Here is a 55587-nt window from a genome sequence, read left to right on the forward strand (position 1 = left end):
ACGATGATCTGGCCGGTGCTCGCCGAGCGCGCGATGGCGGAGATCGCGGCGATGATCGCCGCCAAGCCGCACCGCCTGTCCAAAAGCAGCCTCGCGCCGGTCGCGCTCAAGCCCGATTTCGCCGCGGTCGAGCGGATGAGCGATGCGACCGGCATGTTGCAGCATTCGATCTATTCGGTGCCCGATCGCCGCCACGGCTATTGCATCGACGACAATGTCCGCGCGCTGATGCTGCTCACGCGGATGGACGAGCTTGACGAAATTACGCGCGACAAATGGATGACGATCTACGAATCGTTCATCCAATATGCCTGGAACCCGGACGTCCGCCGCTTCCGCAATTTCATGAACTTCGATCGTACCTGGTGCGAGGAATTCGGCTCGGAGGATTCCAACGGCCGCACCTTGTGGGCGCTGGGCGTCACCGCGCGCGATGCCAATCTTGCCAAGCACCGCGATTGGGCGATGGCGATGTTCGACATGACCGCGTCGCTGGCGCTCGATCTCGGCTCGCCCCGCGCGCATGCCTTCTGCATGCTCGGCGCCGCCGCGGTGCTCGACGCGCATCCCGGCCATGCCATGGCCAAGCAGATCCTGGTGCGGTTCTCGGACGAACTGCTCGCGCTGCTTGCCGTCGCGCGCCGCCCGGAATGGGAATGGTTCGAAATCGTGCTGGCCTATGACAATGCGCGCCTGCCCGAAGCGATGATCCGCGCCGGCCAGGCGCTCGGCCGCGACGATCTGATCAAGTCGGGCAGCGACACGCTCGACTGGATCATCGGCCGCCAGACGTCGCCCGAGGGCCGTTTCCGCGCCGTTGGCACGGAAAGCTTCGGCCGCCCGTACGAGGAACCGCTGCCGTTCGACCAGCAGCCGCTGGAAGCGCAGGCGACGGTCGATGCCTGCGTCACCGCGTTCGAGGCGACCGGCGACAAGCGCTGGGTCGCGGAAGCGGAGCGTGCCTATCGCTGGTATCTCGGGCAGAACGATCTCGATCTGCCGCTGGCGACGAGCACCGATGGCGGCTGTTTCGACGGGCTGATGCCCAACGGTCTGAACCGAAATCAGGGCGCCGAGTCGATTCTCGCGCTGCAATTGGCCTCTTGTGCGATTTCTGCACTATCAAAACGCGCGCAAATAGTGGCAGGACCGTCGAGCGCCGTCGCGTAGCCTCGCTCGCGACGCCGCATTTGGCGGGTCGACGACGAGGCATTTTTTGTGACTGAGCTGTTCCATCACGCGTTGCGGCTGCATGCCGATCCGTCCCGGGTCGTGGTGCGGCCGTTCCATCTCGCCTGGTCGGGCAATGGCGGCAGCCGCACCGAGCGGCTGGTGCGCGAGGTGCTGGCCATGGACATGCAGCAGACCCGCGCCGAGCTCGAGGTCGTGCTCAAGGATTTCGAGGCGCGGCACTGGCAGACGCGCCGCGTGTTCATGACGCGCTACGACGAGATCGAGCAGATGATGGGGCTCGACGGCACCGAGATCGGCGACGAGAAACGCCAGCTGATCGGCGCCTATTTCTGCCACGAATATAGCTACGCCGCCGCCGCGCTGATGAACCCCAGCGCCACGCCGCATTTCGATCAGTCCGGCATGCCCAAGGGATCGTTGCGCATTCTGATGAGCTTGCGCGCGGTGGGCGAGGGGCACATTTCCTCGGTCGCGTTCCGCGAAGGCATCATCACCGATCACAACCAGCTGAAGCTGGCGCCCGAGCCGCCCTTCGCCACCGCCACCGATGCGGTCGGCGCGGAGGAAAGCGAGCTGCCGGTCGGCCCGATCACGGTCTATCGCCACCGTGACTCGACCTTGTCGGGCACGGTGATCTTCCCGATCACCGCCGCGCAATCGAAGGGGCTGGAGGATCTACGCCTCGTCCAGTTCACGCATGACGATGGCAATGTCGAATGGCTCGGCACCTATACCGCCTATAACGGCTCGGTGATCCAGTCGGAGCTGATGCGCACGCGCGATTTCCGCGCGTTCGATCTGGTGCCGATGTCGGGCCCGGCCAGCCGCAACAAGGGCATGGCGCTGTTCCCGCGCAAGATTGCCGGCAAATATATGATGATCGGCCGGCAGGACGGCGAGAATCTGTTCCTGCTGCAATCCGACACGCTGACGCACTGGGAAGAGGGCACCCGGCTGCTCGAGCCGAAATATCCCTGGGAGCTGGTGCAGATCGGCAATTGCGGCCCGCCGATCGAGCTGGACGATGGCTGGCTGCTGCTGACGCACGGCGTTGGCGCGATGCGCAAATATTCGATCGGCGCGGTGCTGCTCGACAAGCAGGATCCGTCCAAGGTGCTCGGCCGCACGGTGCACCCGATCCTGGCCGCGGCGGATCAGGACCGCGAGGGCTATGTGCCCAACGTCGTCTATACCTGCGGCGCGATCCGCCACGGCGATACGTTGTTCGTGCCATACGGCGTGGCCGACAGTTCGGTCGCCTTCGCTTTCATCCCGATCGCGGCGCTGCTCGCGGACATGTGAGCGTTGGGGAGTGGCTACGACCCTCCCCACCCACGACCGTCATCCTGAACTCGATTCAGGATCCATTTCGCCTCTTGGACGATCGAGCATGAGGCGCGATGGATCCTGACTTTCGTCAGGATGACGGGCGGGGGGCGTTACTTCGCCAGCGCGATCGTCCGCCGGTACAGCCACACGATCAGCAGCACGAACACGACTGGCGCGGCCAGCTCGGCCCAACCCGCAAAGCTCTCGCCCACGCCTGCCGGCACCTGCCCGCCGCGCGCCGCAATGACCCCGGCAAAGCCCACCCCGAACAGGCTCTCGCCGACGATCAGCCCGGTCGCCGCGAGCACGCCCATGCGCTGCGCAAATTCCGGATTGGCCGCCCGCTTGGCGCGGCGCTCGTAATAATGGCCGATCAGCGCGCCGATCGGGATCAGCAGCGTCAGCGACATCGGCAGATAGATGCCCATGCCGACGGCCAGCGGCGGCAGGCGGAACTTGCCGCTGCGGCCGAGCAGTTCGTCGATCGCGATCACCACGATGCCGATCAGCGCGCCGAAGCCAAGCAGGTTCCAGTTGAGATCGCCGCCCAGCACGCCCTTGGCCAGGCTGGAGATCAGCGCCGCCTGCGGGGCGGAGAGCGCATTGGGCCCGGCGCCGGGCATGCCGACAAAGCCGAACGAATCCTTCAGCAGGTTGAGCACCAGCGGGATGACCAGCGAGCCGAACATGACCCCGATGACCAGCGCGACCTGCTGCTTCCACGGCGTCGCACCGACCAGTTGGCCGGTCTTCAGATCCTGCAGATTGTCGTTCGAGATCGTCGCGATCGAAAACACGATCGCGGTGGTGAACAGCGCATAGGCGATCAGCGCATTGGTCCGCGCGGGATCGGCATCATGCCCGAACACCGCGACCAGCAGCAGCGACGCGCCAAGCACCGCGAGGATGCCGACGCCCGAGACGGGCGAGTTGGACGCGCCGATCAGCCCGGCCATATAGCCGCACACTGCGGCGATCAGCACGCCGATCACCAGCACGTACAGCACCGTGCCGCCGATCACCGCGAGCGGGAAATCGTGCACCGGCCCGCCGGCCGAAAAGGTATAGAGCAGCCAGGCGATCGGCGGCAGCGTGAGCAGGATGGCCGCGCCGACGATGCCGATCGGCAGATCGCGCTCGGTCAGCTCCAGCACGGAGCCGCCAGCGCGCGCGCGCGACGCGGCCATCGCCGATCGGATCCCGCCGGCGATCGGCCCGAGGATGCGCACCAGCGACCAGATCGCGGCGATGCCGATCGTGCCCGCGCCGATGAAGCGCACGTCGCTGCGGAACACCGCGCCGACGATCGTATCGACATCGCCCGGCATCCCGGCGGTGAGATAGGGCATCAGCCCGGCCCAGGCGATCAGCATGCCGACGAACATCGCCGCGCCGACCGAGATGCCGACGAGATGGCCGACGCCGATCAGCGCCATCGAAAAGCTCGTCGACACGCCGGTCGCGCTCGCGCCGATCTTGAAGTTGCGGGCCGCTTCCGCCGCAACCAGCTTGGCGGCGGCGAGCAGGGCGAAGCCGGCCGAAGCCAATGCGGCGAGGATGATGACGCGCAGGCCGCGGGCATTCTCGGTATCGCCCGCGGCGCCCGCCGTGCCGACCTTCAGCACTTCGGCGGCGGCGACGCCTTCGGGATAGGGCAGGTCCGATCCGGTCACCAGCGCGCGGCGCAGCGGCACCGACAGCATCACGCCCAGGATGCCGCCGAGCATGCAGACGAACGCCGTGGTCCAGAACGGAAAGCCCTGCCACCAGCCGACCAGGATCAGCCCCGGCAGCACGAAGATGATCGCCGCCAGCGTGCCCGCCGCCGAGGCGATCGTCTGCACGATATTGTTCTCGAGGATGTTGGCGCCCTTGAAGAAGCGCAGGATCGCCATCGAGATCACCGCCGCCGGGATCGAGGTTGCGAAGGTCAGGCCGATTTTCAGCCCGAGATAGACGTTGGCGGCGGTGAACAGCATCGTGATCAACGCGCCGAGGATGACCCCGCGCAGCGTCAGTTCGGCAAGCGGGCGAGGGGGAACGGGCGCAGTGGCCATGAAACGAGGTCTCCGGAAAGGCGTGCGGCTATCGTGGCATAAGCTGACGAAAGGTGGATAGCGGAATTAGCGATCTCGGGCGCGTGGCGCGCTCCTTTAGCCGTTCCCCGGCGAAGGCCGGGGCCCAGGAGCGACGGCGCAGGTGACGATGCGCAGCGCTAGCTAATCACCGTTCCGTGACTGGGCCCCGGCCTTCGCCGGGGAAGCGCTAGAGGGGAAGCGTCGCGCGCCGCTCAATCGAAGCCGTGGTTCAGGAACCGCTCGGCCAGCGCACAATGCATTGCCACGCCCTTGGCCATCACGTCCTCGCGGATCGTCATCTTGGTATTGTGCAGCGGCGGATTGGTGCGTGGGTCGGTACCCTCCGGCGCCACGCCGACGAACGCCATCGCCCCCGGAATCTCGCGCAGCACATAGGAAAAATCCTCGCCGCCCATCATCGGCGCGGGCATCGTTTGGTACGCGCTGATCCGCTCGGCGACGGCGCGGATCATGGCGACGGCGCGGGGATCGTTCTCGGTCACCGGATAGCCTTCGTCGATGCGCAGCTCGGCGGTGCAGCCATGCGCCAGCGCGATATGCTCGACCAGCCGGGCTATCCCGGCGCGCGCCTGTTCGCGCGTGGCGTGGCTCAGCGTGCGCAGCGTCCCCTTCATCTCGACGCGCTCGGGCACGATATTATAGGCTGATCCCGCCTCGATCTTGGTGATCGACAGCACGGCAGGATCGGTAACCGCGATCTGTCGCGCGATGAAGCTGCTCAGCGCAGTGACGATCTCGCACGCCACCGGGATCGGATCGAGGCAATCGTGCGGCATCGCGGCATGCCCGCCGCGGCCGTGCACCGTGATGTTGATCGCGTCGGTCGAGGCGAGCAGCGGCCCGTTGCGGCTGACGAACGTGCCGGCCGGCATGTTGGGCGAGATGTGCAGCGCAAAGGCGGCTTCCGGCGCGGGATCGGCAAGCAACCCGTCCTCGATCATGAAGCGCGCGCCGTGATAGCCCTCTTCGCCGGGCTGGAACATGAACACGATCGTGCCGGGGAGGTCCTCGCGCCGCGCGCTCAGCGCCCGCGCCGCGCCAACCAGCATGGCGGTGTGCGAATCATGCCCGCAGGCGTGCATCGCGCCCGGCACCGTGCTGGCGAAGGGCAGGCCGGTTTCCTCCTGCATCGGCAGCGCATCGTGATCGCCGCGCAGCAATACGGTCCGGCCATTGTCGCGCCCACCGCGCAGGATCGCGATCAGCCCGGTGGTCGAGGTGCTGGTGCGGATCTCGAGCGGCAGCCCGGCGAGCGCGGCGCGGATCTTGTCGGCGGTGCGCGGGCAGTGCAGCCCGACTTCCGGATCGGCATGGATCGCGCGGCGCAGCTCAATCACGTCGGCGAGCTCGGCTTCGCCCACGGCGTTCCAGTCGGTTTGCGGGGCGCTGTCGAAGGTCATGAAGCTGATTCCTTGAGAAGTTTGGACACCCATACACCTCTCCCATCGGGAGAGGGAGGGGCCCGCCGCGCAAGCGGTGGGAGGGTGAGGGCGACTGGCGTGGCCTGAGAATCCCCCCTCCCTGCAAGGGAGGGGGAGGGGTAGGGGGTGGGTGGCGTCCCGGTGGGTAGCAGGCGCGGATCCCGTCGCGCACCGTAGCGCGTGCATCGACCCACCCCCGGCCCCTCCCTTGCAGGGAGGGGGGAATGCTACCGCCCCCGGAACAGCCCGCCCAGCACGCCGCGCACCAGGCCGCCGACGATCCCGCCGGCCTTGCTGCGCGACGAGCCGAACACCGCCTTCGTCACTTCATTGGCGACGCTTCGCCCCACCGCCGAGGAGACGCTGCGCGTCGCCGAGGTGACGGCGCGGTTCCAGGGGGAGTTTGCCGCCTCGCGTTCCACCGCTTTCTCCGCCTGCGCGGCGAGCCGCGCCTGGCGGTCCGCCTCGCGCTGGTCGGCGAGCCGCTGGCGTTCCGCTTCGCGCGCGGCCTTGGCGTCGTCCTTGGCCTGCAGCGCGGCGGCCTTGTCCGCCTCGGTTTGCGCCTTGGCTTCGGCGGCGGCCGCCTTGGCCTCCGCGGCCTTGCCTGCCAGCAGTTCCTCGGCCGATTCGCGATCGACCAACGCATCGTATTTGTCACCGATCGGATCGGTCTGGATCAGCACGCCGCGCTCGACCGGCGTGACCGGCCCGACGCGGCTGCGCGGCGGCTTGATCAGCGTGCGCTCGACCGGGGAGGGGGCGCCATCCGGCAGCAAGAGCGAAACCAGCGCTTCGCCGACCTTGAGTTCGGTGATCGCGGTCTCGACATCGATACCAGGATTGGCGCGGAACGTGGTCGCCGCCGATTTGACCGCCGCCTGGTCGCGCGGCGTGAACGCGCGCAGCGCATGCTGCACGCGGTTGCCGAGCTGTCCGGCGACGGTGTCGGGGATGTCGATCGGGTTCTGCGTGATGAAATAGATGCCGACGCCCTTCGATCGGATCAGCCGCACGACCTGCTCGATCTTCTCGAGCAACGCCTTGGGCGCCTCGTCGAACAGCAGATGCGCCTCGTCGAAGAAGAAGCAGAGCGTCGGCTTGTCGGGATCGCCGATCTCGGGGAGATGCTCGAACAATTCGCTCATCAGCCACAGCAGGAAGGTCGAATAGAGCTTGGGGCTGGCCATCAATTTGTCGGCGGCGAGGATGTTGACGATGCCGCGGCCGGTATCGTCCACGCCGATGAAATCGTCGAGATCGAGCGCCGGCTCGCCGAAGAAGTGATCGGCGCCCTGACTGCGGAGCTGCAGCAGCGCGCGCTGGATCGTCCCCAGGCTCGGCTTGGAGACATTGCCATAGGTGGTGGTCAGCTCGGCCGCGCGCTCGCCGCAATGGACCAGCATTGCCTGCAGATCGTCGAGATCGAGCAGCAGCAGCCCGTCCTGGTCGGCGACGTGGAACGCGATGTTGAGCACGCCTTCCTGCACCTCGTTGAGATCGAGCAGCCGCGCGAGCAGCAACGGCCCCGTTTCGCTGACGGTGGTGCGGATCGGATGGCCCTGCTCGCCATACAGATCCCAGAACTGCACCGGATTGTCGGCATAGGACCAGTCGGTGTCGCCGATCTCCGCGGCGCGCGCGGCGAAGATCGCGTGGCTCTTGGCGAGCGGTGAGCCGGCCATGGCGAGACCGGAAAGGTCGCCCTTCACGTCGGCGACGAAGCACGGCACGCCGCGCGCGGAAAAGCCCTCGATGATGCCCTGCAGCGTCACCGTCTTGCCGGTGCCGGTCGCGCCCGCGATCAGGCCGTGGCGGTTGGCGCGCTTGAGTTCGAGCTGTTGGGGATGCTCGCCACCGGGGCCGCTGCCGATGAAGATTGGGCCGATGAAAATGGGTCCGTCCGCCATGATCGCTCCTGCTTGATGGCCGCGCTTATCGCGCGTTTGCCGGAACGAGGAAATGGCCTTGTTGATGCAGAGCAACGCCCCCACACCCCGTCATCCTGACGAATGTCAGGATCCATCGTGCAACAGGGACGATCGGACATGAGGCACGATGGATCCTGAATCGAGTTCAGGATGACGGCGGTTGATTGGGGGGGGCGGACAAACAAAATCGCCCCGGAACCAGTCCGGGGCGATGCTGTAGAACCACTTGGCAGGCGGTGACTTACTGCTTGATCTTGACCGGCACGAACGCCTTGACCGGGCTGGCGCGCTGCACCAGCAGCAGCACCTGCGGGCGGCCCGCCGCCTTGGCGGCGTTGACCGCCGCGACCAGTTCGGCCTGCGTGCGCACCGGCGTGCTGTTGACCGCGGTGACCACGTCGCCGCGCTTCAGCTTCTGCGCCGCATCGCTGCCCGGATCGACCGCGGCGATCACCACGCCCTGCGTCTGCGCGTCCACGCCGACCGCGCGGGCGATGCCCGGCGTCATCGGCTGGACGGTGAGGCCCAGCACGTTGCCGGTCGCCGGCACGGCCGTCGCCGAATCGTCGTCGCCGTCCTTGCCGAACCCGCCATCGTCGCTGCCGCCATTGACCAGCGCGGCGAGTTTCTCCGCCGCCGGGCGCGCCACCACGGTGGCGTTGAGCGTCATCGCGCGGCCGTCGCGCAGCACCTCGAGCCGTGCCGCCTGGCCCGGCTTCACGTTGGAGACGAGATAGGACAGGGTCGAATCCGGCGTCACCGCGACGCCGTTGACCTTGGTCACCACGTCGCCGGCGCGCAGGCCGGCCTTGGCCGCCGGGCCGCTCGGCTCGACCCCGGCGATCAGCTCGCCCTGGTTCTTGGCGATGCCGAGCGCCGCGGCGGCATCGTCGCCGATCGCCCCGCCCAGCGTCACGCCAAGATAGCCGCGACTGATCGTGCCGCCTTTCATGAACGTGTCGATGATCGGCTTGGCGGTGGCCGCCGGAATGGCGAAGCCGATGCCGATATTGCCGCCGGTCTGCGAGAAGATCTGGCTGTTTACGCCGATGACGTTGCCGTTCAGATCGAACATCGGCCCGCCGGAATTGCCCTGGTTGATCGAGGCATCGGTCTGGATGAAGCGGTCATAGGCGCCGCCCTGGCCGGTGACGCGGTTGATCGCCGAGATGATCCCGGCGGTCACCGTGCCGCCGAGGCCGAACGGCTCGCCGATCGCCAGCACCCAATCGCCGACGCGCGCGCCGCCCGAATCGCCGAAGCGCACGAACGGCAGGCCGGTCGCATCGATCTTGAGCAGCGCCAGATCGGATTCGCGATCCTGGCCGATCACCCGCGCGACATATTCCTTGTTGTTCGACAGCGTGACGGCGATCGAATTGACCGTCGCGCCGCGCGCACCGGGGCTGATCACATGCGCATTGGTTACGACATAGCCGTCATGCGAGATCAGGAAGCCCGAGCCCAAGGACGCGCCCTCGCGCTTGACCGGGGCGCCGTTCTGGCCACCGCCGAACAGGTCGCCGAACGGCGTGCCGGCGAACGGATTGGCCTGCTGCTGCTGGACGATGGTCTGCTTGGTCGAGATGTTGACCACCGCCGGCTGCAGCTTGGCGACCATGTCGGCAAAGCTCATCGGCGCGCCGGCCTTGGGCGCGGCAGCCTGGATCGCGCCCGGCTCGTTCTGCGCGGTCTGTGCGCTGGCCTGGGGCTGATAGATCATGGTGGCGGCGGTGCCGCTCAGCAGCAGGGCACCAGTGATAGCGTAAGCATAACGCACGTGGATATCTTCCTCTCGAATGCCGGGACGCAATGCCGCTTCTGTGACGGTCGCTTGCTGAACGGCGATTGAATATGAACGGACCGACAATATCGGCTGCGAAAATCTTAGCGGTCGCGGCCCTGGAATTCGCGAAGATAGGCATTGTTGGGCGACAGGACCAGCGCGGTGGAACCACGCGGCTTGCCGTCATTGTTGGTGCCGAACGTGTAGCGGTAGGACTGCATCGCACGATAGAAATCGTAGAATTGCGGATCCTTGTTGAACGCCTCGGCGTAGATCTTGGCGGCATTGGCGTCGGCCTCGGCGCGGATGATCTGCGCCTGTTGCTGGCCACGCGCGGTGATCGTCGCCGATTCCTGCTGCCGCGCAGTGCGCATCCGCTGCAGCGCGCTTTCCAGCGGGCTGCCGGTCGGCAGGTCGGCGCGCTTGATCCGCACGTCGACGATCTGCACGCCATACTGGCTCGCCTGGCGCTGCAGCCCGGCCTGGATATTGTCCATCACCTGGCCACGCTCGGGGCTGAGCAAGGCGGCGAACGGCCGCTTGCCGAGCTCGTTGCGCAGCGCCGAGCCGAGCAGCGGGCTGAGCTGCGCGATCACGCGCTGCTCGGTGTCGCTGGCACTGCCGGTCGAGACGACGGCCTTGAGCGGATCGACCACGCGGAAGCGGGCGAACGCGTCGACCGACAGGCGCAGCTGGTCGGTCGAGAGCACCTGCGTGTCCTGCAGCTCGACATCGAGCACGCGCTTGTCGATCCAGATCAGCCGGTCGAGGAACGGCAGGCGGAAGATCATCCCCGCGCCGGTCGCGCCGAACGGCTGGCCGGGCTGCCAGCGATTGACCGTGCGATAGGGGTTTTCCAGCCGCAGGATCACGACCTGCTTGGTTTCGGGCACGATGCTCGCGGTGCTGAAGATCAGGATCAGCACGAGCAGAGCGACGATGCCGGCGGCGATGGGATTGCGGAACAGAGTCTTCACTGGGCGGCTCCTGCGGCCGGGGCGGGTTGCCGGGCGGGCGCCGGGGTCGCCTCGGGCACGGCATCGGGCAGGCGGCGCGCGGCGGCGCCGTTGAGCGGCAGGTACGGCACCACGCCGGGCGCTTCGATGATCGTCTTGTCGCTCTTCGCCAGCACGCCTTCCATCGTCTCGTAATACATGCGGCGGCGCGTCACTTCGGGCGCCAGGCGATATTGCTCATAGACCTTGTCGAACGACGTCGCCTCGCCCTGTGCATAGGCCAGGGTCTGCGCGGCATAGCCGCGCGCGGCGTTGATATTGCCGACAGCGGCCTGCTGCGCCGCGCTGACCGCCTTGAAATCGTCGATCACCGCCTCGGGCGCCTGGCTCTGCTTGATCGACACGCCCTGGATGCGCACGCCGGCATTATAGCTGTCGAGCACTTCCTGCATGATCTGCTGCACGCGCGTCTCGACCACACCGCGGCCCGAGCCGATCGCATCGTCGAGCGAGGTCGTGGCGATCGCCGCGCGCATCGCACTTTCCGCCGTCGCGCGTACCGTCTCGCGCGGGTTGGCGATCTGGAACGCATAATCCTGCGCGTTCACGATCTGCCAGCGCACCGAATAGGCCAGGTCGATGATGTTCTGGTCGGATGTCAGCACGAGGTTCTCGCCGCTGCCGCCCTGTCCGGCAGGAAAGTCGTCGGTGTTGATCTGCTGCACGTCCACCTTCGTCACCGCGTTGAACGGCGCCGGCAGCGTCAGGCGGATGCCCGGCTCCAGCGTGCCCGAATAGGCGCCGAAGAAGGTCACCACGCCGCGCTGTTGCGGGCCGATCTGGTGGAAGCTGGTGAACAGGATCCACACCGCGAAGATCAGGCCGACGCCGATCGCCCAGAGCGAGCGGGCATTGGGCGCGCCCGGCATGCCGGAGAAACCGCCGCCGCCATTGCCGCCGCCGCCCCCCCCGCCGCCACGTGCACGGCGCAGGAATTCGTCGAGCGCGGTCGGTTTGGCGCCGCCGCGCGGGCTGCCCGGCGGCACGGCCCAGGGGTTGCGCGGGCCTCCATCGTTACCGGAATTGCCATTGGGGCCATTGCCCCACGGGCTCTTCGGCGCATCGGCATTGAGGATAGTGAAGCGCTGGAGCCAGCCGGTGAGGATCGTCATGCCATCTTTATAGGTAGGAAGCGTTCACAAAAACAGTGGCAAGCGGCGTCGGCACGCCTATCTGCGCGACAATGACACAAGAAGTTACACTGAACGCCGCGCTCGAGCCGATCGCCGGCCAGCGCGCTACCATCCGGATCGATGGCGATCGCGCGAGCATCATCCTCGACGTGACCGGGCTGGACGCCGCCGGCGGCGACGCGCTGGAGGCGGCGGTGCGCGCCGCCGCGTCGGCGGTACCGGGCATCGCCACGGTGCGGATCGCGCAAACCGCACAGCGCACCACGCGGCGCATCATCGCCGTCGCCAGCGGCAAGGGCGGGGTGGGCAAGTCCACCGTCTCGGCCAATCTCGCGCTCGGGCTGCAGGCGCTGGGCCGCAAGGTCGGGCTGGTCGATGCCGATATCTACGGCCCGTCGCAGCCCAAATTGATGGGCGTCGAGGGCAGCCGCCCGCAGGCAACCGACAAATTGCTCGATCCGGTGCCGACGCCGCACGGCATCGGGCTGCTGTCGATGGGGCAGTTGGTGCCGGCCGATCAGGCGATCGCGTGGCGCGGGCCGATGGCGGCGGGCGCACTGACCCAGTTGATCGTCGCCAATTGGGGCGATGCCGATACGTTGGTGGTCGATATGCCGCCCGGCACTGGCGATATCCAGCTGACCATGGTGCAGAAGCACAAGCCCGCCGGCGCGGTGATCGTCTCGACGCCGCAGGATCTGTCGCTGATCGATGCCAAGCGGGCGATCGACCTGTTCCGCAAGGCCGGCGTGCCGATCATCGGGCTGATCGAGAATATGGCCGGCTATGCCTGCCCGCATTGCGGCGAGCTCTCCGATCCGTTCGGCAAGGGCGGGGCGGAGACGGCGGCGGGGGAGCTCGGCATCCCGTTCCTCGGGCGCATCCCGCTCGATATCGCGATCCGCACCGCCTCGGATGCCGGGAACGCCGCCGAAGCGGGGGCGTTCAGGGAAGTCGCGGTGCGCGTCGATGCGTGGATGCGCGCTGCCTGACCATCGCAAAGGACCAACCATGCCCCTGACCAGCGATACCGAGATCAAGACGCTCCTCGAAGGCGCGCGGACCATCGCCCTGGTCGGTGCCTCGGACCGCCCCGATCGCCCGTCCTACCGCGTGATGAAGACGCTACAGGATCACGGCTACCGCGTGATCCCGGTCAATCCGCAGATCACCGGCGAGCATCTGCACGGCGAGTTCGTGTTCCGCGAACTGGCGCAGCTCGGCGATCCGATCGATATCGTCGATATATTCCGCAATTCGGCTGCGGCGGGCGAGGCGGTCGATCAGGCGATCGCGATCGGCGCCAAGGCAGTGTGGATGCAGCTGGGCGTGATCAACCACGAGGCGGCGGCGCGCGCCGAAGCGGCCGGGCTGCAGGTGGTGATGGATCGCTGCCCGGCGATCGACATTCCGGCGCTCGGCGTCGCGAAGATCCAATAATCCTCCCCGGCACGGGGAGGGGGACCATTCGGCTACTTCGGCCGAATGGTGGAGGGGGCTCTCCACAAGCGGAACCGCTACCGGCCCGCCCCTTAATATCGCCATGATCGTGGCGCAGCCCTTGCGCCATGATCCTGCTTATCCTGGCGGCACAGGCCGCGACCATCGTGTCGACCAAGCCGCAGGCGCAATCCTGGTCGATCCTCGAGTCCGTGCCGAACGAGCCGTGCGTGCTCAAGCCCGAGGATGCCGCCGATGCGGCGGAGACCCCGGCGGCGAAGCAGGGCGACGTGATCGTCTGCGCCCGGCCGGTGCCGTCGCAGAAATTGCCTTATCCCGATGAAGTGGTGTCGGACGGGCCGGTGCCGTCCAATCGCGACCTGACCGGCCGCGGCGCGCTGGCCGCGGACGACGCGCCGTGCGCGACTCGGATGGAAGGCTGCACCGTCGGCTTCGGCCCGCCGATCGTGCCGATGGTGATGGGCATGGTCGATGTCGCCAAACGCGCCTTCGCCAAAAAGCCGGACAAGACCGGGCGCGTGCCGATCCAGCTGGACGAAGCGCCGACGGGCCGGTTGCTGCCGTAAATACCGCTCATCTTATTCGCTTGCCCGGCGGAAGCCGGGGCCCAGTCGGGAAACAGAAGTTGGCTGGTGCATCGCCCAGTTACATCGACCTCCGCGACTGGGCCCCGGCTTCCGCCGGGGAGGCAAGGGGAAGGTTTCCCCCACCGCTCACCCCAGGATATGCATCCACATCGGCTGCCCGACCAGGCTCTGCGATCCGCGCAGCCGCTCCAGCGCCTGCGCCACCGCGCGTTCGGGGCCTTCGTGCGTGACGATCGCCACCAGCACCGCGCCGTCGGCGCCCGATCCGCGCTGGATCAGGCTCTCGATCGACACGCCGGCATCGCGCATCGCCGCGGCGATCTCGGCCAGCACGCCGACCCGGTCCTCGACCGTGAAGCGGACATAGGATCGCGTGCGGCGTTCGCCGCTGTCCGCCGCCTGATGCTCGCCAAGCGAATCCGCGGGCATGGCGAAGGCCGGCCCAAATTCGCCGCGTGCGATATCGATCAGGTCGGCGACCACCGCGGAGGCGGTCGGCCCGTCGCCCGCGCCCGCGCCCTGGAACAGCAGCCGGCCGACGAAATTGCCTTCCGCCACCACCGCATTGGTCGCGCCGGTGACGTGCGCCAGCGGGTGGCTGACCGGCACGAGATGCGGATGGACGCGCTGGAACAGGCCATGCGGCCCGTCTTCCGCCACGCCGAGCAGGCGGATGCGATAGCCGAGCTGCGCCGCCTCGGCGATGTCGGCGGCGATCACGTGGCGGATGCCGTTCGCCACGACCTGCGGGAAAGCGGGCTGCGTGCCGAACGCGATGCTCGCCAGGATCGCCAATTTGTGTGCCGCATCGACGCCGTCGATATCGAAGGTCGGGTCGCTCTCGGCAAAGCCCAGCGCCTGCGCCTCGGCCAGCACGTCCGCGAAATCGCGGCCTTCGGCCTCCATCTTCGACAGGATGAAATTGCACGTGCCGTTGAGGATGCCGTAGACGCGCGCGATCTCGTTCGCCGCCATGCCTTCGCGCAGCCCCTTGATCACCGGAATGCCGCCGGCCACCGCCGCCTCGAACTTCAGCGCCGCGCCGGCGCTTTCCGCGGCGCGCGCGAGTTCCAGCCCGTGATGCGCGATCATCGCCTTGTTGGCGGTGACGAAGCCCTTGCCGGCCTTCAGCGTCGCGCGCGCCAGCGTCAGCGCCGGGCCGTCCGACCCACCGACCAGCTCGACCACCACATCGGCGTCCGGGTGCGCGGCGAGCGCGGTCGTATCGTCGACCCATTCGAAGCGCGACAGATCGACGCCGCGATCCTTGCTGCGATCGCGCGCCGAAATCGCCACGATCTCGATCCCGCGCCCGGCGCGCCGCGCGATCAGCGCGGCATTCGCCTCGAGCAGCCGCACGACGCCAGCCCCGACAGTGCCGAGCCCGGCCAGCGCGATACGGAGTGGTTTGGTCATGGTAAGCCCCTTTTTGCGGCGGGTAACCGCAACCGGGCCAGAAGCGCAACGCAATTCCTCCCCGGCACGGGGCGGGGGACCAGCGAAGCTGGTGGAGGGGGTGGGCCGGCAACGCTACGGTTGCGGCGCCGGCCCACCCCCTCCGTCAGCCTGCGGCTGCCACCTCCCCGTGCCGGGGAGGATCAGGTCACTTCTTGACCAGCCCGATCTCGACCAGCCGCTCGTGCAGATAATCATGCGCCGTGATCGGCGCGGGATAGCGGTTCGGATTCGCCGCGGAAATCGTCTGCGGCAGCGTCTCGATCAGAAAATCGGGCGCGGGATGCAGGAAGAACGGCATCGAATAGCGCGAATGGCCGCGCCGCTCGGGCGGCGGGTTGACCACGCGGTGCGTGGTAGAGGGCAGCACGTGATTTGTCAGCCGCTGCAGCATGTCGCCGACATTGACGACCATCGCGCCGGCCGGCGGCTTGATCGCCAGCCACTGGCCGTCGCTGCCGAGCAGTTCCAGCCCCGCTTCCTCGGCGCCGAGCAGCAAGGTGATCAGGTTGATGTCCTCATGCGCGCCGGCGCGCACGCCTTCCGCGTCGGCGGGGATCGGCGGATAATGCAGCAGGCGCAGGATCGAATTGCCATCCTTCACCGCCGGATCGAACCAGTGCGGATCGAGCCCCAGATGCCGCGCGATCGCCGACAGCAGCCGGTCGCCTGCCTTGTCGAACGCTGCGAACAATTCCTCGAACACCGGACGGAAACCTTCGGGGCGCGTCGGCCAGATATTGGGCGGCATCACGTCGCTGAACTTGTGGCCGGCCGGCAGGTCGCGCCCGACATGCCAGAATTCCTTGAGATCGACTGCGCTGGCGCCCTTGGCGATCTCGGTCTTGAACGGCGTATAGCCGCGCTGCCCGCCGCCCGCGGGCGTATAATAGGACCGCTTCTCGTCGTCGGGCAGGTCGAACAGCGCCTTGGTCTCGGCCCAGGCGCGCTCAATCAGCTCGTCTGGAATGCCGTGATCGGCGACCACCGCGAAGCCGAAGCGTTCGAACGATCCGCCCAGCGCCGCGGCGAAGGCGGCGGGATCGGCGGCCTCGTCCTGGAGCGACAGCGCGGGTACCTGAGCGGCGGGGGAATCGAGCATAGGAAAGATGTCCGTGTGAGAAATGCCCCCCGGCATATCGCGGTGACGCCCGCGCGAACAGACTTTAGCCGCCGATCACGATCGTGCCCTTCGAGCGGTCGGCGCCGTCGGGGGCGAGATCGAGGCGGAACGGCTCGTTCTCGTCGGTCGTGCCGATCAGGTCGTCGCCGCTCGCGGTGATCTGGAAACCGGCCTGTTTGGACAGTTTCTCGAAGAACCAGTCGCGCACCGTGCCCGGGCTGGCGGGGCTGGCGAAGGTCACGCGGACCAGCCCGCCATTCTGCTTGTCGTTCGCATCCACGTTGAGCCCGCTGATCGTCGAGCCGGGGAACAGATGCACGCCGTTCATGTCGAAATTGTCGGCGTTGAGCGTCATCTTGGGCAGCTTGACGTTGCCGGCGAAGCCGCCCGGCAGGTTGATCGCCAACTGCCCGTTGCCATCAACCCCGGCGACCATGTTGCCGTCGCCGGTGTTAATCGCGATGCTCGTGCCGGTGCCGGAATCGCCGCACGCGGCCAGCGCGGCGGCGGCGATCAGAGCGAGGGTGACCTTGACGGACATGGCGATCTCCTGGGCGTATTGTTGGTCTAATACACTAGATGCGCCCGGCGGCATGGTCAAGATCGGCTCCCCAAAGCCACCGTCATCCTGCATCGCGTTCAGGATGACGGAAGCCGGGGAAGGGGATCAGCGCAGCAGACGTTCCATGGTCTTTTCGTGCAGCCAGATGTTCATCGTCGCGCTGTCGTTCTGGTCGCCGGTATAGCCGAGCTCGGTGGCCAGCTTCTTGCGGTTCTCCAGGCTCGAATCCATGCCCAGCGCCTTCATCAGGTCGACGATCGAGCTCTTGTAGTTGAGCGTCTCGCCGCGCGCCTTGGCGCGATCCTCGAGCACCGATTCGATCGCGGCGCGCGTCGGCGCGGGCTTTGGCGCGGCAGCGGCGGGGGCGGCGGGTGCCGCAGCAGGCGCGGGCTTCGGCGCAGCTGCCGGCGTAGGGGTCGGGGCGGGGGCGGGGGTGGGGGCCTCGTCCTTGTGACCGAAAATCGCGTCCTTGATCGCGCCGAAAACGCTCATCGTCCATCTCCCTGGTGGTGAAGCCGAATGAATGGCCGGGGCCCGCTTTCGTTCCGGGTGCCGCGGGCTTTCCGGGGGTGACGCATCGTGCTGCATCTGCGAAGAGCGCGCGCATGGACGATCCCGCCCCCGCCACCGCCGCTCCCGCCATCGACGCGCGGCCGGCGGACAGCCCGCCGCTCGGCTTCCGCGAATTCGTCGCGCTGATCGCCGCGCTGATGGCGCTGACCGCGCTCGGCATCGATTCGATGCTCCCGGCGCTGCCGGCGATCGGCGAGTCGCTCGGCGTGGCCGGCGCGAACGACCGGCAGTTCATCATCACCGTGTTCCTGATCGGCTTCGGCGTCGCGCAGCTCGTGCACGGCCCGCTCGCCGATCGCTACGGTCGCAAGCCGGTGCTCGGCATCGCGCTTGCCGCCTATGTCGTCGCCAATATCGTCGCGGCCTTTTCGAGCAGCTTCGTGCTGCTGCTGGTCGCGCGGTTCGTCGGCGGCACGGCGATCGCCGCGTCGCGCGTGGTGACGGTGGCGCTGGTGCGCGATTGCTATTCCGGTCGCGCGATGGCGCGCGTGATGAGTCTCGCCTTCATCGTGTTCATGGCCGCGCCGGTGATCGCGCCCACGTTCGGCCAGGCCGTGCTGCTGGTCGGCAGCTGGCGGATGATCTTCTGGGGCATCGCCGCGGTCAGCGCCGCGATCCTGTTATGGTTCTGGATCCGCATGCCCGAGACGCAGCATGCCGCCGATCGCCAGCCTTTCTCGGTCGGCCGGCTCGGCCAGGGCTGGCGGCTGACGCTCACCGATCGCTATTCGATCGGCTATACCCTGGCCTCCGCCGCGCTGATGGGCGGGCTGTACGGCTTCATCAATTCGATCCAGCAGATCGTGTTCGATATCTTCAAGCGGCCCGATCTGCTCGTGCCGATCTTCGCAGCCACGGCGGGCATGATGGCAATCGCCAACCTGCTCAACTCGCGCATGGTGATGAAGCTCGGCACGCGGCTGATCTCGCATTCGGCGCTGGTCGGGCTGATCGTGCTGGCCGGCACGCATCTCGCCATCACGCTGGCGGGGGTCGAAAACCTGTGGAGCTTCACCATCCTGCAGGCGCTGATGATGGCTTGTTTCGGCCTGTCCACGTCCAATTTCGGCGCGATGGCGATGGCCAATATGGGGCATATCGCGGGCACTGCCTCCAGCGTGCAGGGCTTCATCACGGTCACCGCCGGCGCGCTGCTCGGCGCGTTCGTCGGGCAACAGTTCAACGGCACGACGATCCCGCTCTATCTCGGCTTCTTCGTCGCCGGGCTGGTCGCGCTCGCCATCGTCTTCGTGGTCGAGCGCGGTCGGCTGTTCCGCCCCGCCTGAAGGCGATTTCGTCGCTATTGCGCGGAACCGCTGCGGTGTCGCATTGTTCGGCATTCACAGACCTGCACCCCTGCAGGCACCGGAGAAGCGACATGACGATGGGCGGCTATCAGATTCCCGGCGAAGGCACGGGCGATGACGGGTTCGACGAGGACGGCTATGACGAAAGTCAGCGCGCCGAGATTCTCGAAGTCACGCGCGACGGCCCGACCGACGGCACGATCCTCACCGACGTCGCACCCGATATCGGCGACGACGACGAGGAAGACGAAGACGAACTCGAGATGATCAGCGACGAGGTCGGCGAGGAAGACGATGATTCCGAAACCGACGACGACGATGACGATGAGGACGATCTGCAGGAAGATTTCGAGGACGACGATGTCGACGACGCGGAAATCGCCGATCGCGACGATGCGGCGCTGAAGCCGTAACCGACCGGCGATGACCGGACCCGCCGCCCCGGATACCCGGGCGGTGGGTCAGCCGGTCATGCGCACCATGGGCGCCGCCGCCCGGTCCACGGCCGCGCCAGTCCTTCGGCGACCAGTATGTCCCCCAGCGACACGCCGCCGCGCTCCACCACGCGCAATTTGCGGCCATAGCGATCGGTATCGCGGCCCGCGGTCACCAGCGTCACCGGGCCGGCATTGAGCAGCGCCTGCAGGCGCAGCGTCGCACGGCCGCCGAGATCTGCCTCCAGCGCGCAGCGCGACGGATGCGTCTCCGGCGTGTCGATATCGGCGATGCGGATCTTTTCCCCCGCCATCCAGAACGTGTCGCCATCGACCACGCAGTTCGTCCCCCCGCCGGTAAAGCACAGGTCGAAGCGTGGCGCGGCGCTGTCGGTGGTGGCTGCCGTGGCCGCGGCGGCGCCGATCGTGGGTGCGCGCGGTAGCGCGCGCTCCAGCGCCAGCCCGCCGACGATCCCGGCGAACATCATCAGCGCGATGCCCGCGCCCTTCCGTGCCCCGCGCCGTCGCCGCGCGCGAGCCATATGCCATTGGTAATCGTATCGCATGGGGACTGCCTAGGGGCGGGGTCTTACCAGATCGCCAACGGATCGGTTCGAAATGGCGGGATGGGGCGCTGCGCTGCTCGCTGCGCTGCCGGCGGTAGAGGCCGGCCGGGTCCAGGACCCGTCAGTCGAGGAACAGATAGGCCGGGTCGAACTCGGCGAACTTTTGCAGCTTGTCCCAGTTGAGGATCCGCACCAGACCCTGCCGGAACTCGACCAGGCCGCGTTCGCGCAACTGCCGCAGCATGCGGTTGGCGTGCACCGCGGTCAGGCCGCAGGCATCCGCCAGATCGATCTGCGTCACCGGGAAATCGTAATTTTGCCCGTGTGTCATGCCGCTCCGCTGGAGCCGCACGAACATTTCGCAGAACAGATGCGCGAGCCGCACCGCTGCGCCGCGCGATCCGACCGAGACGATCCACTCGCGGTTGATCGCGGCATCGATCAGTGTCGATCGCCACAGCAATTCGGTCAACGTCGCCGAACGCTCGGTCAGCGTGCGGATCGCCTCGTGCGAGAAGGTGGCGACGGTCACCGGGGTCAGCGCGGCAACCGAATGTTCGAGCCGTTTCAGCGGATAGGAATGCAGATCGACGAAATCGCCCGGCACATGGATGGCAAGGATCTGGCGCCGACCTTCCGGCGTATCCTTGTAGCGTTCGACAAAGCCGCTGACGAGCAGGGTGCAATGGGTCAGCGGCGCCTGTTCGCGCACGATGATCCGCTTGGTGCCATATTCAGCCGTGCCGCAAGCCGCGGCTTCCAGTGCCTCGCGCTCGTTGTCCGACAGTAACGGTGTCGGGTGGGTTTGCAGGAACAGGCGGGTGATCATCTACATATCGAAATACCAGTCCCTGCCGATCTGGCAATGATTACCCGCGCATTGCGCCGGTTGCGCAGCGCCGGCGCGGAACGCGCATCGCGCGCGGCGCGTTCAGGGGCATCCCATTTGGCGTAAAAACGGAACGACCATGCCGCGCGAACCCCATGATACGCCGACCAAGGCGAGTGCTGAACATGGTGAAGTGATGCTCGACGGCCCGGCGGGGCTCGCCGCGTCGATGACGCCGCGTGCCGCCCGCGCCTCCGCCGAGGCGATCGGCGCGGCGGCCGACGAGGCCGAGGGGCAGGCAGCCGTGCCCCGGCCCCCGCGCGAGATCGGCTAGGCGCAGCGCCATCGGCACGCGGCCGGCCGTCGCGGCACATTTCTGGGTTGACGGATCGGCACGGGCGGTGCCGTTTCGAGCGTCCGTTTCGGGCCTTAATTTATTTGCCGATCGGCATATCGGCGCTTGCGTTTCGGCAACGCCAGCTTTGACCGCGCGTCGCGCGGCATCGGCCGCGAAACGATGCCATGAGGCGACTCGGATTAGCGACGAACCGAGTCATTCTCCGGTCATTTACCGTCTTGCATGAGCGCGCGATTGGGCACAATCTGTGGGGGTTGAGTTCGGGGGCGGACCCAAGAACTGGTAGAAGCAAGGGTGCGATCCCATATCGTCACCCAGCACTGCGGGCACGCCGAGGGCGCGCGCCGTGGTCGCATTTTGTTCTCCCTGTTCCGCCCGGGAATGCTAGCATGGGGGCGCGTCCCCCGATTCGAACGGACCGGGAACATCGGTCGTGGTAAGACACAGATTGATAGGGACGTGGGCGATGGATTTCAGAGATCAGGAAGTGAGCGTAGAAATGGCCAGCGATGCGATGGAAGCGACCGATACGGTAACGCGGGCCAAGGATGGCGCCAACGAACAGGGCAATGCCCAGCGCAAGCTGGAGGCGCGCGCCGATTCGAAGGAAGTGCATGCGCAGCTCTATCCCGTGGAGGTGGATCATTCGCGCGACGCGCTGCTCACCGATTTCGGCAAGGAGACGCTGAACGACCGCTATCTGCTGCCGGGCGAGCGCTACCAGGATTTGTTCGTCCGCGTTGCCTCGGCCTATGCCGATGATGCGGCGCATGCGCAGCGGCTGTACGACGCGATCTCGCAGCTCTGGTTCATGCCCGCCACGCCGATCCTGTCGAACGGCGGCACCGGGCGTGGCCTGCCGATCTCCTGCTTCCTCAATTCGGTGCCCGACAGCCTCAACGGCATCGTCGATACCTGGAACGAGAATGTCTGGCTGGCATCGCGCGGCGGCGGCATCGGCACCTATTGGGGCAATGTCCGCGGCATCGGCGAGCCGGTCGGCCTCAACGGCAAGACCAGCGGCATCATCCCGTTCGTCCGCGTGATGGATTCGCTGACGCTGGCGATCAGCCAGGGCAGCCTGCGCCGCGGCTCGGCGGCGGTGTATCTCGATGTCTCGCATCCCGAGATCGAGGAGTTCCTCGAGATCCGCAAGGCGTCGGGCGATTTCAACCGCAAGGCGCTCAACCTGCACCACGGCGTGTTGCTCACCGACGCGTTCATGGAAGCGGTGCGCGCCGGCGACGAATGGGTGCTTCGCAGCCCCAAGGACCAGTCGGAGCGCGCGCGCGTCGATGCGCGCGGCCTGTTCCAGAAGCTGGTCGAGACGCGTCTTGCCACCGGCGAGCCGTACATCGTCTTCGCCGATACGGTGAACCGCATGATGCCCAAGCATCACCGCGATCTCGGGCTCAAGGTCTCGACCTCGAACCTGTGCAGCGAGATCACGCTGCCGACCGGCACCGACCATCTCGGCAACGATCGTACCGCGGTCTGCTGCCTGTCGTCGCTGAACCTCGAAACCTGGGACCAGTGGAAGGACCAGAAGGGCTTCATCGAGGATGTGATGCGCTTCCTCGATAACGTGCTGCAGGATTATATCGACCGGGCCGAGCCGGGCATGGAGCGCGCGGCGTACAGCGCGGCGCGCGAGCGCTCGGTGGGCCTCGGCGTGATGGGCTTCCACTCCTTCCTGCAGGCGCGCGGGCTGGCGTTCGAGGGCGCGATGGCCAAGTCGTGGAACCTGCGCATGTTCAAGCACATCAAGGGCCAGGTCGACGAAGCGTCGATGCAGCTCGCGGTGGAGCGTGGGCCGTGCCCCGATGCCGCGGACATGGGCGCGATGGAGCGGTTCAGCTGCAAGATGGCGATCGCGCCGACCGCGTCGATCTCGATCATCTGCGGCGGCACCAGCGCGTGCATCGAGCCGATCCCGGCCAATATCTACACGCACAAGACGCTGTCGGGCTCCTTCTCGGTGAAGAATCCGTATCTCGAAAAGCTGTTCAACGAGAAATCGAAGAACTCCGAAGCGGTGTGGAACTCGATCACCGAAAAGGGCGGCTCGGTGCAGCATCTCGATTTCCTCAGCCAGGAGGAAAAGGATTGCTACAAGACCAGCTTCGAGATCGACCAGCGCTGGCTGATCGAGCTGCAGGCCGATCGCACGCCCTATATCGATCAGTCGACCTCGCTGAACCTGTTCATCCCGGCCGACGTCGAGAAATGGGATCTGCTGATGCTGCATTTCCGCGCCTGGGAGCTGGGGGTGAAGTCGCTCTATTACCTGCGCTCGAAGAGCATCCAGCGCGCCGGCTTCGCCGGCGGCGTGGAGGCCGACAACACCATCGCCCCGCCGACGTTCGAGCTCGCCGAGAGCACGGATTACGACGAATGCTTGGCGTGTCAGTAGCCTGAAGAGGGCGGCGAGCGGCGGCCGGCCGCTCGCCTGGATGACGTCGCCGGAGGGAGTTGCGGCATGGACCAGAAATCGGGCTGCACCTTGATGGCCATTGTCGGCGGCGCACTGCTGTTGCTGGTGATCATGCTCGCCTATCCGCAATACCGCGTCTATTCGCAGCGCCTTGCCGGGCAGGCCGCATTGGCCGAAGCGCAATCCTCGCGGCAGGTCGCGATCCTGGAGGCGCATGCCAAGAAGGAAAGCGCGATCTCGCTTGCCGAGGCCGAGGTAATCCGGGCGAAGGGCGCCGCGCAGTCCAACGCGATCCTGCAGGGCAGTCTTGGCGGCCCGGAGGGCTATCTGCGCTATCTGCAGATTCAGGCGCTGGAATCGAGCCGCGCGTCGCTGATCTACGTGCCCACCGAAGCCGGTCTCCCGGTCACCGAAGCGCGGCGCCTCGGCGCCGAGCCGCAGGGCACGGATCAATGACGATGGCGTTCGATCTTGGGCGGCAGACACGAAAAACCCCGGCCCGCGCAGCGCGGACCGGGGTTCGTCATCGTTCGTCTGCTAGGCGGAAAGGCTTACGCCTCTTCCTCCAGCCCGACCGCCACGTCGGCGTTCGCGCTCAGGCGCACCTTGTCGCCCTCGACGCCGGCGACCAGGCCGCCCGAGATGTAATGGTGATGCCCTTCGTGCTTGCCGGTACCCTCGGCGACCTGCGCGCCCGAATCCTTCTTGGTCAGCTTGATGCGGTCGCCCTCGACATGGTCGACGGTGCCGACATGCACGCCGTCGGCGCCGATGACTTCCATATGCTCTTTGATTGCGCTGAGATCGGCCATTGCGGTAGCTCCTTCGTTACGGTTGCGGCATCTGAACGCTTCAGCGGCGAGTTGGTCGCATGAGCTGGCAGATCCTCATCATGTATGGTGTCGCCGCGGTGTTTTCCATCATCGGCGCCTATATGCTGCTCGCGCTGACGCGGCCCGCCGGCCCGGCCAAGGTCTATGTCTTCCGCATGGTCGGGATCATGGCGCTGTCCGCGGGCATCGTGCTCGCCATGTCGGCGACCGCGATGTGGCAGTGGAGCGCCCCCGGCTGACCCGCCCCCCTTTTCGCCTATTCAATGTTTCCCGGAGTAACGCACATGTCCCTCACCGAAGCCCGCAAGCAGTACAAGCCGTTCGAATACCCTTGGGCGTTCGATTTCTGGAAGCGCCAGCAGCAGATCCACTGGATGCCGGAGGAAGTGCCGCTCGGCGAGGATTGCCGCGATTGGGCGCAGAAGCTCACCGATCACGAGCGCAACCTGCTGACGCAGATCTTCCGCTTCTTCACCCAGGCGGATGTCGAGGTGCAGGATTGCTATCACGAGAAATACGGCCGCATCTTCAAGCCGACCGAGATCAAGATGATGCTGGCCGCGTTCAGCAACATGGAGACGGTGCACATCGCCGCCTACAGCCATCTGCTCGACACGATCGGCATGCCCGAGAGCGAATATGGCGCCTTCCTCGAATATAGCGAGATGAAGGACAAGCACGATTACCTGCAGACGTTCGGCGTCGATACCGACGAGGACATCGCCAAGACGCTCGCCATGTTCGGCGGCTTCACCGAGGGGCTGCAGCTGTTCGCCAGCTTCGCCATGCTGATGAACTTCCCGCGCTTCAACAAGATGAAGGGCATGGGCCAGATCGTCACCTGGTCGATCCGCGACGAGACGCTGCACTGCGAAGGCATCATCAAGCTGTTCCACGCCTTCTGCGCGGAGCGCGATTGCTTCACCAAGGGCGTGCAGTCCGACATCCGCGACATGTGCCAGACGACGGTGCATCTCGAGGATGCGTTCATCGATCTCGCGTTCGAGATGGGCCCGGTCAACGGCATGACCGCCAAGGAGATCAAGAAATATGTCCGCTTCACCGCGGACTGGCGCCTGGCGCAGCTCGGCCTCAAGCCGATCTACATGATCGAGGAACATCCGATTCCCTGGCTGATCCCGATGCTCAACGGCATCGAGCACGCCAACTTCTTCGAACAGCGCGCGACGGAATATTCCAAGGCCGCGACGCGCGGCAACTGGAACGACGTGTGGGACGGCTTCGACAAGCGCCAGAAGGCCAAGGCGGGCCCGGCGGCGAACGAGGAAATGGTGTCCGGCGGGGACATGTTCTCGCAGGCGGGGATTGCGGCGGAATGAGCGCCGGGCGCGGGATTAGCGCCCGCTAATCCCCGCCTCAAGGCGCGACCGGCCGGCGGCGCCACAGCGCCGGCCGACGGCATGGGCTTTGCCCATGCCCACGACAGGAGATGGTGGGAGGGCAGGGGGTGATCGGTCCGCTAGAAGTCCGCCAGACCGAAACCTACGCCCGCTGGTACGCCGACCTGCGCGATCTGCGCGCAAGAGCCCGGATCGATGCCCGCATCCGCCGCCTGGCGCTCGGCAATCTTAGCGACGTAAAGTCGCTGGGCGGCGGCATCAGCGAACTGCGCATCGATTACGGACCCGGCTACCGCATCTATATCGCCCAATATGGCACCGCGCTGGTCCTGCTGCTGACCGGAGGTGACAAAGCGCAGCAGAGAGCGGATATTGCCCGCGCACGTGCGCTGGCTGCGGCATGGGAGTCCGACTGATGGCTATCGAAACGACCCGCTGGGATGTCGTCGATCGCCTCGACAGCGAAGAGATGATCCTCGCCTATCTCGAAGCCGTGTTCGAGGATGGCGATCCCGCGCTGATCGCCGCCGCGCTCAACGACGTCGCGCGCGCCCAAGGACGGCATCCGGCGCTTGATCTGTCGCCCGGCGCCGATATCGGCGCGCTGATTCGCGCGATGAAGTCGCTGGGGCTGGAACTGACGGCGAAGGCGGCGTGATGCGCGAGCGCGAATCAATCGCTACGAAACCCTAGGGCCTACGGAGCATCTGATGCCCGTCGTCTTTCGCCACATCGGCTACCGCTTCTTCTTCTATTCCAACGAAGGCGATCCGCTTGAGCCGGTCCACATCCACGTGTTCAAGGACGGGGCCGAAGCCAAGTTCTGGCTTCAGCCGGAAGTGAATGTGGCGTACAATAGCGGCTTCAACGCGCGGACGCTCGCGATGCTCAGCCGCATCGTCGCCGATCGCAGCGCCGAGATCGAAAGCGCATGGCATGACTATTTCGCCTAAGGCTACCGAAGTACGCTTCGATGCCGACCAGATGTGGGTCGAGCTCGATGATGGCCGCACGCTGGGCGTGCCGCTTGCCTGGTTTCCGCGGCTGTTCGGCGCCAATCCCGCCGATCTTGGGGCAGTCGAGATCAGCCCGCACGGCTTGCATTGGGAAGCGCTCGACGAAGACATTTCCATCGCCGGATTGCTTGCGGGCAGAGGCGATCGGACGATGCTCCCGAAGAACCGGGCGGCCTAACCTTCAGGCTTGAGGTCGCGCCACACCTGCTCGACCGGGATCATCGCCGTGCGGTCGCGGCTCTGCGCCAGTCCGCGCTCGATCTGCGCGCGCTCCCAGGCGGCATAGCCGGATTCCGTCGCGCCCTATTGCTCGGCGAGCTTCTCGGCGGGAAGGGCAATCGGGGTCATCCCCACAAGTGCATCACCGTTTGCGCATTACGAAAATCGCAGGATTACCAGCGGTCCGACGTGCATTTCCAATCCTCCCCCGCCAGGGGGAGGTGGCGCGGAGCGCCGGAGGGGGAGGTACGCGCGCCCTGTCCGGCGAAGGACGGCGCTTCCGCCCCCTCCGTCGGCCTGCGGCCGCCACCTCCCCCTGGCGGGGGAGGATCGAACCTCATCCCCGCAACCACGACAACACAAACGGCCGCCGCACCGCGCTCGTCCCGTTCGGCGTCGCCACATCGATGTCCTGCTGGTGGAATTGGCGGTACAGCACCACGCTCAGCACCGCGGCATAGAAGCACCACACCGAGGCGAAGGCATAGCCCTTCACCAGATGCACGATCGTCAGCCCGAACACGTTGAGCAGGCCGTAGCCGCGCACCACGCGGTGCGTCGACAGCAACAAAGCACTGCACGTCGCCAGGATGTAGAGCAGCGAGACCCACATCCGGCTGGTGATCGGGTTGCTATAGGTGATCGAATGCTGGTCGATCACCGCGCAGGTCGGCGCCACGATTAGCCCGGTCATGTCCCACGCGAAGACCAGCGCGCCGACTGCGCACAGTGCCAGGATCGCGCCGCGCCGCCACCCCGGCGGCTCCATCAGCACCACCGCCACCGGCATCAGCAGGGGCAGGATGCCGATCGCATACAATGTGTAGAGGAAGACGAGATGATCGCGCGCGGTCGGCCCGAGCCGCCCCTCGAGCGCCAGCCACACCAGTCCCTCGCCGAACTGATGCACCGCGAACAGCAGGGGTACGCAGGCGAACAGCAACGTGCGCGGCTCGCGCACATGGCGCAGCGTCGCCACCCCGATCGTCGCCAGCACGGCCGCGGCGGTGAAACTGGCAGGGGCCGAAAAGCACATGGGGGCAAGTCTTTCCAGGGCGGGCGATATGCCTGAGTGGCGCTATTCGCCCGCGATGGCCAGCGCCGATCGCGCCGCCGGGCCGGCGCGGGCGGGCAGGGGCGGGGCAGGCGGGTGCGCCGATTCTCCCTGTCCTACATGAACCAAAAGGGTTAAATGGTTGCGCTCCAAAACACCAGAGGAGCCGATCATGTTCGACGATGACGATAGCAAGACCCCCGCCGATCCCATCGATCTCAGCAGCTATGCCCCGGTCGCGCTGCAGCCGCGCCGCGATGGCTGGACCGCCGAGCGGCAACGCACCTTCCTGACCGCTCTGGCCGAGACCGGATCGATCTCGCTCGCCAGCAGCGAGGCGGGGATTTCCGCGCGCTCGGCTTACCGGCTGCGCGCCCGGCCCGAGGGGGCGGCCTTTGCCGCGGCCTGGGAGCAGGCGCTGCGGCTCGCCGCGCTCCGCCTCGTCACGATCGCTTATGAGCGCGCGGTGCGCGGCACGGTGCACGAACTGTGGAAGAATGGCGATCTGGTCGGCGAAACGCGGACTCCGTCGGACAAATTGCTCATCTTCCTGCTCAGCCGGCTGCTCGCCGGCGGCGCGCACGGTCTGCTGGCCGGCGCGGGCGGCGCGGCGGTCGATCCGCCGGCCGCGGCCTTTCCCGCCGCGCTCGATCGGCTGGTCGATAGCGATGTGCCGCTGGTGCCGATCAGCAGCCGCGATTTCTACGCGCAGCCGCCAGTCCACGATCCCGATCCGGCAGCCGCGCCCGGCGACCCCGACGAGGACGCGTGACGCGCGCGCGCGTGAGCGTGCGACTTTCGCGACTTTCGCCCGCTTGACGCGCTCTATTTGATGTTACAACATCACCTTTGCCGGCGTGCCTGCCGGCACCGAACGGAGGTTGCCATGACTGCCCGTGCCACGACGTTCCGCCCCCGCCAGTTCCGGCCCGCGCAGGACGAACCGCTGTTCACCGCGATGAACATCACGCCGCTGATCGATGTGCTGCTCGTGCTGCTGGTGATGATGATCCTGACGATCCCGATCGTGACGCACGAGGTGCCGGTCGATCTGCCGCAGCCCGGGCCGTCCGGTCGGAGCAGCGCGACGATCCACCGCATTGCGCTGACCCCTGGTGGCGCGCTGGTCTGGGATGGCGCGGCGATCGCCGATGCGGCGCTGCCCGCGCGGCTCGCCGGCTTCATGAAGGAGGAGGATGCGCAGCTGCAGATCGAGGCCGCGCCGCAGGCGCGTTACGAGCGCTTCGCGCAGACGCTGGCGGTGATCCGCGGCGCCGGCGTCACGCGATTGGGCTTTGTCGGCAATGAACGCTTTGCCGATTTCGCCGCGCCGCTGCGCTAAGCCGCGGAACGGGCGGGGGCGGGGCGGCGTTGAGGGGCCTCGCACCCGCCGACCGAAGGTATTGCAATGCGTCTGTTTTTCGCCCTCCCCTTGCTGCTGTGCGGCTGCGGCCAGCCGGCCGAGCGCACCGCTAACAGCGTCGATATCGACGCCGCCGCCGCTGCGGCGGAGGATAGCGTGGAGAATTATGCCGCCGGCGCCCCGGCCGCGGCGCCGGTCGCTCCGGCCCCCGTACCGACGCCCGTGCCCAGCCCCGCGCCGCAGCCGAGTCCGGTCGCCAGTCTCGCACCGCTCGATCCGCCGGCGCCCGGCACGCCCGGCGGCCTGCCCGACGATCGCACGCCGGTGTCCGAAGCGCCGTTCACCGCCGACAGCGCGCAGGGCGCCGCGAACGTCGTGCAGTCCTATTATGCGCTGCTCGGCGAGCGGAAATATGCCCGTGCCTGGGCGCTGTGGGGGCATGACGGCGCGGATTCGGGCATGTCGGCCAAGGCGTTCGCGGCGAGCTTCGACAAATTCTCCGAATATCACGCCAATGTCGGCGCGCCGGGGGAGATCGATGCCGGGATGAGCCAGCGCTGGGTGACCGTGCCGGTGCAGGTCTACGGCCGGCTCAAGACCGGCACGCCGGTCTATATGCTCGGCTCCGTCACGCTGCACCGCATCGTCGCCGGCGTCGGCGGGCCGAAATCGCAACAGCGCTGGCACATCCGCACGATCGACGTGAAGCCGCGCCCGAAGCGCTAGGGGTCAGGCCGATCGACGCGCGGGCAGCGCCACGGCGGCGAGTCGCTCGAGGTTGAAATGCTCGGCGAATTCGATTCCCGCCTTGCCGTCCTTCGCCCAGCGCAGCTTGGCCGGGAACATCTGATCCTCGATCAGCTCGATCAGGATGTCGATCCCGATCGCGGTCTCGTCGACGTCGATCCCGTCGATCATCGCGCCGGTCGCGGACATGTTGCGGATGCGGATCTCGCCGGTCACGTCGCCCGCGCTGATCCGCGCCTTGCGCAGCATCGTCTGGCGCTGCGAGCGGCTGACGCGGTAGCCGCTGGCGGTCGCCATCCCGTCCGCCGCGGCCAGCTGCCGCAGCACTTCGGCGGCGCGCGCCGGCTTGCCGTAGACATAGCCCTGGATGTGGCTGCACCCGAGATCGCGGATCAGCGCGATCTCGTCCTGCACCTCGACCCCCTCGGCGGTGGTCTCCATCCCCAGCGTGTCGGCCAGCGTGACGATCGCCTTGATGATCGCGGCGTTCCGATTGCCGGCGATCGCCGCGCCTTTGACGAAGCTCTGGTCGATCTTGATCTTGTCGAACGGCGCTTTCTTGAGATAGCCGAGCGAGGAATAGCCAGTGCCGAAATCGTCCAGCGCCAGCCGCACGCCCAGCCCCTTCAGCATCTTGAACATATGCTCGGACGACGCATTGTCGTTGAGGAACACGCCCTCGGTGATCTCCAGCTCGAGCCGCGCCGGGCGGATGCCGGATTTGGCCAGCGCGCTCGTCACCACGGTGGGCAGCGCGGGATTGGCGAACTGGATCGGCGAGACGTTGACCGCGACGCGCACGTCGTGCGGCCAGCCCGCCGCTTCCATGCATGCGGTGCGCAGCACCCATTCGCCGATCGCCTCGATCAGCCCGCATTCCTCGGCCACCGGAATGAACTCGGCGGGGGATACCGCGCCGCGCGTCGGATGGTCCCAGCGCAGCAATGCCTCGTAGCCGACGATGCGTTCGCTCTTGGTGCTGACCACCGGCTGATAGGCGACGTGGAACTGGTCCTGCGCCAATGCGGTGCGCAGATCGTCCTCGAGCTGCTTGCGGCTCCTCGCGCCGACCAGCAATTCGCTGCGGAAGAAGCGATGCACGCCGCGTCCGTCGGCCTTGGCGGCATAGAGCGCGAGATCGGCGTTGCGGATCAGCGTTTCGGCATCGCGGCCGTCGTCCGGCGCGATCGCGATGCCGGCCGAGCAGCCGATCGTGATCGACGATCCCTCGATGAAATAGGGCTGCGACAGCGCGGCGATGATCGTGCGCGCCAGTTCGCTCAGCCGGTCGCGATTGCCTTCGGTCGGCAGCACGATCTGGAATTCGTCGCCGCCCAGTCGCCCGACCAGCCCGGCCTCGCCAACGGCGCGGGTCAGCCGCTGTGCGACCTGCTTGAGCAACGTGTCGCCGACCTGATGGCCGAGTGTGTCGTTGACCGCCTTGAACCGATCGAGATCGAGCAGGAACAGCGCGCTGGTGCGCGCCGCGCCGCTCGACAACGTCAGCGTCTGATCAAGCGACATGCGCATGCGCTGGCGGTTGGCCAGCCCGGTCAGGCTGTCGAACAGCGCGAGCCGCGTGATCTCGGCATCGGCGCGGCGATTCTCGGTCAGATCGCTGCCGCTGCCGACGAAGCCCTGGAAGCGGCCGAGTTCGTCGCTGATCGGGCGGCCACTGATCGACCACCAGCGCTCGAGCTTGCCGTCGCTGGCCGGGCGCACGGAATAGTTGGAGAAAGCGGTGCGCGACGACAGGTGGAAGGCGAGCGTGCGCTCCGTTTCCGGGGCGGCGCTGTCGACGCGGAACAAGGCGGTCAGCGTGTTGCCGATCGCCGGCGCGTCCGCGGCGTCGAGTTCGTGCGCCACCTTGGGCGAGAGATAGGTCAGGCGGCCGTGGCTGTCGGTCTGCCAGAACCAGCCGGTGGTGCTCGCCTCATATTCCTCGACCAGCCGCGCGGTCACCCGGCCTTGCGTGTCGGCGGCCTCGCGCGTGTCGATTGCCGCGCGGTCGAGCCGCGCCATGCTGTAGGTGGCGATCGCGAGGCATAGCAGAAAGGTGAGCGCGATCAGCGCGGGAAGGCCGAGGCCGGTCTGAACGGTGATGCCGACGACCAGCGCGCCGGCAAACCCGATCGTCGCCGCGCGCACCGGATGCAGCACCACGGCGATGACGATGATCGCGCCGAAGATAGAAACAAAACCGGCGATATCCGCCGCGCTGACGACCAATTGCCCGCCGATGCCGAGCAGCGAAAACAGTGCAGCGGCGATGCAGCCGCCGAGCAACGTGACGGTGCGGACCTGCGCATGCGGCGTCACGCGCTGCGCCAGTGGCGAGCGAAGCAGCAGCAGGATGATCAACCCGGCGGTGATCAGCGCTCCGCCGCGAATCTGGATCGCCGGGTACAGATCGAACCGCCGCTGCGCCACCGCCGCGCCCCACAAGATCACCGGCGCGGTGAGCAGCGCGACCAGCGCGAACGGCCAGGCAGCGCTGAGTTGCGCGATCTGCTTGCGCAGGATCTGGCGCTGCCCGTCGCGATCTCCGGTGCCGAACATGAGATCGTCGCGGAAAGCGCCCGCGGTGGTCGACAGCGCGCGGAACGGGTGGAAGGAAACGGCCATGTCCTCTTATAGCGCGAGAAGATTGCCAAAATGGTTATGGGCCGGTGGACGGCGCATTTTTCGGCTCTTTTGGAAAGCGCGAAAAGGCGGTTATGGGGGACCGATCCCTTGCCCGTGAGACCGTTCCTCCATGACCATTATCATCCGCGAAGCCGATCTGATCGAGAGCGTCGCCGACGCGCTGCAATTCATCTCCTTCTACCACCCGATGGATTACATCCGCGCGCTGGGCGACGCCTATGACGCCGAGCAGGGGCCCGCCGCGAAGGACGCGATCGCGCAGATCCTGACCAATTCGCGGATGTGCGCGGAAGGGCATCGCCCGATCTGCCAGGATACCGGCATCGTCAACGTGTTCGTCAAATGGGGCATGGAGTGCCGCTTCGACGACACCAGCCGCTCGCTGCAGGAGATCGTCGACCAGGGTGTGCGGCTTGCCTATCTCAACCCCGAGAACAAGCTGCGCGCGTCGGTCTTGGCCGATCCCGCCTTCACGCGCCGCAACACCAAGGACAATACGCCGTGCGTGTTGCACGTCGAAATGGTGCCCGGTAACAAGGTCTCGGTCGATGTCGCGGCCAAGGGCGGCGGGTCGGAGAACAAGTCGAAGTTCAAGATGATGAACCCGAGCGATTCGATCGTCGACTGGGTGCTCGAGATGCTGCCGCAGATGGGCGCCGGCTGGTGCCCGCCGGGGATGCTCGGCATCGGCATCGGCGGGACGGCCGAACATTGCGTGCTGCTCGCGAAGCAGGCGCTGATGGAGCCGATCGACATGGGGCCCTTGAAGGCGCGCGGGCCGAAGAATGACATCGAGGCGCTGCGGATCGAGATCTTCGACAAGGTCAATGCGCTCGGCATCGGTGCGCAGGGGCTGGGCGGGCTGTCGACGATCCTCGACGTGAAGATCCTCGACGCGCCGTGCCATGCCGCGGGCAAGCCCGTCGCGATGATCCCCAATTGCGCCGCGACGCGCCACGCGCATTTCGTGCTCGACGGATCGGGGCCGAGCTTCCTCGAGGCGCCCAAGCTCGACGAATGGCCCAAGGTCGACTGGCAGCCCGACAGCGCGGCGATTCGCGTCGATCTCGACACGTTGACGCCCGACGTCGTGCAAGGCTGGAAGCAGGGCGACCGGCTGTTGCTCAACGGCAAGATGCTCACCGGGCGTGACGCCGCGCACAAGCGGATCAAGGACATGCTCGATGCCGGCGAGCCGCTGCCGGTCGAGTTCAGGGGCCGCGTTATCTACTATGTCGGGCCGGTCGATCCGGTCGGCGAGGAAGTGGTGGGGCCGGCCGGCCCGACGACGGCGACGCGGATGGACAAGTTCACGCGGATGATGCTCGATCAGGGCCTGCTCGCGATGGTCGGCAAGGCCGAGCGCGGGCCCGATGCGACCAGGGCGATCGCGCAAGGGAAAAGCGCCTATCTGATGGCGGTCGGCGGGGCGGCCTATCTCGTCGCGCGGGCGATCAAGGGATCGAAGGTCGTCGGCTTCGCGGATCTCGGGATGGAGGCGATCTACGAATTCGAGGTCGAGGATTTCCCCGTGACCGTCGCGGTCGATTCGACCGGTGCCAATGTGCACCAATTGGCGCCGCTGGTGTGGAAGGAGAAGATCGCGCGGGAGCGCCTGCTCGAGAAGGCATGATCGCCCTTCCGATCTGGCTCCCGGCGACTTTGTTCGCCGGGGCGCTGCAGGCGTGGCGGACGGCGGTGCAGCGGCGGGTGGGCAAGGCGCTGACGGTCAATGCCGCGGGGCTGGTGCGCTATCTCTACGGCCTGCCGTTCGCGCTGGCGCTGGCCGGCACCTACCAGTTCGTCGTCGCGCCGCAGCCGCTGCCCCATCTGACGCTGTGGTTCTTCGTCTTTGCCACCGCCGGCGGGGTGGCGCAGATCATCGCCACCAATCTGCTGCTGATGGCGTTCGAGGAGCGCAACTTCGTCGTCGGCACGGCCTATTCCAAGACCGAGGCGATGCAGAGCGCCTTGCTCTCCGTGCTGTTGCTCGGCGATCGGCTCGCGCCTTTGGTGTGGCTGGGCATTGCCAGCGGCGTGGCCGGGGTGATGATTCTGTCGACCGGCGGCAAACGGATGGGGCCGGGCGCATTGCTGCGCTCGCTCGGGCAACGCGCGGCGATCTACGGCATCGCCTCGGGCCTGTTCTTCGCGCTGACCACGATCGGCGTGCGCCGCGCGACGATGGAACTGGGCACGGGCGACGATCATGTCCGCGCCGGGCTGCTGACGCTCGCCGTCGTCGTCGCGCTGCAGACCGTGCTGCAGGGCGGCTATGTGTGGTGGCGCGAGCGCGATCAGGTGCCGCTCGTCTTCGCCAACTGGCGCGTCGCCGGGCAGGTCGGGCTGATGTCGTCGCTCGGCTCGGCCTGCTGGTTCACCGCCTTCGCCTCGGCGCCGGTCGCCTTGGTGCGGATTGTCGGGCAGGTCGAGATCGCCTTCACCATGGCGGTCGGCCATTTCTATCTCGGCGAGCGGATGCGCGCGAGCGAAGCCGTGGGGCTGCTGCTGGTCGGCATCGGCGTGGTGCTCGCGCTGGCGGGCGCGCTGTAGTCGGCGCCCGGCCGCGCGACCGGCGATGCGAAAGTCGCGAAAGTCGCACGCTCTCGTGCGCGTGCGCGCGCCTGCGCGGGAGGAATCAGGATAACGATATCAAAGAACCCGCCGACGATTTCAGGTGAAATCCAACATTTCAAGCCCTGGGCGCCGGCGCGCCCGTTAGTTTACAGGACCGCCGCGACCAATTGCTGGAACGCATCGGCGCGGTGGCTGATCGCGTGCTTGGCATCCGGGTCGATCTCGCCAAACGTCTGCGTGTCGCCATCGCGCACGAACATCGCGTCGTAGCCGAAGCCATTCTCGCCGCGCGGTGGCCAGACCAGCGTGCCATCGACCCGGCCTTCGAACCATTCGACATGCCCGTCGGGCCAGGCCAGCGCCAACGCACAGACGAAATGCGCGGCGCGGCTGACGTCCGGGCCCTGTTCGGCGAGATTGGATTCGACCGACTCCATCGCCAGCACGAAATTCTTCTCCGGTCCGCCCCAGCGCGCCGAAAAGATGCCGGGATCGCCGTTCAGCGCATCGACGCACAGGCCGCTATCGTCGGCCAAGGCAGGGAAGCCCGACAAATCGGCGGCGTACAGCGCCTTCAGCTCGGCATTGGCGACGAACGTCGTGCCGGTTTCCTCGGGCTCGGGCAGATCGAGCTCGGCGGCGGAGATCGGCTCGATCCCGTACGGGCCGAGCAAGGCGCGGATTTCGCGCACCTTGCCCTCGTTATGGCTGGCGATGACCAGCGTGCCGGGCTTCAGCTTGCGGATTGCCTGGGGCTGGTCACCTTCACCACTCATTTTGCCACTGCCTTTGCCTGTGCCGCGAAGATGTCCGCGCAGCCGATACGGGCCAAACGCAGCAGACGCAGCAAAGCTTCCTCATCATAGGTCGCGCCTTCGGCGGTGGCCTGTGCCTCGGCGATATTGCCGTTTTCGAGCAATACGAAATTGGCATCGGCGTCGGCGGTGGAATCTTCGTCATAATCGAGATCGAGCACCGGCGTGCCCTGATAGATGCCGCAGCTGATCGCGGCGACCTTCTGCGTCAGCGGATCGGCGCTGAGCTTGCCGCTTTCCAGCAGGCCGTCGATGGCGAGGCGCAGCGCCACCCAGGCGCCGGAGATCGAGGCGGTGCGCGTGCCGCCATCGGCCTGGATCACATCGCAATCGAGCACGATCTGGCGCTCGCCGAGCAGCTTCATGTCGGTCACGGCGCGCAAGGATCGGCCGATCAGGCGCTGGATTTCCTGCGTGCGGCCGGATTGCTTGCCCTTGGCCGCCTCGCGATTGTTGCGCGTGTTGGTGGCGCGCGGCAGCATGCCATATTCCGCCGTGACCCAGCCTTCGCCGCGCCCGCGCATGAACGGCGGGACCTTTTCCTCGACCGAGGCGGTGACCAGCACCTTGGTATCGCCGAAACCGATCAGGACCGAGCCCTCGGCATGTTTGGTGAAGCGCGGTTCGATCGTGATGCTGCGCATCTGATCGGGGGCGCGGCCGGATGGTCGCATTCAACTCTCCTCAAGGTTCGGTCAGGCAATTCTGGTCGCGCAGGCACCTAGACGGGTGCCGACGAACACGCCAGTGTCCAAGACAACAAGGAAAATGACAATGCGCCTTCCGGGAATGACGACCGCCGCGGCGGCACTGCTGCTGGCGGGGTGCGCGACGACGCCGTCTTCGCCCGCCGGATCCGTCGCGGCGGGCGGGCAGCTGACCTATCGCACGCTGCCGTGCCACGGTTTCTGCCCGGTCTATACGGTGCAGATCGATCGCAACGGGCAGGGCGTGTTCACCGGTGCCGAGCATAGCGCGGTGACGGGCGAGCGGCGCTTCACCGCCACGCCCGCGCAGACCGCCGAATTCTTCCGGCGGCTGCAGCCGTATCGCCCGGCGGGGGAGCTGGTGCTGGACGGGCAGGAGAAGTGCGCGAGCTATGCCACCGATCTGCCCGGCGCCGACGTGACCTGGACGGATGCCGGCGGCCGCGCGCACCTGACGTACAATTACGGCTGCGATCGCGAGAAGCACCGCGCGATGGCCGATGCCCTACGGTCCGCGCCCGACGCCCTGCCGATCGCCGATCTGATCGGCAAACGGTGAAAGAGCGTTGAGCAGCGGGCGGTGGCGCACCATATGAGCGGCATGACCGCGCCGCCGATCAGCGACCTCAACGACCGCGCCCGCGACGTGTTTCGCGTGGTGGTGGAAAGCTATCTCGATACCGGCGCGGCGACGGGATCGCGGACCATTGCGCTCAGATCGGGGCTCAACCTGTCGCCGGCCTCGATCCGCAACGTGATGCAGGATCTGGAGGAACTGGGGCTGATCGCCTCGCCGCATACCAGCGCCGGGCGGCTGCCGACCGAATCCGGCCTCAGGCTGTTCGTCGACGGAATGATGCAGGCGCTGGAGCCGAGCGCCGAGGAGCGGTCGGCGATCGAATCGCGGGTGAGCCAGCCGGGGCCGGTGGAAGCCGCGCTGGCCGCGACCACCGCCGCGCTTTCCGGCCTGTCCGCCTGCGCCGGGCTGGTGATGGTGCCGAAGCGCGAACTGGTATTGCGGCAGATGAGCTTCGTGCCGCTGTCGCACGACAAGGCACTGGCCGTGCTGGTCAGCGAAGAGGGCGCGGTGGAGAATCGCGTGATCGACCTGCCCGGCGGGGTCGATCCCTCGGCCCTGGTGCAGGCGGGCAATTACATGACGGCGATGCTGTCCGGCCTGACGCTGGGCGAGGCACGCGCCAAGATCGAGCGCGAGATCGGCGAGGAGCGCGCCTTGCTCGACGCGGTGTCGCGCGTGCTGATCGAGCGCGGGCTGGCGGTGTGGAGCGAGGACGGCGATCGCCGCCCGGTGCTGATCGTGCGCGGGCAGGGGCGGCTGATCGACGCGGCGGATGCCGCACAGCTCGAGCGGATCACCGACCTGCTCGACGATCTCGAGGGCAAGCAGGAGATCGCGACGCTGCTCGACAGCGCCAGCGCGGGGGATTCGACACGCATCTTCATCGGCGCCGAGAACAAATTGTTCTCGCTGTCCGGCTCGTCGGTGATCGCCAAACCGTTTCGCGGAAGGGACGGCCGCGTGGTCGGCGTGGTGGGGGTGATCGGCCCGACGCGGTTGAACTATGCGCGCGTCGTGCCCATGGTGGATTTCACTGCCGCGACGCTCGCCAGACTGATGGGCCGCGGCTGACCAATTTTGGGATTTCAGGAACGACATGACCGACGATACCGACAAGACCGCCGACGCCATCGACCTGCGCGAAGAGACTGCCGAAGCGGCCCCCGAACTGGCCGAGCACGACCGGGTCGGCGCGCTCGAGACGCAGCTCGCCGAGGCGAAATCGGCACTGCTCTATGCGCATGCCGAGCAGCAGAACGTGCGCCGCCGGGCCGAGAAGGAAGCGGCTGATGCGCGTGCCTATGCCGCGACCGCGTTTGCGCGCGACCTGCTGTCGGTGGCCGACAATCTCGCCCGCGGGCTGGAAGCGATTCCGGCCGAGCTGCGCGGCGACGAGAAGATGAAGGGCCTGGTCGCCGGGCTGGAAGCGACCGGCCGCGAGCTCGAATCGGTGTTCCAGCGCCACGGCATCACCAAGATGACGGTGATGGGCGAGGCGCTCGACCCCAACCGCCACCAGGCGATGTTCGAACTGCCGAGCGACGAGAAGCCGGGCACGGTCGTGCAGGAAATGCAGGCGGGGTACATGATCAAGGACCGGCTGTTGCGCCCGGCGCTGGTTGGCGTGGCCAAGAAGGCGGATTGATTCTATCGGGGAGCGGCGATGACGGCGACATATCGGCCTGAGTTCGAAGCCGCTCTCCGTACCTTTGCGCGGGCCAGCGCGATCATGGTTGCCCAAGGGTTCGAGGCGCCGATCCTGGTCGGCGGCGCTGCGGTTGAAATATTCACCGCGAGCGCCGTTGCCACAGGCGATCTGGACGTTGTTACCGCGCGCCAGGAACGGTTCGAAGCGGCCCTGCGCGAGCTGGGTTTCGTCAAACCGTCCGGGCCGGGCATGTCCACCCGCGGCTGGATTCACGCCGAGTTACAATTATCGTTCGAGGTCGTGTCGACGGTATTGCTTGACGGGCTGGCGGATCGCGATCGCGTGGTTACGCTGGATTTTGGCGCGGACGGCATGGTTCGGATCATTTCCGTCGAGGACATGATCGCCGACCGCATGGGCCAATTCGCATCGGGCACGGCACCCGAAATGCGGAAACAGGCGCGAGCCATGCTCGTTCTTCACAGCGACGTGGATCGGGCGTATCTGGCAGATCGCGTTATCGAGGAAACCGCTGGTGGCTATCGCATCGAAGACATCGAAACCGATCGCGTTTGAGGATTTCGCGGCTGACATGGCGCGGCGCAAGGCAGCGGTCGGCGACATCGATGTGCCGCGCAATGCGGGCAATCGCCGCACCGAAAGCAAGCGCGCGCTATTGAAGGCGCTAGGGGAAACGGGCGCGCGTTGGTAAATACGTCCGTGCTCAACGCCAACATCACGGTCGATCGGCCGAGCTTCGTCACGCATCTCGAATGTTCGCTGACCGGCGAGCGCTACGAGGCCGACCAACTGCACGGCCTGTCGCGCGCCGGGCGGCCGTTGCTGGTGCGCTACGATCTGGCGTCGATCAGGGCGTTCCTGCCCAAGGCGATGCTCGAGGCGCGCGAGACCGATCTGTGGCGCTGGCGCGAATTGCTGCCGGTGCGGCGGACCGCCGACATCGTCAGCCTGGGCGAGATCGAGACGCCGCTGATCCCGTTGACCAAGTCCGGCGGGCCCAATGTGCTGGTCAAGGACGAGGGGCGCTTGCCGACCGGCAGCTTCAAGGCGCGCGGGCTGGTCATGGCGGTGGCGATGGCCAAGGCGCTGGGCGTGACTAGGATCGCGATGCCGACCAACGGCAATGCCGGCGCGGCGCTTGCCGCTTATGCCACGCGCTGCGGGATCGAGACGATCGTGTTCTGCCCGGACGACACGCCCGAGATCAACGTGCGCGAGATCGCGCTGCAGGGCGCGCGGGTGTACCGCGTCAACGGGCTGATCGACGATTGCGGGGCGATCGTCGCCAAGGGCGCGGCGCAGGGGCTGTGGTTCGATTTCTCGACGCTGAAAGAGCCGTATCGGATCGAGGGCAAGAAGACGATGGGGCTGGAACTGGCGGCGCAGTTCAACTGGCGCCTGCCGCAGAACATCTTCTACCCGACCGGCGGCGGCACCGGCCTGATCGGCATGTGGAAGGCGTTCGACGAGCTGGAGGCGCTCGGCTGGATCGGGGCGGAGCGTCCGCGGATGTTCGCGGTGCAGGCCGCCGGCTGCGCGCCGATCGTGCGCGCCTATGAGGCGGGGCTCGACCATGCCGAGCGCTGGGAGGATGCCGCGACCGTCGCGGCGGGGATCCGCGTGCCGAAGGCGGTGGGCGATTTCCTGATCCTGCGCGCGGTGCGCGCGAGCGGCGGCAAGGCGATGGCGGTGGGCGATCCCGCGATCCTGAAGGCGGTCGACGATGCGGCCAAGCAGGACGGGCTGCTGCTCTGCCCCGAAGGCGGGGCGACGCTGGCGGCGTATCGCGAGGCGCTGCGGCTCGGCTGGATCGACGAGGAGGAAAGCAGCGTGCTGTTCAACTGCGCGACCGGGCTGAAATATCCGATGCCGGCGGCGTATAAGGTGGTCGACCGCTTCGCCGAGATCGACCTGGCTGCGCTGTGATCCTCGACGCCCCGGCGCAGGCCGGGGCGACGGTTCAGATCGTCTGCGCCCTGTTCTCGTCGCGGTGCTTCTTGAGATATTTCATGAACGGCGTGCCGCCGGTGCCGACATCGGGATCGTTGCCGGCCTCGGTGCTCGCCTGCTTGTTGATATAGCTGGCGGCATATTCGAGGTGGCGCGTGCGGAAGCGGGCGACCTGCTCGACACAGGCGTTGAACGCATCCTTCAATGACGAATGCTGACCGCGGGCGAACTCGCGCAGGTGGCTGGCGGCCTGCATGTCCTCGATGAAGGCGCGGTGCTTGAGCGGGCGATAGTGGTGCAGCTCAGCGAGAAATTCACGCAGTTCGTCATTGGTATGCTCGACCTGGTAGAGCGCATCCATCGCCGGCACGATCGAGCTTTGCGAGCCGGTCTGGCCGCGCAGCGCGCGCGGCTTGCCGCCGAACTTTGCGACGCCCTCGTAGATCAGGCCGTCGGGCAGCGCGGGATTGTTCTTCCAGCCGTTGATGTACGGGCGCACGCGGTTGAAATAGACGTACGGGTCGCACCGCTCGATCATGCGATCGAAGATCGCGTTGATGCGGTCCCACACCTGGTTCATCTCGATCAGCATCGTCTCGACGGCGGCGGCGTCACCGGCATCGGCGGCGCGGACCAGATCGACACCGAGCGCCAGCGCGCGCCCGGCCTCGGCCTCGATCGCGACATGGACGAGGACGAACCACGATTCGTCCTGCCCGCCGGCGAAATGCTGGTCCATCGCGATATTGCCGAGCGCGATCGGGCCGGACTTGTCGATCAGGAACCAATTGTCGAGCACATAGGCGGCATAGTTCATCACCGGCTCCAGCCCCATCGCGTCGCACAGGGCGACATAGGGAATGGCAAGGTTGGCGGGCAATGCGGCGGGCGCCGCCGACTCGCCCCACACATAGGCCTGGACGAGGAAGGAATAGCGCACCATCGCGACGTTGATCTGCTCCTCGCTGGCAGTTTCGAGAAAGGCCGGAACGTCGGGGATCGGCAGCGCATGCAACCAGTGGCGCAGCCGGCCGGTGGAGATCAGCGCTGGCAGCATCGCTGCGGCATCCTCGATCTCGTCGAACATCTCGGGCAGCGCGATCGCGTCGATTTCATGCTGCGACAGGTACCCGCGCTCGGCGGACAGGCCGTATTGGTGGAGATCGTGGAGAGGCATCAGCTGGTTCCCGCGAATTTGGTATCTTCTGATACCGTCCTAGGCGCTTTGCCGGGCAATGGGAACGGTGGCGCGCGACATGGCTGCTGGGCGGCAGAGGACGCGCTACGCGCGCGTGCCGAACGGCAGGATGCTCTCGTACCGCTCGAGCGATGGCGCGCCGCTGACGGGGCAGCCGCAGCGCAGCAGGAAGGCATGGCGGACAATCTCGGCCTGCTGCTCGATGCCGTAGCGGTTGAGCGGGAGGCCGGGGCGGATGGCATAATCGTAGCGGCAGAAGGGATGGCGCTTGAGCGGCAGCACGATGCCGCGCTGGTGCTGCCAGATATGCGTCATTTCGTGGATGAACAGGCCCTGGTCGGTAAGCGGCGCCGAAGCGAAATCGTCGCGATAGAGCGTGCCCTGCGGGTGGAAGTGGATGTTCCCGCGCGGCGCCATGACGGTGTCGCGCGGCTGGAAGAAGGCCCATTTCTTCTGGACAATGCGCACCGGGGCATAATCGATCGCGCCGCCGAACACGGAACGCGCGAGGCTGGTTTCGGCTGGGGTGAGCGAGCGGGTGGTCATGGTGTTGCGAGGCTACTCTCACGCAGTCGTCAGGCTGACGGGAGTGAGGGAAACGCCCCTCATTCCTTCGGCGGCGCGTCGCCGGCGGCGATGGCGATGGCCTTGCGTTCGAAGCGCACGCCGTTGCCGAACTGGAACACCAGCGGCACGATCGAGCCGCGCTTGATCCCCGGATTCATGTCGAACAGCATGACGTGGCGGCCGCCGGGGGCGAATTCGATCGTCGCGCCGGCCGGCACGGCGACCGAACCGATCGGCTTCATGCTCGCCATCGACCCGCTCTTCATGCTTTCGTGCATTTCCGCACGGATCGCGACGGTGCTGCCGACGCTGATCAACGTCGCGTCGGATTGCCCGCCATGCAGCGTGAAATAGGCCGCGGCCGGATTGCCCTTCACCGCGGCCAGCCGGACATAGCCGTGATCGGCATCGAGCGCGGGCGGGGGGCTGCACGCGCCCAACATCAGGCCGGGCAGCGCGAGCATGGGAAGAAGCACGGACATAACAAGACGCAAGGTGGGATTCTCCCGCTTCGGGATGGAACAAGCGACTCTAGGCACGGGCAAATCTTGCGGCAAGCGAAAGCCCCCCTATATCGCCTTCAGTGAGTGCCGCGGTGCCGATGAAAATTGGTTCCGCGGCCAATGGGCTTTTTTATCAAAGACGGGGACCTGACAGGACCATGGCTAAAGTAATCGGTATCGATCTCGGCACGACCAATTCCTGCGTTTCGGTGATGGAGGGCGGCAAGCCCAAGGTGATCGAGAATGTGGAAGGCGCGCGCACGACGCCGTCGATCGTTGCCTTCGCCAAGGACGGCGAGCGGCTGGTCGGCCAGCCGGCCAAGCGCCAGGCGGTGACCAATCCGGAAAACACGATCTTTGCGGTGAAGCGCCTGATCGGCCGCCGGTTCGACGATCCCGTGACCAAGAAGGACACGGAGCTGGTCCCGTACAAGATCGTCAAGGGCCAGAATGGCGATGCCTGGGTCGAGGCCGGCGGCAAGGATTACAGCCCGTCGCAGATCAGCGCGTTCACGCTGCAGAAGATGAAGGAAACCGCCGAGGCGTATCTCGGCGAGACCGTGACGCAGGCGGTGATCACCGTGCCGGCCTATTTCAACGACGCGCAGCGCCAGGCGACCAAGGATGCCGGGCAGATCGCCGGCCTCGAAGTGCTGCGCATCATCAATGAGCCGACCGCGGCGGCGCTGGCCTACGGCCTCGACAAGGACACCAACAAGACGATCGCGGTCTATGACTTGGGCGGCGGCACGTTCGACATCTCGATCCTCGAGATCGGCGACGGCGTGTTCGAAGTGAAGGCGACCAACGGCGACACGTTCCTGGGCGGCGAGGATTTCGACGACAAGATCCTGCGTTTCCTGGCCGACGACTTCAAGAAGGCCGAAGGCATCGACCTGACCAAGGACAAGCTCGCGCTGCAGCGCCTCAAGGAAGGCGCCGAAAAGGCCAAGATCGAGCTCAGCTCGGCCGCGACGACGGAGGTGAACCTGCCGTTCATCACCGCCGACCAGAACGGGCCGAAGCATCTCGTCAAGACGATCACGCGCGCCGATCTGGAGCGGATGGTCGAGGACCTGATCCAGCGCACGCTCGAGCCGTGCCGCAAGGCGCTCAAGGATGCCGGGCTGAAGGCCGATGCGATCAACGAGGTCGTGCTGGTCGGCGGCATGACGCGCATGCCCAAGGTGCGCCAGGTGGTGAAGGACTTCTTCGGCAAGGAGCCGCATTCGGGCGTCAACCCGGATGAGGTCGTGGCGATGGGCGCGGCGATCCAGGCCGGCGTGCTGCAGGGCGACGTCAAGGACGTGCTGCTGCTCGACGTGACCCCGCTGTCGCTCGGCATCGAGACGCTGGGTGGCGTGTTCACCCGCATGATCGATCGCAACACGACGATCCCGACCAAGAAGTCGCAGACCTATTCGACTGCGGACGACAACCAGGGCGCGGTCACCATCCGCGTGTTCCAGGGCGAGCGCGAAATGGCCGCGGACAACAAGATGCTCGGCCAGTTCGACCTGGTCGGCATTCCGCCGGCGCCGCGCGGCGTGCCGCAGATCGAGGTCACGTTCGACATCGACGCCAACGGCCTGGTCAACGTCTCGGCCAAGGACAAGGGCACTGGCAAGGAGCAGCAGATCCGCATCCAGGCATCGGGCGGCCTCAGCGAGAAGGACATCGACCAGATGGTCCGCGACGCCGAGCAGTTCGCCGAGGACGACAAGAAGCGTCGTGCCGCGGCCGAGGCCAAGAATAATGCCGAGAGCCTGGTCCATTCGACCGAGCGCCAGCTCGCCGAGCATGGCGACAAGATCGATGCCGGCCTGAAGGGCGAGATCGAGACCGCGATCGCCGCGACCAAGACCGCGGTCGAGGGTGGCGATCCGGAGGACATGAAGACCAAGTCGGAAGCGCTCGGCCAGGTGGCGATGAAGCTCGGCCAGGCGATCTACGAGAAGCAGGCGCAGGAGCAGGCGTCCCCTGCCGCGGACGATGCGGAAGCGCCGAAGGAAGACGTGGTCGACGCCGAATTCTCGGAAGTCGACGACAGCAACAAAGCGTAAGTCAGCACATGCGTGCCCCCCGTCACTCCGCGATCCGCTGGAGTGACGGGGCGGGCGGGGGCCAAGAATGACCACCGAAGTCGATTTTTACGAACTGCTCGAAGTCGAGCGGACCGCCGATGATGCGACGATCAAATCGTCGTATCGCAAGCTGGCGATGAAATTCCATCCCGACAAGAATGCCGGCTGCAAGGACAGCGAAGGCAAGTTCAAGGCGATCAGCGAGGCCTATGAATGCCTCAAGGATCCGCAGAAGCGCGCGGCCTATGACCGGTTCGGGCACGAGGCGTTCCGCAATGGCGGCGGCGGTGGCGGCGCGCAGGATTTTGGCGGCTTCAGCGACATTTTCGAGAATATCTTCGGCGAATTCATGGGCGGGCAGCGCGGCGCCCAGCGCGGCCCACGGCGTGGCGCGGATCTGCGCTACGACATGGAGATCACGCTGGAGGACGCGTTCCGCGGCAAATCGACCGACGTGACGGTCGACGTGTCGGCGGTGTGCGACACGTGCGACGGCAGCGGCGCGACGCCGGGCACCAGCGTCAAATCCTGCGCGACCTGCGCCGGGCACGGCAAGGTGCGCGCGCAGCAGGGCTTCTTCGTGGTCGAGCGTACCTGCCCGACCTGCCACGGCCAGGGCGAGGTGATCGCCGATCCGTGCCGCACCTGCCGCGGCGAGGGGCGTGTCGAAAAGACCAAGACGCTGACGGTGAACATTCCGCCCGGCGTGGACGAGGGCACGCGCGTGCGCCTGACCGGCGAGGGCGAGGCCGGTGCGCGCGGGGCACCGCCGGGGGATCTGTACATCTTCCTGCACGTCGCGCGGCATTCGATCTTCGAGCGCGAGGGCACGACGCTGTTCGCGCGCGCGCCGATCAGCTTCACCACCGCGTCGCTCGGCGGCGAGATCAGCATTCCCGGCGCCGATGGCGAACTGCACACGATCAAGATCCCGGCCGGGACGCAGAGCGGCCGCGAGCTGCGCCAGCGCGGTGCCGGCATGCCGGTGCTGCAGGGCCGCGGGCGCGGCGATCTGGTGGTGCGGATCGAGGTCGAGACACCGACCAAATTGTCGGCCAGGCAGAAGGAACTGCTCGAACAGTTCCGCGCGACCGAGAATGGCGACTGCAACCCGCAGACCACGGGCTTCTTCCACAAGGTGAAGAGCGCACTGGGGTAACGGGGCGGCTGCGTTCGCGTTACTGTCACCGCTACCCCCGGCGTTCGCCGGGGTGGCGGCTGGTGCGATGACGGCGCACGAGCGCGTTCAACAGAAGAGAATTTCGTGATCCCGCCGGCCTTGTCCGCCCCCATTCGCAGGGGGCGGGCTTGGCCGATGGATCAGGCGGCGAAAATCGCCCCGACCACCAGCGTCTGGGCCGCAAGCGCCAGCACAACGCTGACGACGGCTTCAAAACTACGCATGGTGAGGTCTCCGTGCCGGGAAATGCCGGCACCGGCCTATCTATAGATTGTTGCGTGCTGTCGCAATTTTGTAACAAGTCGTCGCAGATGCAGATTCTGCAATCGTGTGTTCAGCGGGGCGGGGCGGGGACCGATTGGTTGCTTCCAGCCGAGCGGGCGGGATGGCGGGCCGACACCGCGGTCGTTGCGTTGCCGGCCCGCCCCCTCCGTCGCGCTGCGCGCGCCACCCCCCGTGCCGGGGAGGATCTTTAGCTGCCGAACACGCGCGCGAAGATCGTGTCGACGTGCTTGAGATGGTAGCCGAGATCGAACTTGGACTCGATCTCCGCCGGCGACAGCGCGGCGGTGACTTCCGGATCGGCCTTGAGCAGTTCCAACAGCGAGAGTTCGCCGTCCGATTCCCACACCTGCATCGCGTTGCGCTGGACCAGGCGATACGAATCCTCGCGGCTGACGCCGGCCTGGGTGAGCGCGAGCAGCACGCGCTGCGAATGGACCAGGCCGCCCATCTTGTTGAGATTCTTCTCCATCCGCGCAGGGTACACGACGAGCTTGTCCATCACGCCGGTCAGCCGCTGCAGCGCGAAATCGAGCGTGATCGTGGCGTCGGGGCCGATATAGCGCTCGACCGAGGAATGGCTGATGTCGCGCTCGTGCCACAAGGCGACGTTCTCCAGTGCCGGGGTGACATAGCCGCGCACCATGCGGGCGAGGCCGGTGAGATTTTCGGTCAGCACCGGATTGCGCTTGTGCGGCATGGCCGACGAGCCCTTCTGCCCGGGCGAGAAATATTCCTCCGCCTCGAGCACTTCGGTACGCTGCAGGTGGCGCACTTCGGTGGCGAGCCGCTCGATCGAGCTGGCGATCACGCCCAGGGTGGCGAAGAACATCGCGTGGCGATCGCGCGGGATGACCTGGGTCGAGACCGGTTCGACGCCGAGCCCCAGTTTCTCGGCGACATGCGCCTCGACCATTGGATCGATATTGGCGAACGTGCCGACCGCGCCCGAGATCGCGCAGGTCGCAACGTCCGCACGCGCGGCGACGAGACGGGCGCGGTTGCGGGCGAATTCGGCATGCGCCTGCGCCATCTTCAGACCGAAGGTGACCGGCTCGGCATGGATGCCGTGGCTGCGCCCGATCGTCGGGGTCATCTTGTGTTCGCGCGCGCGGCGCTCGAGCACTACGAGCAGCGCATCGATATCGGCGATCAGCAGGTCGCTGGCCTGCGCCAGCTGCACCGCGAGCGCGGTATCGAGCACGTCCGAGCTGGTCATGCCCTGGTGCATGAAGCGCGCCTGATCGCCGACATTGTCCGCCACCCAGGTGAGAAAGGCGATTACGTCATGCTTGGTCACCGCCTCGATCGCGTCGATCGCGGCGACGTCGATCGTGGGATTTGTGTTCCACCACGCCCAGAGCGCCGCAGCGGCCTCCTTTGGCACGACGCCGAGATCGGCGAGCGCATCGGTGGCGTGCGCCTCGATCTCGAACCAGATGCGGAAGCGGTTTTCCGGCGTCCAGATCGCGGTCATGTCGGGGCGGGAATAGCGGGGGACCATAAGCTTGCCTTCGTAGCTGTACGCGGTTCGCCGCGCGGGATGAGCAGAGTCGGGATGGGGCGGGCGTTAGCAGGGACGGGCCGAGCCGCCAAATCCCGGCGGGGTGAACTATTCGTGTGCGAAACGGTTGGTCTGATGGGCTTGTCCGGCTGGTGCCCGAGCACCGCCGAAGCTCCGCCATATTCGATATACGGAGAGAAATGATGACGAAATATCTTCTTCTTGCCGGTGCGATGATGATCTCGGCCCCGGTACTGGCGCAGAGCCAGACGATGCCTGCGGCGCCCGCGTCGACGACGTCGGGTGCGCCCGCACAACCGGCGGCACCGGCCGCGCCGAACGCGATGACCAGGACGGAACTGCCGCCGAGCCAGCCGGCGATTGCGCAGGCCGCGCCGGTCGCCGATCCGGCGAGCGCGGCTCAGTCGCCGGTCGAGACCGCCGCGGCCGCCGCGCCGGCGACCAAGGAGGCGCAGGTCGCCGCGGTCGTGAACACTGAATTCCCGAGCTATGACAAGGACGGCAACGGCAAGCTCAGCAGCGCCGAATTCGGTGCCTGGATGGTCGCGCTGAAGACGGCGAGCGACCCCGCGACCAAGGCGGAAAGCGCCGCCACCAAGACGTGGATCGGGCAGGCGTTTGCCAGCGCCGACAGGGACAAGAGCAAGTCCCTGACCAAGACCGAGCTGACCGGCTTCCTGTCGCAAGCGGGCTGATTCACCGGCCGACAAAGATTATCGGGCCGCTGCACGTGGTGCGGCGGCCCTTGCTCTGATTGCCCGGCTCCGCCACAGCGCAGCTCATGCGCTGGCGCCTTCTCCCCGCCAATCTCTGGCCAAGACTGCAGCACTCGCTGCTGGTGACGGCGCTGCTGTGCGTGCTGCTCGCGCGCGCCGCGGTGCCGGCGGGCTGGATGCCGATGGCGAGCGCCGACGGCATCGTGCTGGCGCCCTGCTCGGGCATGGGCATGATGACCTTGCCCGGTGCGGAGATGCCCGCCGCCATGGACATGCCCGGCATGGGTGCGAGTGCTGCGCATCAGGGTGATCACGATACCGAGCGGCATCCCGATCCGGCCGGCGATCACCCCTGCGCCGGCGCGGGCGTATCGGTCGCGCTGGCCGCGCCGTTGCTCGATCTGTTCTCCGTACCGTCGATCGCGCCCGCCGCCGCGCCGGTCGCCCGGCTGACCCCGGCGATCGGCCGCGGACTGGCTGCGCCGCCACCGCCCGCCACCGGGCCGCCCGTCCTCGTCTGAACCGTCCCGGCGCCGCCGTGCGCCACGCTTCAGCCAAGGATCCTCTATGTCAAAATATACCAGCGCGCTTCGGCGCGCCGTTGGCCTGTCCGCGCTCGTCGCGGCGGCGCCCGCGTTTGCGCAATCCGCCGAGGGCGACGACATCCTCGTCGTGGGGCAGCGCGACGCCCCGATCGAGATCGCCCCACGCGGCCTGGCCGTCAGCCTGGGCGAGGAACAGTTCGCCGGCGTCAACGCGGTCAACACCGAAGACCTGATCAAATACGCGCCCGATTTCTTCGTGCGTACGCGCTATATCGGCGACAACAATGCCGTGCCCGGCTTCCGCGGCACGCACAGCACGCAGAGCGCGCGCTCGCTGGTGATGGTCGACGGCTTCGTGGTGTCGAACTTCCTCGGCAATTCGTTCGCCTTCCCGCCCGCCTGGGGCATCGTCAGCCCCACCGAGGTGCGCCAGTTCGATATCGTCTATGGCCCCTATTCGGCGCGCTATCCGGGCAATTCGATGGGCGGGATCGTCAACATATCCACGCGCCCGCCCGACAGGACCGAGGCGTTCGGCACGGTGCAGGCGTTCGTCCAGCCATACCGCCAATATGGCACGCGGCAGGATTTTCAGGGCTATGCCGCAGAGGCCGGCTTCGCGCTCAAGCCTGATAACAGCCCGTTCGGCTTCCGCGCCTCGCTGCGGCGGCTGCGCAACGACAGCCAGCCGCAGCAATTCTATCAGCTCGGCTATAGCGCCGGTTTGTATGGCAACCCGTCGGCCGGCCCGGCGGTGACCGGCGGCTATGCCGATCCGGCGCTGATCCCGATCGGCGGCAAGACGGCGGTGGTGATCGGCGATTATGCGTCGGTGGCCACGCGGCAGGATCAGGCGCGCGGGCAGCTGCGCTTCGATTCGGGCGATGTCCATGCCGAGGCGCTGTTCACCTATTGGTGGAACCGCGAGGAGACGCTCGAGCCGCAAACCTATCTGCGCGATGCGGCGGGCAATCCGTTCTACGGCGACGCCAGCGGCCGGGCGAGTTTCGGCGGGCATACTTATCTGCTCAATGCGGCGACCAGTTATCGGCTGGGCATCGCGCAGAAGGACGAATGGCTCGCCGGGCTCAAGCTGGAAGCGCCGCTGCTCGGCTTCGATACGCGGCTCAACCTGTCGACATTGCGCTTCGATCGGCAGCGCTCGCGCCAGTCCAACGGCCATGCCGCGGGCATTGCCCACGGCGCGGGGCAGTTGACCGAACAGGGGCCGACCGGCTGGTATACCGGCGATCTGCTCGCCACCCGGATGGTCGGCGCGCACGAACTGGCGATCGGCACCAACACCAGTCTCTACGAAACCGATCAGAGCGTGTTCGACACGCTCAACTGGCGCGCCGCCACCGGCCGCACCCTGCGCACGCGCACCTTCGGCCGCACGCGCACGATCGGCGTGTTCGCCGAGGATGCGATCGGCCTCGGCGCGTCCACGCTGCTGACGATCGGGCTGCGCGCCGATTGGTGGCGCGGCTTCGACGGTGGGTTGACCGCGCGCGCCACCACCGGCGCCGCCGCCGGTCAACTGGTGACGCAACGTTATGCGGCGCGCAGCGACAGCGCGCTCAGCCCCAAGCTGGCGGTGAAGCGCACGCTCGGCGATGGCTGGGCGGCCGAGCTGAGCCTGGCGCTGGCGACACGCTTCCCCACCGTGGGTGAGCTGTTCCAGGGCTCGCTCAACGGCGATGGCACGTTCAACGTCAACAGCTTCGATCCCAATCTCAAGGCGGAGAAGAGCCGCGATGCCAATCTGGTGCTGCGCAAGCGTCTGGGTCCGGTGACGATGACCGGCAGCCTGTTCTACCAGCGCATCCGCGACGCGATCTTCAGTTATACCGGCTTCAATGCGGCCGGCGTGTCGAGTTCGTCGTTCAAGAATATCAATGTCACGCGGCAATATGGCGCGGAGCTGATCGCCGAGGCGAAGGACTGGCCGCTCGACGGGCTGGACGTGGATGCCAATGCCGCGTGGCTCGATGCCGTCACGGTACGCAATGCCGGCGACCGCGCCTCGGAAGGCGTGCAATTCCCGCGCATTCCGCGCTGGCGGTTGAACGGCAATCTGCGCTGGCGGCTGCTGCCCGCGCTGCAGGGCGTGGTCGGGGTGCGCTATGCCAGCCGGCCAAATACCGATCTCGACGGGCTGCAGCGCGGCGACGCCTATGGCTATACCTCCGAACTGTTCGCGCTGGACGTGAAGGCCAATGTGGACGTGGCGCAGAACCTGCGGCTGTCGGCGGGGGTCAGCAATCTCACTAACGATCGCGCCTGGGTGTTCCATCCCTATCCGCAGCGCACCTTCCTGGTCGAAGCGGGGGTCAAGCTATGAGCGTCAAGGCCCCCGGCACGCGCTGGTACAATGCGGTGTGGCGCTGGCATTTCTACGCCGCGATGCTGTGCGTGCCGTTCGTCCTGTGGCTCGCCACCACGGGCGCGCTGTATACCTGGAAACCGCAGATCGAGGTGTGGCTCGATCGCCCGTATGACACGCTGGCGGCAGCACCCGCGGTCAGCGCCGATGCGCAGGTCGCCGCGGCGCTCGCCGCGGTGCCCGGCGCCCGGCTGCACAAATATCAGCTGCCGGAGGCGCCGGGCCGGGCAGCGCGGGTGATCGTCGGCACGGGGGGTAGCGAGACGCTGGTCTATGTCGATCCTGCCGGCGCTACGGTGCTGAAGACGGTGCCGGTGGAAGCGCAGCTGATGCGGGTGATCTTCCACCTGCACGGCGACCTGCTGATCGGCGATCCCGGCTCCTATCTGGTCGAGCTCGCCGCCTGCTGGGCGGTGGTGATGATCCTCACCGGCCTGTATCTGTGGTGGCCGCGCGGGCGCCGCGGGCTGGCGGGCGTGGTCTATCCGCGGCTGCGCGGCGGGCGGCGGCTGTTCTGGCGCGATCTGCATGCCGTGTCGGGCATCTGGGTGTCGCTGCTGGCGCTCGGGCTGATCCTCACCGGGCTGCCCTGGGCCAAGGCCTGGGGCGGCTATTTCAAGGAAGTGCGCCAGATCACCGGCACCGCCGACGGGCCGGTCGACTGGCCCACCGGCCGGCCGCCGGCGGCGGCGCGCGCCATGCTCGGCGATCATGCCGAGCATGGCGGGATGGCGATGGCGCATGTGGCGGCGCGGCCGGGCGACCTCGACCGGGTGATCGCGACGGTCGCGCCGCTCGGGATCGCCCCGCCGGTGCTGATCGCGCCGCCCGCCGAAGCAGCGCGCGGCTGGACGGCGACCTCGGACGCGGCAGACCGACCGCGGCGCACGCAACTGACCGTCGACGGTTCGACCGGCGCGGTGCTGACGCGGCGCGATTTCGACCAGCGGCACTGGATCGATCGCGCGGTCGGCTATGGCATCGCGGCGCATGAGGGCGCGCTGTTCGGGCTCGCCAACCAGCTGCTGAGCACGCTCACCGCTGCGCTGCTGGTGCTGCTGGCAGTGTCGGGCAGCGTGCTGTGGTGGCGGCGACGACCGGTCGGGCTGTTGGGCGCGCCGATCCCGCTGTCGCGCCCGCGTTTCAGCGTGGTGCTGATCGGCGCGGTCGTGGCGCTTGGGGTGCTGATGCCGTTCTTCAGTATCAGCCTCGTGATCGTGCTGCTGGCCGAGCGGTTCGTATTGCGGCGCTCGCCGGCAGGCCGATGGCTGGGCCTTCGCGCAGCCTGATCGGCGCCTCACGCGACTATCGCCAGTGTATTGCAATGCCAACACACTAGCGATAGTCTCGCCTTCATGACTTATCCAAGCCGCGCCGCGCTCCGCCTGTCGCTCGCCACCGCGATCGGCCTGTTCCTCACCGCCAATGCGCCACCGCGCGACTATCGCCCGTCGTTCCGCCCGGAGACATTGAAGGGGCCGCCGGCGGGCGTGCGCAACGAGGTGCTGGTGCTCGGCACCACGCATCTGTCCAATCTGCCGGAAACGCCGTCGCTGGCGCACTTGGCGCCGCTGCTCGACCGGCTCGCGGCGTGGCGGCCGGGCGCGATCGCCACCGAGGATCTGTCCGGGCTGCAATGCGACAGCCTGCGCCGTTATCCGTCGCGCTATGCCGAGTCGGTGGACACGTATTGCGGCGATCCGACCGCGGCCGGGCGCGCCGTAGGGCTCGACGTGCCCGCCGCCAATGCCGAGGCCGAACGGCTGCTCGCCGCCTGGCCCGCAGCGCCGTCGCCGGGCGCGCGGCGGCATCTCGCAGCGGTGTTCCTGGCCGCGGGCGAGCGCGGCTCGGCGCTGGTGCAATGGTTGCGGCTGGCCCCGGCCGAGCGCCGCGCCGGCGATGGCCTGACCGACGAGCTGCGCGCCAAGCTGGACAAGACGATGACGCAGCGCAACGAGACGTACCTGATCGCCGCCCCGCTCGCCGCGCGGCTCGGGCTGGAGCGGCTGTGGAGCGTCGACGATCATTCCGCCGATACGCCCGAGAGCCCCGATCCGGCGGTGCGCAAGGCTGCCGAGAATGCGATCCGCGGCGCCTGGGACAATCCCTCGTCGCAGGCTCGGCGGGTGGCGGACGAGCGGCTGGGCAAGGGCTTCTTCCAGCCCGGCGGGGTGCTGGCGCTATACCGCGCGATGAACGCCGCAGACGCGCCGGCGCTTGTCTATCGCTCGGATTTCGGCGCCGCGCTGGCCGAGCCGTCGGGGCGGGGCTTCGGGCGGAATTATGTCGGCTATTGGGAGACGCGCAATTTGCGCATGGTGGCGAACATGCGCGACGTGCTCGGGCGCTATCCGGGGACGCGCATGCTCACCATCGTCGGTGCCTCGCACAAGGGCTATTACGAGGCGTATCTCAACCAGATGCACGACGTGCATCTGGTTGATGCCAGCGCCGTGTTGCGGTGAACGGGCTGGCTGACGAGCGCCTGAAGTAACACCACCCCGGCGTACGCCAGGGCCCAGTCGCGATGGCGGAGGTAACCGCGCGCGGCATCCGCCCATGCATGCTCCACTACTGGGCCCCGGCGTTCGCCGGGGTGGTGTTGGGTAAAGGCGCTACCAGATATGTACGCGCTCGCTCGGCGCCAGATACAGCTTATCGCCCGGCTTGACGTTGAACGCGGTGTACCAGGCGTCGACATTGCGCACGATGCCGTTGACGCGGAAGAAGGGCGGCGAATGCGGATCGGTAAGCAGCCGGGCGCGCGCCGCGCCTTCGCGCAGCTTGGCCTGCCACGCCTGCGCATAGGCCAGGAAGAAGCGCTGGTCGCCGGTCAGCCCGCCGATCACCGGCGCCTTACCGTGCACCGCCTGATATTGCTGGTACGCGGCATAGGCCGTCTCGACCCCGCCGAGATCGCCGATATTCTCGCCCAGCGTCAGCTTGCCGTTGATCTTGGTGCCGGGGATCGGCTCGTAGGCGTCATACTGCTTGGCCAAAGCCGCGGTGCGCTCGCTGAACGTCTTGCGCGCTTCAGGCGTCCACCAATTCTCGAACTTGCCGGTGGCGCCGAACTGGCTGCCCTGATCGTCGAAGCCATGGCCCATTTCGTGGCCGATGATCGCGCCGATCGCGCCGTAATTGACCGCCGCATCCGCCTTGGGATCGAAATAAGGCGGCTGCAGGATCGCGGCGGGGAAGGTGATCTGGTTGGCGAGCGGATTGTAATAGGCATTCACCGTCTGCGGCGTCATGTCCCACAGCGTGCGATCGACCGGCTTCTTGAGCCGCGACAGATCCAGCTGGTGCTGGAATTCGCCGGCGCGCATCGCATTGCCGACGGGATCGTCGCGGACGATCTTGAGGCTCGAATAGTCGATATATTTGACCGGATGGCCGATGCGCGGATCGAATGCGGCGAGCTTGGCCAAAGCCTGCGCCTTGGTCTTGTCGTCCATCCAGCTGTTCG

The 55587-nt window shown here is 67.0% G+C and carries 55 protein-coding genes (2 of these 55 cut by a window edge); 33 read left to right on the plus strand and 22 right to left on the minus strand.

All coding sequences use genetic code 11. The features are described from left to right. Positions 1–1170: the 3' portion of a glycosyltransferase family 4 protein gene (locus tag NV401_RS16860; protein ID WP_261295616.1), read on the plus strand. 1104 nt of this gene lie to the left of the window's left edge; only the last 1170 of its 2274 coding nucleotides appear in the window; its start codon lies beyond the left edge, outside the window; its stop codon occupies positions 1168–1170. A 48-nt stretch (positions 1171–1218) separates the two neighbouring features. Beyond that, entirely contained in the window at positions 1219–2496 is a 1278-nt protein-coding gene (locus NV401_RS16865; RefSeq protein ID WP_261295617.1) for a glycoside hydrolase family 130 protein, read from the plus strand. Between the two features lie 137 nt (positions 2497–2633). Here NV401_RS16865 and NV401_RS16870 read toward each other — a convergent pair whose 3' ends face one another. The 6 genes from NV401_RS16870 to hflK all read right to left on the minus strand — a co-directional run bounded on the left by NV401_RS16870 (position 2634) and on the right by hflK (position 11885). Next, entirely contained in the window at positions 2634–4580 is a 1947-nt protein-coding gene (locus NV401_RS16870; RefSeq protein ID WP_261295618.1) for an OPT family oligopeptide transporter, read from the minus strand. 233 nt (positions 4581–4813) lie between these two features. Then, a complete protein-coding gene (locus NV401_RS16875; RefSeq protein WP_261295619.1) occupies positions 4814–6022 on the minus strand; it encodes a M20 metallopeptidase family protein in 1209 nt (402 codons plus the stop codon). A gap of 248 nt (positions 6023–6270) precedes the next feature. Beyond that, positions 6271–7950, minus strand: coding sequence for a DUF853 domain-containing protein (locus tag NV401_RS16880; protein WP_261295620.1), 1680 nt, complete (start codon positions 7948–7950; stop codon positions 6271–6273). Positions 7951–8212: 262 nt separating this feature from the next. Further along, a complete protein-coding gene (locus tag NV401_RS16885) occupies positions 8213–9751 on the minus strand; it encodes a Do family serine endopeptidase (protein WP_261295621.1) in 1539 nt (512 codons plus the stop codon). Between the two features lie 107 nt (positions 9752–9858). Beyond that, the gene (hflC, locus tag NV401_RS16890; protein WP_261295622.1) at positions 9859–10734 is read right to left on the minus strand and encodes a protease modulator HflC; all 876 of its coding nucleotides are present in this window, start codon (positions 10732–10734) and stop codon (positions 9859–9861) included. Beyond that, positions 10731–11885 carry a protease modulator HflK gene (gene hflK, locus NV401_RS16895; protein ID WP_261295623.1) on the minus strand — a complete coding sequence of 385 codons (1155 nt, stop codon included), beginning with the start codon at positions 11883–11885 and terminating at the stop codon, positions 10731–10733. Before hflK ends, hflC begins: the two co-directional genes overlap by 4 nt. Positions 11886–11956: 71 nt before the next feature. On the opposite strand from hflK, the gene NV401_RS16900 reads away from it, so the two are divergent. The 3 genes from NV401_RS16900 to NV401_RS16910 all read left to right on the plus strand — a co-directional run bounded on the left by NV401_RS16900 (position 11957) and on the right by NV401_RS16910 (position 13933). Next, positions 11957–12898, plus strand: a complete 942-nt coding sequence (locus NV401_RS16900) for an Mrp/NBP35 family ATP-binding protein (protein ID WP_261295624.1) — start codon at positions 11957–11959, stop codon at positions 12896–12898. A gap of 19 nt (positions 12899–12917) precedes the next feature. After that, on the plus strand, positions 12918–13346 hold the full coding sequence (locus tag NV401_RS16905; RefSeq protein WP_261295625.1) for a CoA-binding protein: 429 nt from the start codon (positions 12918–12920) through the stop codon (positions 13344–13346). Positions 13347–13474: 128 nt separating this feature from the next. Then, positions 13475–13933, plus strand: a complete 459-nt coding sequence (locus NV401_RS16910) for a hypothetical protein (RefSeq protein WP_261295626.1) — start codon at positions 13475–13477, stop codon at positions 13931–13933. A gap of 147 nt (positions 13934–14080) precedes the next feature. On the opposite strand, the gene NV401_RS16915 is transcribed toward NV401_RS16910, so the two are convergent. The 4 genes from NV401_RS16915 to NV401_RS16930 all read right to left on the minus strand — a co-directional run bounded on the left by NV401_RS16915 (position 14081) and on the right by NV401_RS16930 (position 17586). After that, on the minus strand, positions 14081–15370 hold the full coding sequence (locus NV401_RS16915) for a homoserine dehydrogenase (RefSeq protein ID WP_261295627.1): 1290 nt from the start codon (positions 15368–15370) through the stop codon (positions 14081–14083). 187 nt (positions 15371–15557) lie between these two features. After that, entirely contained in the window at positions 15558–16511 is a 954-nt protein-coding gene (locus tag NV401_RS16920; protein WP_261295628.1) for an isopenicillin N synthase family dioxygenase, read from the minus strand. A gap of 64 nt (positions 16512–16575) precedes the next feature. Continuing rightward, a complete protein-coding gene (locus NV401_RS16925; RefSeq protein ID WP_261295629.1) occupies positions 16576–17073 on the minus strand; it encodes a hypothetical protein in 498 nt (165 codons plus the stop codon). A gap of 126 nt (positions 17074–17199) precedes the next feature. Next, on the minus strand, positions 17200–17586 hold the full coding sequence (locus NV401_RS16930; protein ID WP_261295630.1) for a DUF3597 domain-containing protein: 387 nt from the start codon (positions 17584–17586) through the stop codon (positions 17200–17202). Positions 17587–17699: 113 nt separating this feature from the next. Here NV401_RS16930 and NV401_RS16935 point away from each other — a divergent pair, with 113 nt between their 5' ends. Then, positions 17700–18953, plus strand: coding sequence for a multidrug effflux MFS transporter (locus tag NV401_RS16935; protein WP_261295631.1), 1254 nt, complete (start codon positions 17700–17702; stop codon positions 18951–18953). A 98-nt stretch (positions 18954–19051) separates the two neighbouring features. Then, positions 19052–19387, plus strand: a complete 336-nt coding sequence (locus NV401_RS16940) for a DNA primase (protein ID WP_261295706.1) — start codon at positions 19052–19054, stop codon at positions 19385–19387. Positions 19388–19443: 56 nt separating this feature from the next. Here NV401_RS16940 and NV401_RS16945 read toward each other — a convergent pair whose 3' ends face one another. Continuing rightward, positions 19444–19974 carry a thermonuclease family protein gene (locus NV401_RS16945; protein WP_261295632.1) on the minus strand — a complete coding sequence of 177 codons (531 nt, stop codon included), beginning with the start codon at positions 19972–19974 and terminating at the stop codon, positions 19444–19446. Between the two features lie 121 nt (positions 19975–20095). Next, positions 20096–20803 carry a Crp/Fnr family transcriptional regulator gene (locus NV401_RS16950; protein WP_261295633.1) on the minus strand — a complete coding sequence of 236 codons (708 nt, stop codon included), beginning with the start codon at positions 20801–20803 and terminating at the stop codon, positions 20096–20098. Between the two features lie 139 nt (positions 20804–20942). Here NV401_RS16950 and NV401_RS16955 point away from each other — a divergent pair, with 139 nt between their 5' ends. The 3 genes from NV401_RS16955 to NV401_RS16965 all read left to right on the plus strand — a co-directional run bounded on the left by NV401_RS16955 (position 20943) and on the right by NV401_RS16965 (position 24051). Next, complete coding sequence (locus NV401_RS16955; RefSeq protein ID WP_261295634.1) at positions 20943–21137, plus strand: hypothetical protein; 195 nt, start codon at positions 20943–20945, stop codon at positions 21135–21137. A 490-nt stretch (positions 21138–21627) separates the two neighbouring features. Further along, a complete protein-coding gene (locus tag NV401_RS16960) occupies positions 21628–23574 on the plus strand; it encodes a ribonucleoside-diphosphate reductase subunit alpha (RefSeq protein ID WP_261295635.1) in 1947 nt (648 codons plus the stop codon). Between the two features lie 66 nt (positions 23575–23640). Then, complete coding sequence (locus NV401_RS16965) at positions 23641–24051, plus strand: membrane protease subunit (protein WP_261295636.1); 411 nt, start codon at positions 23641–23643, stop codon at positions 24049–24051. A gap of 95 nt (positions 24052–24146) precedes the next feature. Here NV401_RS16965 and NV401_RS16970 read toward each other — a convergent pair whose 3' ends face one another. Then, positions 24147–24407, minus strand: a complete 261-nt coding sequence (locus tag NV401_RS16970; protein ID WP_261295637.1) for a DUF2171 domain-containing protein — start codon at positions 24405–24407, stop codon at positions 24147–24149. A gap of 59 nt (positions 24408–24466) precedes the next feature. Between NV401_RS16970 and NV401_RS16975 the strand changes: the two genes are divergently transcribed. The 6 genes from NV401_RS16975 (at position 24467) to NV401_RS17000 (ending at position 26983) form a co-directional block, all read left to right on the plus strand. Next, entirely contained in the window at positions 24467–24667 is a 201-nt protein-coding gene (locus NV401_RS16975; protein ID WP_261295638.1) for a hypothetical protein, read from the plus strand. A 45-nt stretch (positions 24668–24712) separates the two neighbouring features. Continuing rightward, complete coding sequence (locus tag NV401_RS16980) at positions 24713–25768, plus strand: ribonucleotide-diphosphate reductase subunit beta (protein ID WP_261295639.1); 1056 nt, start codon at positions 24713–24715, stop codon at positions 25766–25768. A 128-nt stretch (positions 25769–25896) separates the two neighbouring features. After that, entirely contained in the window at positions 25897–26205 is a 309-nt protein-coding gene (locus NV401_RS16985) for a type II toxin-antitoxin system RelE/ParE family toxin (protein ID WP_261295640.1), read from the plus strand. Next, on the plus strand, positions 26205–26447 hold the full coding sequence (locus NV401_RS16990) for a helix-turn-helix domain-containing transcriptional regulator (RefSeq protein WP_261295641.1): 243 nt from the start codon (positions 26205–26207) through the stop codon (positions 26445–26447). Before NV401_RS16985 ends, NV401_RS16990 begins: the two co-directional genes overlap by 1 nt. A gap of 52 nt (positions 26448–26499) precedes the next feature. Then, entirely contained in the window at positions 26500–26742 is a 243-nt protein-coding gene (locus NV401_RS16995; RefSeq protein WP_261295642.1) for a DUF4160 domain-containing protein, read from the plus strand. Then, a complete protein-coding gene (locus NV401_RS17000) occupies positions 26726–26983 on the plus strand; it encodes a DUF2442 domain-containing protein (RefSeq protein WP_261295643.1) in 258 nt (85 codons plus the stop codon). The genes NV401_RS16995 and NV401_RS17000 overlap by 17 nt, the downstream gene beginning before the upstream one ends. Before the next feature lie 378 nt (positions 26984–27361). On the opposite strand, the gene NV401_RS17005 is transcribed toward NV401_RS17000, so the two are convergent. Then, positions 27362–28060 (minus strand): DUF6629 family protein, encoded by a 699-nt coding sequence (locus NV401_RS17005; RefSeq protein WP_261295644.1) that lies wholly within the window; start codon positions 28058–28060, stop codon positions 27362–27364. 190 nt (positions 28061–28250) lie between these two features. Here NV401_RS17005 and NV401_RS17010 point away from each other — a divergent pair, with 190 nt between their 5' ends. The 3 genes from NV401_RS17010 to NV401_RS17020 all read left to right on the plus strand — a co-directional run bounded on the left by NV401_RS17010 (position 28251) and on the right by NV401_RS17020 (position 30167). Then, positions 28251–28850 (plus strand): hypothetical protein, encoded by a 600-nt coding sequence (locus NV401_RS17010; protein ID WP_261295645.1) that lies wholly within the window; start codon positions 28251–28253, stop codon positions 28848–28850. A 114-nt stretch (positions 28851–28964) separates the two neighbouring features. Further along, entirely contained in the window at positions 28965–29420 is a 456-nt protein-coding gene (locus NV401_RS17015; protein ID WP_261295646.1) for a biopolymer transporter ExbD, read from the plus strand. 66 nt (positions 29421–29486) lie between these two features. Continuing rightward, on the plus strand, positions 29487–30167 hold the full coding sequence (locus tag NV401_RS17020) for a hypothetical protein (RefSeq protein ID WP_261295647.1): 681 nt from the start codon (positions 29487–29489) through the stop codon (positions 30165–30167). 3 nt (positions 30168–30170) lie between these two features. On the opposite strand, the gene NV401_RS17025 is transcribed toward NV401_RS17020, so the two are convergent. After that, positions 30171–32813 carry a putative bifunctional diguanylate cyclase/phosphodiesterase gene (locus tag NV401_RS17025; RefSeq protein WP_261295648.1) on the minus strand — a complete coding sequence of 881 codons (2643 nt, stop codon included), beginning with the start codon at positions 32811–32813 and terminating at the stop codon, positions 30171–30173. A 130-nt stretch (positions 32814–32943) separates the two neighbouring features. Here NV401_RS17025 and NV401_RS17030 point away from each other — a divergent pair, with 130 nt between their 5' ends. Together NV401_RS17030 and NV401_RS17035 are read left to right on the plus strand one after the other, a co-directional pair. Then, a complete protein-coding gene (locus tag NV401_RS17030) occupies positions 32944–34467 on the plus strand; it encodes a fumarate hydratase (protein WP_261295649.1) in 1524 nt (507 codons plus the stop codon). Further along, positions 34464–35387, plus strand: a complete 924-nt coding sequence (locus NV401_RS17035) for a DMT family transporter (RefSeq protein ID WP_261295650.1) — start codon at positions 34464–34466, stop codon at positions 35385–35387. Before NV401_RS17030 ends, NV401_RS17035 begins: the two co-directional genes overlap by 4 nt. Positions 35388–35557: 170 nt before the next feature. Here NV401_RS17035 and rdgB read toward each other — a convergent pair whose 3' ends face one another. Next, positions 35558–36187, minus strand: a complete 630-nt coding sequence (gene rdgB / locus NV401_RS17040) for an RdgB/HAM1 family non-canonical purine NTP pyrophosphatase (protein WP_261295651.1) — start codon at positions 36185–36187, stop codon at positions 35558–35560. Then, on the minus strand, positions 36184–36900 hold the full coding sequence (gene rph, locus NV401_RS17045) for a ribonuclease PH (protein ID WP_261295652.1): 717 nt from the start codon (positions 36898–36900) through the stop codon (positions 36184–36186). The genes rdgB and rph overlap by 4 nt, the downstream gene beginning before the upstream one ends. A 100-nt stretch (positions 36901–37000) precedes the next feature. Between rph and NV401_RS17050 the strand changes: the two genes are divergently transcribed. The 5 genes from NV401_RS17050 to NV401_RS17070 all read left to right on the plus strand — a co-directional run bounded on the left by NV401_RS17050 (position 37001) and on the right by NV401_RS17070 (position 41108). Then, complete coding sequence (locus NV401_RS17050; protein WP_261295653.1) at positions 37001–37492, plus strand: DUF6438 domain-containing protein; 492 nt, start codon at positions 37001–37003, stop codon at positions 37490–37492. Positions 37493–37534: 42 nt separating this feature from the next. Beyond that, on the plus strand, positions 37535–38584 hold the full coding sequence (gene hrcA / locus NV401_RS17055) for a heat-inducible transcriptional repressor HrcA (protein WP_261295654.1): 1050 nt from the start codon (positions 37535–37537) through the stop codon (positions 38582–38584). Positions 38585–38609: 25 nt separating this feature from the next. Then, positions 38610–39158, plus strand: a complete 549-nt coding sequence (grpE, locus tag NV401_RS17060) for a nucleotide exchange factor GrpE (protein ID WP_261295655.1) — start codon at positions 38610–38612, stop codon at positions 39156–39158. Positions 39159–39176: 18 nt separating this feature from the next. Next, the gene (locus NV401_RS17065) at positions 39177–39737 is read left to right on the plus strand and encodes a hypothetical protein (RefSeq protein WP_261295656.1); all 561 of its coding nucleotides are present in this window, start codon (positions 39177–39179) and stop codon (positions 39735–39737) included. A gap of 159 nt (positions 39738–39896) precedes the next feature. Further along, entirely contained in the window at positions 39897–41108 is a 1212-nt protein-coding gene (locus tag NV401_RS17070; RefSeq protein ID WP_261295707.1) for a threonine synthase, read from the plus strand. A 34-nt stretch (positions 41109–41142) separates the two neighbouring features. On the opposite strand, the gene NV401_RS17075 is transcribed toward NV401_RS17070, so the two are convergent. From NV401_RS17075 to NV401_RS17085, 3 genes are all read right to left on the minus strand, one after another. Beyond that, on the minus strand, positions 41143–42309 hold the full coding sequence (locus tag NV401_RS17075) for an indoleamine 2,3-dioxygenase (RefSeq protein ID WP_261295657.1): 1167 nt from the start codon (positions 42307–42309) through the stop codon (positions 41143–41145). A gap of 105 nt (positions 42310–42414) precedes the next feature. Next, a complete protein-coding gene (locus NV401_RS17080; RefSeq protein WP_261295658.1) occupies positions 42415–42876 on the minus strand; it encodes a vgr related protein in 462 nt (153 codons plus the stop codon). A 59-nt stretch (positions 42877–42935) separates the two neighbouring features. Then, positions 42936–43379, minus strand: a complete 444-nt coding sequence (locus NV401_RS17085; RefSeq protein WP_261295659.1) for a copper chaperone PCu(A)C — start codon at positions 43377–43379, stop codon at positions 42936–42938. 179 nt (positions 43380–43558) lie between these two features. Here NV401_RS17085 and dnaK point away from each other — a divergent pair, with 179 nt between their 5' ends. After that, positions 43559–45463 carry a molecular chaperone DnaK gene (gene dnaK / locus NV401_RS17090; protein WP_261295660.1) on the plus strand — a complete coding sequence of 635 codons (1905 nt, stop codon included), beginning with the start codon at positions 43559–43561 and terminating at the stop codon, positions 45461–45463. A 67-nt stretch (positions 45464–45530) separates the two neighbouring features. Continuing rightward, entirely contained in the window at positions 45531–46643 is a 1113-nt protein-coding gene (dnaJ, locus tag NV401_RS17095) for a molecular chaperone DnaJ (protein ID WP_261295661.1), read from the plus strand. Between the two features lie 493 nt (positions 46644–47136). Here dnaJ and purB read toward each other — a convergent pair whose 3' ends face one another. Next, on the minus strand, positions 47137–48450 hold the full coding sequence (purB, locus tag NV401_RS17100) for an adenylosuccinate lyase (protein WP_261295662.1): 1314 nt from the start codon (positions 48448–48450) through the stop codon (positions 47137–47139). Between the two features lie 203 nt (positions 48451–48653). On the opposite strand from purB, the gene NV401_RS17105 reads away from it, so the two are divergent. The 5 genes from NV401_RS17105 to NV401_RS17125 all read left to right on the plus strand — a co-directional run bounded on the left by NV401_RS17105 (position 48654) and on the right by NV401_RS17125 (position 54583). Then, complete coding sequence (locus NV401_RS17105; RefSeq protein ID WP_261295663.1) at positions 48654–49166, plus strand: EF-hand domain-containing protein; 513 nt, start codon at positions 48654–48656, stop codon at positions 49164–49166. A gap of 86 nt (positions 49167–49252) precedes the next feature. Next, the gene (locus NV401_RS17110; protein ID WP_261295664.1) at positions 49253–49708 is read left to right on the plus strand and encodes a hypothetical protein; all 456 of its coding nucleotides are present in this window, start codon (positions 49253–49255) and stop codon (positions 49706–49708) included. Between the two features lie 46 nt (positions 49709–49754). Next, complete coding sequence (locus NV401_RS17115) at positions 49755–52076, plus strand: TonB-dependent receptor (protein WP_261295665.1); 2322 nt, start codon at positions 49755–49757, stop codon at positions 52074–52076. Further along, positions 52073–53407: a PepSY-associated TM helix domain-containing protein gene (locus NV401_RS17120; RefSeq protein WP_261295666.1), complete on the plus strand. Its 1335-nt coding sequence runs from the start codon at positions 52073–52075 to the stop codon at positions 53405–53407. Before NV401_RS17115 ends, NV401_RS17120 begins: the two co-directional genes overlap by 4 nt. Positions 53408–53473: 66 nt before the next feature. Further along, complete coding sequence (locus NV401_RS17125) at positions 53474–54583, plus strand: DUF5694 domain-containing protein (protein WP_261295667.1); 1110 nt, start codon at positions 53474–53476, stop codon at positions 54581–54583. A 150-nt stretch (positions 54584–54733) separates the two neighbouring features. Here the strand turns inward: NV401_RS17125 and NV401_RS17130 are convergent, their stop codons facing one another. Further along, positions 54734–55587: the final stretch of a M13 family metallopeptidase gene (locus NV401_RS17130; protein WP_261295668.1), read on the minus strand. The gene runs 1186 nt beyond the window's last position; the window shows 854 of its 2040 coding nt (coding positions 1187–2040); its start codon lies off the right edge, out of view; the stop codon is at positions 54734–54736.

The organism is Sphingomonas hylomeconis (assembly GCF_025370105.1).
Lineage (GTDB): Bacteria > Pseudomonadota > Alphaproteobacteria > Sphingomonadales > Sphingomonadaceae > Sphingomonas > Sphingomonas hylomeconis.

Excerpts from the sequence above, each read along its gene's own strand:
- NV401_RS16870 (WP_261295618.1), bottom strand. The coding sequence starts at position 4,580 with ATGGCCACTGCGCCCGTTCCCCCTCGCCCGCTTGCCGAACTGACGCTG.
- NV401_RS16875 (WP_261295619.1), bottom strand. The coding sequence starts at position 6,022 with ATGACCTTCGACAGCGCCCCGCAAACCGACTGGAACGCCGTGGGCGAA.
- NV401_RS16880 (WP_261295620.1), bottom strand. The coding sequence starts at position 7,950 with ATGGCGGACGGACCCATTTTCATCGGCCCAATCTTCATCGGCAGCGGC.
- hflK (WP_261295623.1), bottom strand. The coding sequence starts at position 11,885 with ATGACGATCCTCACCGGCTGGCTCCAGCGCTTCACTATCCTCAATGCC.
- NV401_RS16900 (WP_261295624.1), top strand. The coding sequence starts at position 11,957 with ATGACACAAGAAGTTACACTGAACGCCGCGCTCGAGCCGATCGCCGGC.
- NV401_RS16905 (WP_261295625.1), top strand. The coding sequence starts at position 12,918 with ATGCCCCTGACCAGCGATACCGAGATCAAGACGCTCCTCGAAGGCGCG.
- NV401_RS16910 (WP_261295626.1), top strand. The coding sequence starts at position 13,475 with ATGATCCTGCTTATCCTGGCGGCACAGGCCGCGACCATCGTGTCGACC.
- NV401_RS16915 (WP_261295627.1), bottom strand. The coding sequence starts at position 15,370 with ATGACCAAACCACTCCGTATCGCGCTGGCCGGGCTCGGCACTGTCGGG.
- NV401_RS16920 (WP_261295628.1), bottom strand. The coding sequence starts at position 16,511 with ATGCTCGATTCCCCCGCCGCTCAGGTACCCGCGCTGTCGCTCCAGGAC.
- NV401_RS16925 (WP_261295629.1), bottom strand. The coding sequence starts at position 17,073 with ATGTCCGTCAAGGTCACCCTCGCTCTGATCGCCGCCGCCGCGCTGGCC.
- NV401_RS16930 (WP_261295630.1), bottom strand. The coding sequence starts at position 17,586 with ATGAGCGTTTTCGGCGCGATCAAGGACGCGATTTTCGGTCACAAGGAC.
- NV401_RS16935 (WP_261295631.1), top strand. The coding sequence starts at position 17,700 with ATGGACGATCCCGCCCCCGCCACCGCCGCTCCCGCCATCGACGCGCGG.
- NV401_RS16940 (WP_261295706.1), top strand. The coding sequence starts at position 19,052 with ATGGGCGGCTATCAGATTCCCGGCGAAGGCACGGGCGATGACGGGTTC.
- NV401_RS16945 (WP_261295632.1), bottom strand. The coding sequence starts at position 19,974 with ATGCGATACGATTACCAATGGCATATGGCTCGCGCGCGGCGACGGCGC.
- NV401_RS16950 (WP_261295633.1), bottom strand. The coding sequence starts at position 20,803 with ATGATCACCCGCCTGTTCCTGCAAACCCACCCGACACCGTTACTGTCG.
- NV401_RS16955 (WP_261295634.1), top strand. The coding sequence starts at position 20,943 with ATGCCGCGCGAACCCCATGATACGCCGACCAAGGCGAGTGCTGAACAT.
- NV401_RS16960 (WP_261295635.1), top strand. The coding sequence starts at position 21,628 with ATGGATTTCAGAGATCAGGAAGTGAGCGTAGAAATGGCCAGCGATGCG.
- NV401_RS16965 (WP_261295636.1), top strand. The coding sequence starts at position 23,641 with ATGGACCAGAAATCGGGCTGCACCTTGATGGCCATTGTCGGCGGCGCA.
- NV401_RS16970 (WP_261295637.1), bottom strand. The coding sequence starts at position 24,407 with ATGGCCGATCTCAGCGCAATCAAAGAGCATATGGAAGTCATCGGCGCC.
- NV401_RS16975 (WP_261295638.1), top strand. The coding sequence starts at position 24,467 with ATGAGCTGGCAGATCCTCATCATGTATGGTGTCGCCGCGGTGTTTTCC.
- NV401_RS16980 (WP_261295639.1), top strand. The coding sequence starts at position 24,713 with ATGTCCCTCACCGAAGCCCGCAAGCAGTACAAGCCGTTCGAATACCCT.
- NV401_RS16990 (WP_261295641.1), top strand. The coding sequence starts at position 26,205 with ATGGCTATCGAAACGACCCGCTGGGATGTCGTCGATCGCCTCGACAGC.
- NV401_RS16995 (WP_261295642.1), top strand. The coding sequence starts at position 26,500 with ATGCCCGTCGTCTTTCGCCACATCGGCTACCGCTTCTTCTTCTATTCC.
- NV401_RS17000 (WP_261295643.1), top strand. The coding sequence starts at position 26,726 with ATGACTATTTCGCCTAAGGCTACCGAAGTACGCTTCGATGCCGACCAG.
- NV401_RS17005 (WP_261295644.1), bottom strand. The coding sequence starts at position 28,060 with ATGTGCTTTTCGGCCCCTGCCAGTTTCACCGCCGCGGCCGTGCTGGCG.
- NV401_RS17010 (WP_261295645.1), top strand. The coding sequence starts at position 28,251 with ATGTTCGACGATGACGATAGCAAGACCCCCGCCGATCCCATCGATCTC.
- NV401_RS17015 (WP_261295646.1), top strand. The coding sequence starts at position 28,965 with ATGACTGCCCGTGCCACGACGTTCCGCCCCCGCCAGTTCCGGCCCGCG.
- NV401_RS17020 (WP_261295647.1), top strand. The coding sequence starts at position 29,487 with ATGCGTCTGTTTTTCGCCCTCCCCTTGCTGCTGTGCGGCTGCGGCCAG.
- NV401_RS17025 (WP_261295648.1), bottom strand. The coding sequence starts at position 32,813 with ATGGCCGTTTCCTTCCACCCGTTCCGCGCGCTGTCGACCACCGCGGGC.
- NV401_RS17030 (WP_261295649.1), top strand. The coding sequence starts at position 32,944 with ATGACCATTATCATCCGCGAAGCCGATCTGATCGAGAGCGTCGCCGAC.
- NV401_RS17035 (WP_261295650.1), top strand. The coding sequence starts at position 34,464 with ATGATCGCCCTTCCGATCTGGCTCCCGGCGACTTTGTTCGCCGGGGCG.
- rdgB (WP_261295651.1), bottom strand. The coding sequence starts at position 36,187 with ATGAGTGGTGAAGGTGACCAGCCCCAGGCAATCCGCAAGCTGAAGCCC.
- rph (WP_261295652.1), bottom strand. The coding sequence starts at position 36,900 with ATGCGACCATCCGGCCGCGCCCCCGATCAGATGCGCAGCATCACGATC.
- NV401_RS17050 (WP_261295653.1), top strand. The coding sequence starts at position 37,001 with ATGCGCCTTCCGGGAATGACGACCGCCGCGGCGGCACTGCTGCTGGCG.
- hrcA (WP_261295654.1), top strand. The coding sequence starts at position 37,535 with ATGACCGCGCCGCCGATCAGCGACCTCAACGACCGCGCCCGCGACGTG.
- grpE (WP_261295655.1), top strand. The coding sequence starts at position 38,610 with ATGACCGACGATACCGACAAGACCGCCGACGCCATCGACCTGCGCGAA.
- NV401_RS17065 (WP_261295656.1), top strand. The coding sequence starts at position 39,177 with ATGACGGCGACATATCGGCCTGAGTTCGAAGCCGCTCTCCGTACCTTT.
- NV401_RS17075 (WP_261295657.1), bottom strand. The coding sequence starts at position 42,309 with ATGCCTCTCCACGATCTCCACCAATACGGCCTGTCCGCCGAGCGCGGG.
- NV401_RS17080 (WP_261295658.1), bottom strand. The coding sequence starts at position 42,876 with ATGACCACCCGCTCGCTCACCCCAGCCGAAACCAGCCTCGCGCGTTCC.
- NV401_RS17085 (WP_261295659.1), bottom strand. The coding sequence starts at position 43,379 with ATGTCCGTGCTTCTTCCCATGCTCGCGCTGCCCGGCCTGATGTTGGGC.
- dnaK (WP_261295660.1), top strand. The coding sequence starts at position 43,559 with ATGGCTAAAGTAATCGGTATCGATCTCGGCACGACCAATTCCTGCGTT.
- dnaJ (WP_261295661.1), top strand. The coding sequence starts at position 45,531 with ATGACCACCGAAGTCGATTTTTACGAACTGCTCGAAGTCGAGCGGACC.
- purB (WP_261295662.1), bottom strand. The coding sequence starts at position 48,450 with ATGGTCCCCCGCTATTCCCGCCCCGACATGACCGCGATCTGGACGCCG.
- NV401_RS17105 (WP_261295663.1), top strand. The coding sequence starts at position 48,654 with ATGACGAAATATCTTCTTCTTGCCGGTGCGATGATGATCTCGGCCCCG.
- NV401_RS17110 (WP_261295664.1), top strand. The coding sequence starts at position 49,253 with ATGCGCTGGCGCCTTCTCCCCGCCAATCTCTGGCCAAGACTGCAGCAC.
- NV401_RS17115 (WP_261295665.1), top strand. The coding sequence starts at position 49,755 with ATGTCAAAATATACCAGCGCGCTTCGGCGCGCCGTTGGCCTGTCCGCG.
- NV401_RS17120 (WP_261295666.1), top strand. The coding sequence starts at position 52,073 with ATGAGCGTCAAGGCCCCCGGCACGCGCTGGTACAATGCGGTGTGGCGC.
- NV401_RS17125 (WP_261295667.1), top strand. The coding sequence starts at position 53,474 with ATGACTTATCCAAGCCGCGCCGCGCTCCGCCTGTCGCTCGCCACCGCG.